The organism is Mycobacterium sp. Panama NTM2 (assembly GCF_054355555.1).
In genome coordinates, this window is the sequence record NZ_JBTHXC010000005.1 from 1 (window position 1) to 56,381 (window position 56,381).

The 56,381-nt window shown below is 65.4% G+C and carries 53 protein-coding genes, 2 pseudogenes and 1 other annotated feature; of the genes and pseudogenes, 22 read left to right on the top strand and 33 right to left on the bottom strand.

Annotated features, from left to right (window positions below; genetic code table 11):
- The gene (locus tag ACXYX3_RS27755) at window positions 1-1,257 is read left to right on the top strand and encodes a helix-turn-helix domain-containing protein (protein WP_241204912.1); all 1,257 of its coding nucleotides are present in this window, start codon (window positions 1-3) and stop codon (window positions 1,255-1,257) included.
- 1 nt (window position 1,258) lies between these two features.
- Window positions 1,259-1,984: a WhiB family transcriptional regulator gene (locus ACXYX3_RS27760; RefSeq protein ID WP_255730349.1), complete on the top strand. Its 726-nt coding sequence runs from the start codon at window positions 1,259-1,261 to the stop codon at window positions 1,982-1,984.
- 89 nt (window positions 1,985-2,073) lie between these two features.
- Here the strand turns inward: ACXYX3_RS27760 and ACXYX3_RS27765 are convergent, their stop codons facing one another.
- Both ACXYX3_RS27765 and ACXYX3_RS27770 read right to left on the bottom strand, forming a co-directional pair.
- Window positions 2,074-2,499 (bottom strand): hypothetical protein, encoded by a 426-nt coding sequence (locus tag ACXYX3_RS27765; RefSeq protein WP_241204914.1) that lies wholly within the window; start codon window positions 2,497-2,499, stop codon window positions 2,074-2,076.
- A 275-nt stretch (window positions 2,500-2,774) separates the two neighbouring features.
- The gene (locus ACXYX3_RS27770) at window positions 2,775-3,701 is read right to left on the bottom strand and encodes a ParA family protein (protein ID WP_043416216.1); all 927 of its coding nucleotides are present in this window, start codon (window positions 3,699-3,701) and stop codon (window positions 2,775-2,777) included.
- A 1,402-nt stretch (window positions 3,702-5,103) separates the two neighbouring features.
- On the opposite strand from ACXYX3_RS27770, the gene ACXYX3_RS27775 reads away from it, so the two are divergent.
- Together ACXYX3_RS27775 and ACXYX3_RS27780 are read left to right on the top strand one after the other, a co-directional pair.
- Window positions 5,104-5,817 carry a ParA family protein gene (locus tag ACXYX3_RS27775; protein WP_043416219.1) on the top strand — a complete coding sequence of 238 codons (714 nt, stop codon included), beginning with the start codon at window positions 5,104-5,106 and terminating at the stop codon, window positions 5,815-5,817.
- Window positions 5,817-6,659 (top strand): ParB/RepB/Spo0J family partition protein, encoded by an 843-nt coding sequence (locus ACXYX3_RS27780; protein WP_043416222.1) that lies wholly within the window; start codon window positions 5,817-5,819, stop codon window positions 6,657-6,659. Before ACXYX3_RS27775 ends, ACXYX3_RS27780 begins: the two co-directional genes overlap by 1 nt.
- Window positions 6,660-6,662: 3 nt before the next feature.
- Here the strand turns inward: ACXYX3_RS27780 and ACXYX3_RS27785 are convergent, their stop codons facing one another.
- On the bottom strand, window positions 6,663-7,103 hold the full coding sequence (locus ACXYX3_RS27785) for a hypothetical protein (protein WP_046364106.1): 441 nt from the start codon (window positions 7,101-7,103) through the stop codon (window positions 6,663-6,665).
- A gap of 183 nt (window positions 7,104-7,286) precedes the next feature.
- On the opposite strand from ACXYX3_RS27785, the gene ACXYX3_RS27790 reads away from it, so the two are divergent.
- A complete protein-coding gene (locus ACXYX3_RS27790) occupies window positions 7,287-7,451 on the top strand; it encodes a hypothetical protein (RefSeq protein ID WP_172835618.1) in 165 nt (54 codons plus the stop codon).
- 215 nt (window positions 7,452-7,666) lie between these two features.
- Here the strand turns inward: ACXYX3_RS27790 and ACXYX3_RS27795 are convergent, their stop codons facing one another.
- The 6 genes from ACXYX3_RS27795 to ACXYX3_RS27820 form a co-directional block, all read right to left on the bottom strand.
- Entirely contained in the window at window positions 7,667-8,197 is a 531-nt protein-coding gene (locus tag ACXYX3_RS27795; RefSeq protein ID WP_239736412.1) for a hypothetical protein, read from the bottom strand.
- A 629-nt stretch (window positions 8,198-8,826) separates the two neighbouring features.
- Window positions 8,827-10,443 (bottom strand): PPE domain-containing protein, encoded by a 1,617-nt coding sequence (locus tag ACXYX3_RS27800; protein ID WP_241204915.1) that lies wholly within the window; start codon window positions 10,441-10,443, stop codon window positions 8,827-8,829.
- Between the two features lie 120 nt (window positions 10,444-10,563).
- A complete protein-coding gene (locus tag ACXYX3_RS27805; RefSeq protein ID WP_241204916.1) occupies window positions 10,564-12,525 on the bottom strand; it encodes a serine/threonine-protein kinase in 1,962 nt (653 codons plus the stop codon).
- Between the two features lie 10 nt (window positions 12,526-12,535).
- Window positions 12,536-13,816 (bottom strand): DUF7373 family lipoprotein, encoded by a 1,281-nt coding sequence (locus ACXYX3_RS27810; protein WP_241204917.1) that lies wholly within the window; start codon window positions 13,814-13,816, stop codon window positions 12,536-12,538.
- A gap of 68 nt (window positions 13,817-13,884) precedes the next feature.
- Complete coding sequence (locus ACXYX3_RS27815) at window positions 13,885-14,724, bottom strand: hypothetical protein (protein WP_458612353.1); 840 nt, start codon at window positions 14,722-14,724, stop codon at window positions 13,885-13,887.
- 748 nt (window positions 14,725-15,472) lie between these two features.
- Window positions 15,473-16,240, bottom strand: a complete 768-nt coding sequence (locus tag ACXYX3_RS27820) for a sensor domain-containing protein (RefSeq protein WP_241204919.1) — start codon at window positions 16,238-16,240, stop codon at window positions 15,473-15,475.
- Between the two features lie 653 nt (window positions 16,241-16,893).
- On the opposite strand from ACXYX3_RS27820, the gene ACXYX3_RS27825 reads away from it, so the two are divergent.
- Both ACXYX3_RS27825 and ACXYX3_RS27830 read left to right on the top strand, forming a co-directional pair.
- A complete protein-coding gene (locus tag ACXYX3_RS27825) occupies window positions 16,894-18,012 on the top strand; it encodes an FHA domain-containing protein (protein ID WP_241204920.1) in 1,119 nt (372 codons plus the stop codon).
- Window positions 18,013-18,116: 104 nt separating this feature from the next.
- A complete protein-coding gene (locus ACXYX3_RS27830; RefSeq protein ID WP_458612359.1) occupies window positions 18,117-19,523 on the top strand; it encodes a neutral zinc metallopeptidase in 1,407 nt (468 codons plus the stop codon).
- 176 nt (window positions 19,524-19,699) lie between these two features.
- Here ACXYX3_RS27830 and ACXYX3_RS27835 read toward each other — a convergent pair whose 3' ends face one another.
- Entirely contained in the window at window positions 19,700-20,185 is a 486-nt protein-coding gene (locus ACXYX3_RS27835) for a hypothetical protein (RefSeq protein ID WP_241204921.1), read from the bottom strand.
- Between the two features lie 313 nt (window positions 20,186-20,498).
- On the opposite strand from ACXYX3_RS27835, the gene ACXYX3_RS27840 reads away from it, so the two are divergent.
- The 4 genes from ACXYX3_RS27840 (at window position 20,499) to ACXYX3_RS27855 (ending at window position 22,979) form a co-directional block, all read left to right on the top strand.
- Window positions 20,499-20,819, top strand: a complete 321-nt coding sequence (locus ACXYX3_RS27840; protein ID WP_241204922.1) for a helix-turn-helix transcriptional regulator — start codon at window positions 20,499-20,501, stop codon at window positions 20,817-20,819.
- A gap of 2 nt (window positions 20,820-20,821) precedes the next feature.
- Window positions 20,822-21,325: a hypothetical protein gene (locus ACXYX3_RS27845; protein WP_241204923.1), complete on the top strand. Its 504-nt coding sequence runs from the start codon at window positions 20,822-20,824 to the stop codon at window positions 21,323-21,325.
- Between the two features lie 291 nt (window positions 21,326-21,616).
- The gene (locus ACXYX3_RS27850) at window positions 21,617-22,159 is read left to right on the top strand and encodes a hypothetical protein (RefSeq protein WP_458612354.1); all 543 of its coding nucleotides are present in this window, start codon (window positions 21,617-21,619) and stop codon (window positions 22,157-22,159) included.
- A gap of 292 nt (window positions 22,160-22,451) precedes the next feature.
- Window positions 22,452-22,979 carry a hypothetical protein gene (locus ACXYX3_RS27855; protein ID WP_241204924.1) on the top strand — a complete coding sequence of 176 codons (528 nt, stop codon included), beginning with the start codon at window positions 22,452-22,454 and terminating at the stop codon, window positions 22,977-22,979.
- Window positions 22,980-23,515: 536 nt separating this feature from the next.
- Here ACXYX3_RS27855 and ACXYX3_RS27860 read toward each other — a convergent pair.
- The 5 genes and pseudogenes from ACXYX3_RS27860 to ACXYX3_RS27880 form a co-directional block, all read right to left on the bottom strand.
- Window positions 23,516-23,986: an RING finger protein gene (locus ACXYX3_RS27860; RefSeq protein ID WP_241205001.1), complete on the bottom strand. Its 471-nt coding sequence runs from the start codon at window positions 23,984-23,986 to the stop codon at window positions 23,516-23,518.
- A pseudogene (locus ACXYX3_RS27865) lies at window positions 23,987-24,127 on the bottom strand (TetR family transcriptional regulator); the annotation flags it as partial.
- Window positions 24,128-24,368: 241 nt separating this feature from the next.
- Window positions 24,369-25,421, bottom strand: coding sequence for an IS110 family RNA-guided transposase (locus ACXYX3_RS27870; protein WP_241204925.1), 1,053 nt, complete (start codon window positions 25,419-25,421; stop codon window positions 24,369-24,371).
- Window positions 25,422-25,818: 397 nt separating this feature from the next.
- The gene (locus ACXYX3_RS27875) at window positions 25,819-26,223 is read right to left on the bottom strand and encodes a hypothetical protein (protein WP_458612355.1); all 405 of its coding nucleotides are present in this window, start codon (window positions 26,221-26,223) and stop codon (window positions 25,819-25,821) included.
- Window positions 26,224-26,354: 131 nt separating this feature from the next.
- Complete coding sequence (locus tag ACXYX3_RS27880; RefSeq protein WP_241204927.1) at window positions 26,355-27,008, bottom strand: GNAT family N-acetyltransferase; 654 nt, start codon at window positions 27,006-27,008, stop codon at window positions 26,355-26,357.
- 275 nt (window positions 27,009-27,283) lie between these two features.
- On the opposite strand from ACXYX3_RS27880, the gene ACXYX3_RS27885 reads away from it, so the two are divergent.
- Window positions 27,284-27,754, top strand: a complete 471-nt coding sequence (locus tag ACXYX3_RS27885; protein WP_241204928.1) for a DIP1984 family protein — start codon at window positions 27,284-27,286, stop codon at window positions 27,752-27,754.
- Window positions 27,755-28,017: 263 nt separating this feature from the next.
- Here ACXYX3_RS27885 and ACXYX3_RS27890 read toward each other — a convergent pair whose 3' ends face one another.
- The gene (locus ACXYX3_RS27890; protein ID WP_241204929.1) at window positions 28,018-28,503 is read right to left on the bottom strand and encodes an NUDIX domain-containing protein; all 486 of its coding nucleotides are present in this window, start codon (window positions 28,501-28,503) and stop codon (window positions 28,018-28,020) included.
- A gap of 217 nt (window positions 28,504-28,720) precedes the next feature.
- Between ACXYX3_RS27890 and ACXYX3_RS27895 the strand changes: the two genes are divergently transcribed.
- Window positions 28,721-30,580, top strand: coding sequence for a hypothetical protein (locus tag ACXYX3_RS27895; RefSeq protein WP_241204930.1), 1,860 nt, complete (start codon window positions 28,721-28,723; stop codon window positions 30,578-30,580).
- A 248-nt stretch (window positions 30,581-30,828) separates the two neighbouring features.
- Here ACXYX3_RS27895 and ACXYX3_RS27900 read toward each other — a convergent pair whose 3' ends face one another.
- Both ACXYX3_RS27900 and ACXYX3_RS27905 read right to left on the bottom strand, forming a co-directional pair.
- Window positions 30,829-31,062, bottom strand: a complete 234-nt coding sequence (locus ACXYX3_RS27900) for a hypothetical protein (protein ID WP_458612356.1) — start codon at window positions 31,060-31,062, stop codon at window positions 30,829-30,831.
- Between the two features lie 109 nt (window positions 31,063-31,171).
- The gene (locus tag ACXYX3_RS27905) at window positions 31,172-31,474 is read right to left on the bottom strand and encodes a YiaA/YiaB family inner membrane protein (protein ID WP_241204932.1); all 303 of its coding nucleotides are present in this window, start codon (window positions 31,472-31,474) and stop codon (window positions 31,172-31,174) included.
- 430 nt (window positions 31,475-31,904) lie between these two features.
- Here ACXYX3_RS27905 and ACXYX3_RS27910 point away from each other — a divergent pair, with 430 nt between their 5' ends.
- Window positions 31,905-32,876, top strand: a complete 972-nt coding sequence (locus tag ACXYX3_RS27910; RefSeq protein WP_241204933.1) for a prenyltransferase/squalene oxidase repeat-containing protein — start codon at window positions 31,905-31,907, stop codon at window positions 32,874-32,876.
- Between the two features lie 434 nt (window positions 32,877-33,310).
- On the opposite strand, the gene ACXYX3_RS27915 is transcribed toward ACXYX3_RS27910, so the two are convergent.
- A protein-coding gene (locus tag ACXYX3_RS27915) for an IS3 family transposase (protein ID WP_458612357.1) occupies window positions 33,311-34,572 on the bottom strand; the annotation gives its coding sequence in 2 pieces (ribosomal slippage) (window positions 33,311-34,269 and window positions 34,269-34,572; 1,263 coding nt in all).
- Window positions 34,142-34,273: a sequence feature (AL1L pseudoknot), on the bottom strand. It overlaps the preceding gene by 132 nt.
- A 508-nt stretch (window positions 34,573-35,080) precedes the next feature.
- Here ACXYX3_RS27915 and ACXYX3_RS27920 point away from each other — a divergent pair.
- Window positions 35,081-35,665: a helix-turn-helix domain-containing protein gene (locus ACXYX3_RS27920; RefSeq protein WP_241204998.1), complete on the top strand. Its 585-nt coding sequence runs from the start codon at window positions 35,081-35,083 to the stop codon at window positions 35,663-35,665.
- The gene (locus ACXYX3_RS27925) at window positions 35,559-35,951 is read left to right on the top strand and encodes a hypothetical protein (RefSeq protein WP_241204935.1); all 393 of its coding nucleotides are present in this window, start codon (window positions 35,559-35,561) and stop codon (window positions 35,949-35,951) included. Before ACXYX3_RS27920 ends, ACXYX3_RS27925 begins: the two co-directional genes overlap by 107 nt.
- A gap of 127 nt (window positions 35,952-36,078) precedes the next feature.
- Here the strand turns inward: ACXYX3_RS27925 and ACXYX3_RS27930 are convergent.
- Window positions 36,079-36,657: pseudogene (locus ACXYX3_RS27930) on the bottom strand (transposase); the annotation flags it as partial.
- A 250-nt stretch (window positions 36,658-36,907) separates the two neighbouring features.
- On the opposite strand from ACXYX3_RS27930, the gene ACXYX3_RS27935 reads away from it, so the two are divergent.
- Window positions 36,908-39,298, top strand: a complete 2,391-nt coding sequence (locus ACXYX3_RS27935) for a heavy metal translocating P-type ATPase (RefSeq protein WP_241204936.1) — start codon at window positions 36,908-36,910, stop codon at window positions 39,296-39,298.
- Between the two features lie 36 nt (window positions 39,299-39,334).
- On the opposite strand, the gene ACXYX3_RS27940 is transcribed toward ACXYX3_RS27935, so the two are convergent.
- Window positions 39,335-39,748, bottom strand: coding sequence for a DUF302 domain-containing protein (locus tag ACXYX3_RS27940; RefSeq protein ID WP_241204937.1), 414 nt, complete (start codon window positions 39,746-39,748; stop codon window positions 39,335-39,337).
- A 220-nt stretch (window positions 39,749-39,968) separates the two neighbouring features.
- On the opposite strand from ACXYX3_RS27940, the gene ACXYX3_RS27945 reads away from it, so the two are divergent.
- Window positions 39,969-40,685 (top strand): DUF305 domain-containing protein, encoded by a 717-nt coding sequence (locus tag ACXYX3_RS27945; RefSeq protein WP_241204938.1) that lies wholly within the window; start codon window positions 39,969-39,971, stop codon window positions 40,683-40,685.
- 61 nt (window positions 40,686-40,746) lie between these two features.
- On the opposite strand, the gene ACXYX3_RS27950 is transcribed toward ACXYX3_RS27945, so the two are convergent.
- Complete coding sequence (locus ACXYX3_RS27950) at window positions 40,747-41,892, bottom strand: sensor histidine kinase (RefSeq protein ID WP_241204939.1); 1,146 nt, start codon at window positions 41,890-41,892, stop codon at window positions 40,747-40,749.
- The gene (locus ACXYX3_RS27955; RefSeq protein WP_048419030.1) at window positions 41,889-42,629 is read right to left on the bottom strand and encodes a response regulator transcription factor; all 741 of its coding nucleotides are present in this window, start codon (window positions 42,627-42,629) and stop codon (window positions 41,889-41,891) included. Before ACXYX3_RS27955 ends, ACXYX3_RS27950 begins: the two co-directional genes overlap by 4 nt.
- A 128-nt stretch (window positions 42,630-42,757) precedes the next feature.
- Between ACXYX3_RS27955 and ACXYX3_RS27960 the strand changes: the two genes are divergently transcribed.
- The 3 genes from ACXYX3_RS27960 to ACXYX3_RS27970 all read left to right on the top strand — a co-directional run bounded on the left by ACXYX3_RS27960 (window position 42,758) and on the right by ACXYX3_RS27970 (window position 44,917).
- Complete coding sequence (locus ACXYX3_RS27960; RefSeq protein ID WP_222884839.1) at window positions 42,758-42,985, top strand: hypothetical protein; 228 nt, start codon at window positions 42,758-42,760, stop codon at window positions 42,983-42,985.
- On the top strand, window positions 42,982-44,520 hold the full coding sequence (locus ACXYX3_RS27965) for a multicopper oxidase family protein (protein WP_222884838.1): 1,539 nt from the start codon (window positions 42,982-42,984) through the stop codon (window positions 44,518-44,520). The genes ACXYX3_RS27960 and ACXYX3_RS27965 overlap by 4 nt, the downstream gene beginning before the upstream one ends.
- 142 nt (window positions 44,521-44,662) lie before the next feature.
- A complete protein-coding gene (locus ACXYX3_RS27970) occupies window positions 44,663-44,917 on the top strand; it encodes an SHOCT domain-containing protein (protein WP_011767898.1) in 255 nt (84 codons plus the stop codon).
- Window positions 44,918-44,997: 80 nt separating this feature from the next.
- Here ACXYX3_RS27970 and ACXYX3_RS27975 read toward each other — a convergent pair whose 3' ends face one another.
- From ACXYX3_RS27975 to ACXYX3_RS28020, 10 genes are all read right to left on the bottom strand, one after another.
- Window positions 44,998-47,346 (bottom strand): heavy metal translocating P-type ATPase, encoded by a 2,349-nt coding sequence (locus tag ACXYX3_RS27975; protein WP_222882795.1) that lies wholly within the window; start codon window positions 47,344-47,346, stop codon window positions 44,998-45,000.
- A gap of 38 nt (window positions 47,347-47,384) precedes the next feature.
- Entirely contained in the window at window positions 47,385-47,627 is a 243-nt protein-coding gene (locus tag ACXYX3_RS27980) for a heavy-metal-associated domain-containing protein (RefSeq protein WP_048419033.1), read from the bottom strand.
- Between the two features lie 162 nt (window positions 47,628-47,789).
- Complete coding sequence (locus ACXYX3_RS27985; protein WP_048419108.1) at window positions 47,790-48,083, bottom strand: metal-sensitive transcriptional regulator; 294 nt, start codon at window positions 48,081-48,083, stop codon at window positions 47,790-47,792.
- Between the two features lie 227 nt (window positions 48,084-48,310).
- Window positions 48,311-48,835, bottom strand: coding sequence for a pyridoxamine 5'-phosphate oxidase family protein (locus ACXYX3_RS27990; RefSeq protein ID WP_222882794.1), 525 nt, complete (start codon window positions 48,833-48,835; stop codon window positions 48,311-48,313).
- A 118-nt stretch (window positions 48,836-48,953) separates the two neighbouring features.
- Complete coding sequence (locus ACXYX3_RS27995) at window positions 48,954-49,361, bottom strand: hypothetical protein (protein WP_222882793.1); 408 nt, start codon at window positions 49,359-49,361, stop codon at window positions 48,954-48,956.
- Window positions 49,361-50,860 (bottom strand): ABC transporter permease, encoded by a 1,500-nt coding sequence (locus ACXYX3_RS28000; protein ID WP_222882792.1) that lies wholly within the window; start codon window positions 50,858-50,860, stop codon window positions 49,361-49,363. The genes ACXYX3_RS27995 and ACXYX3_RS28000 overlap by 1 nt, the downstream gene beginning before the upstream one ends.
- Window positions 50,841-51,572: an ABC transporter ATP-binding protein gene (locus tag ACXYX3_RS28005; protein ID WP_222882791.1), complete on the bottom strand. Its 732-nt coding sequence runs from the start codon at window positions 51,570-51,572 to the stop codon at window positions 50,841-50,843. The genes ACXYX3_RS28000 and ACXYX3_RS28005 overlap by 20 nt, the downstream gene beginning before the upstream one ends.
- Window positions 51,569-52,330, bottom strand: a complete 762-nt coding sequence (locus tag ACXYX3_RS28010) for a methyltransferase family protein (protein ID WP_137149494.1) — start codon at window positions 52,328-52,330, stop codon at window positions 51,569-51,571. The genes ACXYX3_RS28005 and ACXYX3_RS28010 overlap by 4 nt, the downstream gene beginning before the upstream one ends.
- Window positions 52,331-52,366: 36 nt before the next feature.
- Entirely contained in the window at window positions 52,367-52,594 is a 228-nt protein-coding gene (locus ACXYX3_RS28015; protein WP_011780846.1) for a DUF2933 domain-containing protein, read from the bottom strand.
- Window positions 52,595-53,127: 533 nt separating this feature from the next.
- Window positions 53,128-54,069 (bottom strand): L,D-transpeptidase, encoded by a 942-nt coding sequence (locus tag ACXYX3_RS28020; RefSeq protein ID WP_048419110.1) that lies wholly within the window; start codon window positions 54,067-54,069, stop codon window positions 53,128-53,130.
- Between the two features lie 437 nt (window positions 54,070-54,506).
- Here ACXYX3_RS28020 and ACXYX3_RS28025 point away from each other — a divergent pair, with 437 nt between their 5' ends.
- Window positions 54,507-55,022, top strand: a complete 516-nt coding sequence (locus ACXYX3_RS28025; RefSeq protein WP_241204940.1) for a hypothetical protein — start codon at window positions 54,507-54,509, stop codon at window positions 55,020-55,022.
- Window positions 55,023-56,381 lie beyond the last annotated feature (1,359 nt).

Below are 56,381 nucleotides of genomic sequence, written 5' to 3' on the forward strand. Positions count from 1 at the left end.
TTGAAAGACGCGTTCCACGGTAGCGCACGCATTCCACACGGTCCATATGCCGCGCACCGTGACCTCGCCGATGTCACCACTCGTCCCTATCACGGTTCCGGCCCGTCGCTGCGCCGCCGGGGCACGGCCCACACCGCGCCGGTATGGATCCGTCGCGCCAGCGGACACTGCTTCGATCGCCTTCCCCGTATTGCCCTCGACGTCAACGTGCAATGGGGCGCCATCCCATGCTGGAGCGGTCGAGCGCGACGCTGGGCACACGAAACCGTTCCTGCGGCCTACCGCCTGCGCTACAACACCCACGTACGTCCGGTCATGCCCAACAATCCAGTAAGCCTCAAATCTGTTGTTGCGGTGGCCGAAGCGCGCGCATCGTTCGCCGACCACCGGACCGGACGCAACTGCCGGCCCACCAATGAACGCATCGCTCAACTCACCGGGCTATCGGTACGCACCGTACAGCGCGCCTCCACAGCCCTGCGGCTCCTTGGAGTCGCCACCGAAGTGATGCGGGGCAGGCAACGCACCCGCGCCGAGCGCTACGCCAGCTGGCGCGTCGGCGACCGCGGTCGCGGCTGGGCATCGGTGTGGGCGTTGCACGACAGCAGATTTCACCGGCTGTCACCCCATCCCGAAGGGTCTCTTTTAGAGAACCAACCTTCTGTTAAGAATTCACTCACTACCAGCACCCGACCAAAGGCCGGTCGCAGCGCCGCTCCGCGTCGCACAGCACCTAGTCCGCAAGCGCTAACCCTGGCGAACCGATGGATCTGTGACCGGCACAGCCCGCCGTGGGCCCGGCGCTACCGCACCGGCGCCCCCTGGGCCCGACTACTCACGACCGTCGCCGAGCACGGCTGGACGCCGCGGGACCTCAACCAGGCCATCACCGACTGGATCGGAACCGGACATTGGATTCCCGACGCCCCGCACAAGCCAATCGGCCTGCTGGGCGCCATCCTTGCAGCTCATGGAAACCCGGCCGAACGACCCTCAGCCCTCGAGGAAGCCCGCGAAGCTGCCGAGTTCACCTTGACGCGCAAGCGCATTGCGGCCCAGTTCGCCGAACGAGACGCAGCCCTGCGGGCACGCCAAGCGGCCCGAGCGGCGCTAAGCGGATCGGGCCGCCGAGCAGCGCTCGATATCGCCCGACAAGCCGCGCAACGAGCTCTACAGCGTCGCGCTGAAGCCGACCGCCTCGCGCACGAGGAACGCCGCACCCGGGTCGACGAGATCCGTGGCATCCCAGCGAACTGACATGACGTCGCCGCCGTCGAGACGCAACACCTCGATCACCGAGCCACCCCCCTGTCACCTCGACCCGGATCAATGGTTCTGCCGCTCTCGCCGAATGCAGGCTCTCTCAACGTGTTTAGCGTGCCCGTTGCGCCGCAGCTGCGCACAACTGGCCCTGGAGTGCCGGCCGTCCTGGGGCATGTGGGCCGGCATCTGGATCGACGGCCGCTTCGCCGCCGCCGCGGCCCTGCTCGACGAGATAGCTGCGGATGATCCTCCGGTGGCACCGGAGCATGACCCCCCTCCCCCGCCTAGGGAACCGCGTCGTTCCGCGGTATTCCCCGCCGGCGTGCAGAGCGGCGCTGCCTTCCGTATGCGGCCACGCACCTTGGTGTTCGCCCGCTCCGAGGGGTATTGCGAAATCATGGCCACCGGCTGCCACCTCACGGCCGACGCGGTCATCTCCCGGGTTCCCCGCCGCGGCGATGGCGATGCCTCGACACTGTTCGCTGTATGTCAGGAATGCGCAATAACCCTGCAGCGCATGGATTCTCAAATGATCTACCACCTCGGGTACCGCCTGGACTCAGTGTCCGACGCTGCCGCCACACCGATGCTGTGGCGGCAGAAGCATCGTCTCCTTCTTGATGCCCGCGGTGGTCTGCGCGATCCCAGCATTTTCGCCTCATCAGAGCGCCCGGAAGCGCACGAGATCAACGACGCCGCGTTTTGGATCGCGTCGACTTGATCTCATGTCGCGATTGGTCGGAAGCGCACGCGCGCGGGCTGAGGAACCCGGTACCCTGGCGTCCGCTTTACCGCGGTAAAGCCAACTCGTCAGTTGTCGGCGCAGAGCAGGTGAAACTCATACCGCAGCGCCTGTTCGACCAGTGCGCTGCGCGTCCCGGCCTCCCAAGTGGCGACAAGATCATCGAGCCGCCGCGCGTTCGCCGGCGTCACACCCGAGAGCACCACGGTACGCGGCGCGGTCACGTGGCGACGACGACGCGGCACCGCATTCGACGACGGCCGCTCGAACAGCTGCCCCTCCCCCACCGACGCCGGCTGCTGGTTCGTCCACGTTGTAGCCAACCGAGCCGCATGCGCTTCGATGGCATCCAGGACGATCGCGCCCATCGTGCGCGCCAAACCACGCCGCGTCTTCTTCTCCGCGATCTGAACCCGGTACAGCTCGTCATACACTTCTGAGGAGAGCAGCACCTCCGGTGGACGTACACGTTTCGCCGGGCCCGCTGCTGTCACAGTGACAGAATTCAGTCGACGCCCAGGACGTCGAGCGTCGCCGCTAGAAGCCGGCGGCGACGGCGACCTGCCTGGCTCCGGAACCCTAGAAGCTTGCGCCGGCTTGACATGCGACGACGTCTCCTCCGGCACGGCAGCCGCCTCCGGCGGCGCAGGGCGGGACACCTCGACGGGACGGGCGGGCGGTCTCGCTGGTGCCGCGGGCCACATCTCGTCCAGATCGTCATCGAGCGCGGAGGGATCGAAAACCGGTTTTGCCTTTGGCCTCGAGGAGCTCATCCGACCCGCTCCTGCACCGGCGCCTCGAAACGTCTCAACCTGCCGATGATCTGGCGCACCAGCTCCTGATAGTCAGCCGCCAGCCCGCTGGGGTCGCTCGACCACATCGCCCGCGTCGGACTCTCTTTGCCCCGCAACTTCGCGATGCGGCTGCGTCGCTCATCGTGAGCAAGCGCCACCAACTCCCCCGCCGTCTTGTGCAAAGTCCGCATATCCACCGCGGCAGCAGGAGCCGACCGGATCGTGATGTCGAAAGGCGTCGTGCCGCTGCCCGCAAGCATCTCGTTGACCTGCGCGAAAACGTCCTCGTTGCGTTTCGTCGCGCGGGGATTGACGTCGAAAAGCAGCACGCCCAACAGTTGAATCGACGAGCCCCTCTTACGGGCATGCCAGAACCGCTTCGCCAACCGCGCTACCCCACCCAGGCTCGCCTGGTCATCGCGGGTCGGAATCAGTAAATAATTCGCGACCGACAGATAGGTGTCCAAAAGCGGGACGTCACCGGGGCCTGAATCTATGACCACCAAGTCGTAACCCTCGGAGTCGCTCAACAGACTCAGCTGCGCCTCCAGGTTGGCCGCCATGTTGATGCCATTCTCGGCCATCACCTGGGCGGTGGCACCGGCCACCGCGAGATGCGGGCCGCCGGCGATGACGTCGAGATTGGGCCGGACGTCGCGCACTGGCGTCAGTGGGGCCCCGAACTGCAGGGTCTGCGCTAAAGACTGACCGCCGTCTCCATCGACGCCCAAGTCCTCGACGGTGACATTGGCCTGCGGGTCGCCGTCGACGACGAGGACCCGGCGTCCACGCTTGCCGGCGGCCGCGATCATCTCAGCAATGGCCGCCACGGTGGTTGACTTTCCGACACCACCCTTCTGATTGGCCACCAGGACCACGCGCGCCTGACCGTTCATCGTCATACCGGTGACGGTATGACGATGAGCCCTCACAGTCGGCCCGCCACACCCCCGCGATACCGAACTGTGATCAGAGTGTCTGCTGGGACGAGTGGGATTGCGGTGAACCGGACGTCTGCGCAGCGGTGCAGACGGCCCGGCAACCACCATTCCCTCTGGGCGTAACAACGGAGGTGTGCTCGCCGCGCCACACCGACGTGAGACGCTGCGTGAACCCGTGCGTTCGACGAGTTAAAGAACGGACTGTCTACCGGATCGGTAGTCGATCAAACACTAGTCCGGGAGAACGATCGAATGTGCTTGTGAACCCACGTCCCTGCATGCATCCCGCCTTACGAACGTGCGCCCGTACGTTTTTAACACGGCACTCGACCGTGTCACTTGCCGTCACTTACTCGCGTTCTTAGTCGTCAAATTGCCGGTTCGACACCCGCCAATAATCCGGCAACTTAGCCGTCGTAGCCTCGTCGCAAGCCCGGGACAACACCGGGTGACTATCCGGCCTGTCATCCGGCGTAAGCCCGGATAATGCAGGTGAACCCAATTTGCGGGTGAGTACCCCGCGGTGTGGATGCACTTCATCGCATCGTCTACGCCGACTCAATACAGAATTGCCTCACTCTCCGACGGCGCACAACTCGCTCTCATCGGAATGGCCCCACCGGGCGCTGCCGGTCCAGGTCGGATCCTCTTTGCGACAGCGAGCGAAGTGCCGACTGTGCTTCCTTGCTCGAGACCACCAGCGCGTTATCTCGCCGGTCCGGCATTCCATAAGGTCTAACGAAAGCTAGTGACGCGTGCTCGCATAGCGAACACACAATGCGTGCGGCGGGGGAGTAGCCCTCCCGCCCAGTTCACCCTGCGACGCTTCGCCCGTACTCGGAACAGCAAAACCGCTGCGGACAGCCTCAACCGGTTCGGTACCGAGTGCACACGAACCCGGCTGCATCCTTGTTGACATCATCTCCTCAGGGACGGGCCGCAGCCGCTGGCCTGTGCCATGCGAACGCGCTCGCGCGAGAGCGGCCCCGTCACCGCGAGCGCACAGATACCAACCGCCAAAACGTCAGGTGACGATTTACCGCGGTAAATCGACGGTAAGTCTCAGCCCTAGCTGATCGGAATCGGCGGAGCTAGGCCCGATTAGGGCGTATGCCGCGAACGGCGGCGCGGACCGCATCGGCGGGGGATACGTGCTCTCGCTTTACCGCGGTAAAGCGAACTCTCGAGATGCTGCCGCCAGCTCCCCAGCAGCGGTACGCGCTCCGACGATGGGGCTGCCCAACGTGAGCAGGGGTAGACGAGGCGTGTCGCGAGCGTAGAACTGCCCGGCGTGGCCGTAAGGTAAACCGCGTCTGATCCGAAGTACTCCGCTGTGCGGGGGAAGCATACGGAAGGGCCATTCATGGCTATCCATGTCCTGCTCAATCAAAAGGGCGGCGTCGGCAAGAGCACCCTGTCGGTCAACCTGGCCGCCGTGACCGCCGATGTCCTCAACCGCGGCGACGACCCTAACGCGAGTTCACCCGTTCTTGCGCTGTCGGTCGACCCCCAGGGCTCCGCGGTCTGGTGGGCATCGAGAATGAACGACCTGCCGTTCCACATTGCCCAGGCCCACGACGACCTAGACAATCTCGCCAAGATCAAAGATCTGCCCGGCATCCAACACGTCTACGTCGACACCCCCGGATGGATCGACCTCGACGGAGACAGCCGCGGTGGCGACCCCCTGGGCCGCGGGCCCGCCGCCGACGTTCTGCGCGCCGTCCTGGACATGGCCGACCAAGTCATCGTGCCCATCGAGCCCGAACCGTTGAGCTTCGACCCAACCGCGCGCACCATCGGCAAAGTCGTCCAGCCCCGCGGATTGCGCTACATCGTCGTCATCAACAACTGGGACCCCCGCGACGGAACCTTCGATCTCAATCAGACCAGAGAGTTCGTCAAAGCCAACGGCTGGCCGCTGGCCAACACCGTCATTCGGCACTACAAACTTCACGTGCGCGCCAGCGCTGAAGGACAAGTCGTCACCGAATACCCCGCCAACCGGGTCGCGCTGCAAGCACGCGAAGACTTTTACAAATTCGCGCTAGAACTCAACGTCGGAGGAACCCGCTGATGGCCCGAGGACAACGCGTCAACCTCGCCGAGCTCCACACCGTCGTCGGCGACAGATCTCCAGTCGAGAATGGCCAGCACCAACGGGAGGACGCCACCGCTCGCACCGCCGCGCTGACCGATCTCATCGCCAACCCCCGCAACCCGCGCGAGGAGCTCGGCGATCTCGCCGACCTCGCATCCATCGCAGATATCCAACTGCAGCCCGCCACCGTAGTGACCCGCGAGGCCTACCTCAACCTCTATCCCGACGACACTATTGCCACCCGCTACGTCGTCATCAACGGATGTCGCCGGCTTGCTGCAGCGCACAAATACGGGCGCAGCGACCTCGCCATCGTCGTCAACGACACCATCGCCCGCGACCGCGTCACGCTGATTGCCGCGAGTATCGCCGAAAATGTCGACCGGCAGGACTTCGACGTCATCGAAGAGGCTCGCGCCGTCGAAGCGCTCGTCGCGGAATGCGGGTACGCCGACGTGGCGGCCGACCGACTGCGAAAGTCTGCCGGGTGGATCTCTCAGCGCCGCGCCCTGTTGCATCTCGCCCCCGAGCTTCAGACCGCCCTCCGCCGCGGTGAACTCGCGATAAGGGAGGCACGTCAACTCGCCCGTGTTCCACTCGAAGAACAAGTGACCCGCTGGCAGGCGGCCCTTGACCGGAACGCAGCGGGGGAGGGCAATGGCACCGACAAACGACCTCCCAGCCGATCCCGAGTGCTCTCCTCGGCCATCGCCGATTTCTCGGCCAAACCCGAATTGCTGGCCAATGCATTGCGCACCTACTTAGGCCCCGACGGCGTTCAACGTCTGCGTGACTTGCTGGCCGATTCTGGCCGGTAACGCCTACAGATCCGCGAGATCGCCAAGATGGCCAGGCGTATTGAACTGACTCAACGCGTCCAGATACCGCTCAGCGACGCGCCGATAATGCTCAGCCGTTTCGTTTCCCGCACTGCCTGCCTGAAGTAAATCCTGCTGAGCAGCGATCAGCAACCGGTTAGCCTCCTGCAGCGACACGATTTGCGCTTGAAGGTCTTGTACCTGACGGTCGGCGACGACGGGAGCCTTCGGCGAACCGGGGGTCGGCGGAAGCTCACTTGCGTAGACATACCAACGCAGCCGCTCCGGCCGCGGCATCGCCCCACCGCGCAGGTGGCCCGCAGTGATCGCCTTGATCAGCGTTCGCGGGTCTTTCCCCAATTTTGAGGCAGCCTCCTGCAACGGAACCACATCTCCCTGCGGTTCCGTCTCCACTCCTGGTGGCGGCTGTTTGGACGGACTCATCCTGCTCTCAGCGCGTTGACGGCCTTAGGGGCATTATGCTCCTAGTTAACGACATTGGGAACGACACGCTGCTATTAGTGCCGGCCACTTAGCACACGATAGCGACATGGATGTCGTAAACTAACGACATCGCACGGCGCTGGCCATGACGTGAGACAGACCGGGAAGGGTGCCATGAGTGGTATGAGCGGAAGCGAAACCCGCCAGTTGACCAAGGGCGTCTTCGTGCGGTTCACCGATGCCCAGCTGGCGTTACTGCAAGACGCGGCGACCCATCGGGGAGTGAGTGTGCCGCAACTGCTCCGCGACAGATCGCTTAGCCCCGAAATCGAGCGCGCCGCCTCCTAGCGACAACTCTGATCGGCAACATGCTTCCACTGAGGCCCCTTGCCGTTTGCTGGCCTACTCACCTTTTCTCTCCGAGCCCCAAAGCGACGTCGCGGACCGCGATCTGAAGTACGCCGACGTGGTGCGCGGTTCTCCGTTTACTCGGCCGTCGATGCCGATCAACTTCGTTTAGCCCGAACTGGTGGGTGTTGCGACCAAACTGCCGCGGACCTCCTTTAGGAGTTCACCGTCCACCACGTGTATAGCTGCGTCAGCGAAGGCCCCTGCGCATCACCTTCTGCCACGCTGACCAGATTGTGGGCAGCGGTCGACCACGCAATCAACGACCGGTTGCCGTGGACCGCGCAGATCAAAGTGCCGGCAATCTCAGATGGCGCCGCGTTACGCCGCCACGGGCCGGGTGACTGCATGTTGTTCGGGCACACCACGATTTGTGCGTCCTCCACACTGCGACGCAACAGCTCGGGCAAGTCGTCCGCGTCCTTGGCAAGCATGAATCGTGCGGAAGCCGGGCCTGAAGGGTCGTGTTCGTTGATGCACTTGAGCTGCGAGACCGCCGGGGAAGCGGCCACCTCCGGCTGGCAGGACGCGCTGAGGCCGGCCGGCACCAACGTGCGCAGCTGAGCCGCATCGTCGGCAGCCGGAGGCGGTGCGCTAGGCGCGAGGCCTCGAGGCCACAACCACGAAGCGGCGATGGCCACCACGGCAACCACCAATGCCGCCCCAATCGCGGCACGCTTGCTCACGAGCTTTGGCACCGCGCCGGGGCGCGCGAGGCGCGTCCGAGGACGGGACGAGCGCGACGTTCGATCGAAGTCGAAGGCAAGATTTGTCAGTGGCCGAAGCGGGGCGTCTCTCGGAGCTTCTGGTGGACGATCAATGATGTGCAACGGTTCGGTGTCTCCGTCGCGTGGACCGTCGGCGGCACTGTCCCCCGCATGCATACCGTCGTCCTTCCCATCTCGTAGACCTCTCCACTGTGCAAGTGCGAGGCCGACGCTGAGCCCCACGCGCACGCTGCTGGCGAAGTAAACCCCCACGATAAGACTCTGATCCAGGATGCAGATACGGGCGCGAGGGAACGCGCCGTTCGGCGGCTCTCCCTCACTGGCTGCGGTCGCGCAGATGATCCGGCGGCCATGCCCTCAGAGGCGCCGACGAGAGCGTAAAGCAGGCAACAGCAAGTACATCCGATTATGGCGGTGCGCGAAATGGGTAGCAGGAAGGCCGGCAGGGAGCTGTGCAGAAGCGGCCGACCGCAGTCGCGCCTTCGGCGTGTTCGCACCATTGCCAGGCTCTCGCCTGCACCCTCTGAACAGAGGGCCGACCTTTGGTACGCCCGACAACGCGAAATGGAGTCGATCATTAGCGGCGTTCATCGCGGCGCCGTCATCGATGGGGGGCTGGGCGCAGGAGCAGTACCGCCGATCGGTACTCCGCCCTGGAAAGTGAACTGGCCGCCGCATCCGTCCGGGATGTAATAGGTGACACCGGGATTGGCTGCCGACAGTACAGCGATCTGCGCAGGACTGGTGGGCTGCCAGGGACCCATTGATGGCAAGCTCGCACCGATCGTGTCCGACGCTGTGCCCCCCAACACGCCGCCAATCGGGTCAGGCGCTGTACGCGCCCACACGGGCAAATTCAGATTCGTCTGAGTCCACTTCTGCGAGTCGTAGGTGTATGCGAACCACCGTTGGAGCTGCGGCTGTCCATCCACTGTGACGACGCGTGTGTAGGTGGTCCCGTCCATCCCTGACATGCGGAACCGGTACTGCTCTGCCTGGGAAAACGCGGGTTGCTGATCTGGAGTAACCCAATTTTGGCCCGGCGTGTAGAAGCCGGAAGGACCGCCGGTCTTTAACGGCTGATCTGTCAGATCGAAGTGTTCAGCAGGGGGAGGCGGCGGTTGCGATCCAACATAAGGGGGTGGCGTGTAGTTCCGCCACTGGCCAAAACGTTCATCGCCGATGAATGGGTTATGAGGATCGACCAGTCCGTGACTGGAGTCCGGCACCCCGCCATCTTCTCCACCGATATCACCGGGGGCCGGCGACAGCGGCGCATCGAGGGCATGGATGCCGCCTGTGACCGGGCGGGGTGGGGGCTCCAACGGCGCACCGACGAGTGAGGGGTTGCCGGCGCTGCGCGCGTAGTCGGCGTATTGCGTGGTGGCTTTGGCGTGCAGGCCACCGAGTTCGGTCTGCAGCGCCGCCACCACGGGGGCGTAGCGCCCCATATTGGCCGGGTTCGCATTCGCCTGCGCGGCCCGTTTCAGCCGCTGCTCGGTGTCCTCGAACTCCTCGGGCTTGGGTGTGTTCGCCCGGGCCCGCGCGTAGTTGTCAGCAAGGGTTTCCAGAGCGGTAGCTGTGGCGGTGGCGTGTTCGCCGTGTCGCTCATACCACTGGCTGAGTTCGTCAATTCGTTGCGACGCTTGATCACCGGCACCTGATCGCCAATCGGCCGAGATGGCGGTGCTACCTCTTCGAAGCTGTCGGGCGGCGTCCTGCAACTCGCTGGCATGGCTGCGCATCTGCTGGGCGGCACTGTAGAGCCCGGCAGGGCCCGGGCCGCCGTGGAGCAGCCTGGCAATGTCCTTGCCGTTGGTCGGGGAAGCGCCGAGCTGCGGTGCGGTGACCGCCGGAATCGTCGGTGTCGACAGGTTCGGTACCGACGGCGCGGCGCTGGCCGGGGCATCGGAGTCACCGCCGGCCGAGCCCAGGCTGGCCGCGTTGAGCTGCTCCTGCTCGTCATAGGTGCTCGCGCTGCTGGCCAACATTGACCCGCGAGCTTCGGTGATGACCTGAGCGAAGTTGCTGTACCCGGTGATCGCGGCGCACCGTGCCTGCAGCGTTTCGGTGACCGCTGCCGACACCGGGTCCGAGGCCGGCGTCGTCACGGTGATTCCCTGCGAGGAACCGCCAGAGGCCGCGCCAGAGACCGCAGCGGCTGTACGGGTCACAACGGCGGTATCAATCTCCAGCTGCGCCATCTCGACCTCCCCAAATTTCCGGTCCCGCGACCGCCGCGGACAGACTCTCGTACCTGGCCCGGCATTCCGATCCTATTTAGCCGGGAGAGGTAGAGCACCGCCTCTAGCGAAATAGCTTTCTTAGCGGATCTGGCGGGTGAGGGCGTCGACGAGGGTGGTGTTGAGGTAGCTGGTGGCAGCGTAGCCGGGGGTGAGGAGTGCGTCGATGCTGGCGGGATCGTCGACGATGATGGTAGTGCCGGTGTATTGGGTGAAGGGCTCCGATAGGCCGTTGTAGCTGCCGCCGCCGGCTGCGCGGTCGCGGCGCAGTACGAGACGGACGTCGGTGGGTGGGTTGTTCAGCTGGGCAGGGTCTGTAACGGCAAGCAGGCTGTCGGTTCCGGTGGTGGCGGGTTGGTCGGCGTAGCGGAAGCCGAGGCCTTGCAGGTATAGGGCGCTGGGGGAAGTGGCGGAGGCGACTTGGACGCCATTGTCGGTGACGAGGACTGCCTGGACGCTTTTGCCGTCGAATGCGGGGTGGCTGGTGCGCAGCTCGGCTTGACTGGTGGTGGCCTGGTCGATGAGTTGTTTGGCTTGGTCGCCGCGGCCGAGGATGCGTGCGATCCACTCGATTTGGGTCTGCCAAGTCCAGTCGTTGGCGTTTTGCGGTCGGGTGATGGTGGTGGCGATGTTCGACAGGTCTTGGTAGGTGGGTGCATTCATGGTCGCGGTGTCGATGATGAGGTCGGGGCGGGTGGCGGCAATCGCCGCGGGATCTGCGGTGTCGAGAACGCGGACATCGCCGGTGATGCGGTCGGTCAGATACGAGGGTGCGGGGCCGGCGGGGGAGACGATCGCGGCGGGTTGCACGCCCAGGGATAAGACGGCGTCGGCGTCTCCGGGGCCGGCGGCGACGACCGTGCCGGGCGCCTCGGTGAGCGTGGTTTGTCCGTGTTCGTGGATGAAGGTTTGCGGCGTGTAGGCGGTGGCGGTGTCGCGGGGCCAGGCCCAGAAGGTGACAGCACCGGCAACAAGCACGACGACGGCGGCCAGGACCGCCGCGATGAGGGTGCGGCGGTGACGCCGCCGTGGTGTCGGAGCGGGTAGGTCGACGAACGTGTACGGGCTGCTGAGCCACGGCTGCGAGTGCTGTGGCGCAGGCCCCGTCGAGCGGGTGAGCGGGCTGGGCTGGGTGGGCCAGTGCGGGGGTGTGCGGTCGGGCGGTCCGAGCGCTGCTGGTGTGGGGGTGGTGGTGATCGCAACGGCGTCGGTGCTGTCATCGAGGGCGCGGTGCGCGGCGGCGGCCAGCTCTCCAGCACTCTGGAATCGTTGCGCGGGTTCTTTGGCCATGGCGCGGGCAATGACGGCGTCCAGGGCGGTGGGCAGGCTGGGTACGGCGTCGGTGGGCCGCGGCGGGGGGTCCATGAGGTGGGCGGCGGCGACCGCGGCCATGCCGCCGGGGCGGGCGAAAGGCGCTTGCCCGGTCAGCAGGCGATACAGCGAGCAGCCCAGTGAGTAGATGTCGGCGCGGTGGTCGACGGTCTCGCCGGCGAGGCTCTCAGGTGCGGCGTAGGCGATGCTCGCCATCACCATGCCGGTTTGGGTGAGGTTCACCGCGTCGTCGAGGGCGCGGGCAATACCGAAGTCGGCGAGGAAGATTCGCTCGTCATGGGGTGCAAGGAGGAAGTTGGCGGGTTTGGCGTCACGGTGCAGCAGCTGGCGGCGGTGGGCGTAGTCCAGGGCGCCGGCGACCTCGCCGATGATGTGCACCGCGCGGCGCGGCGTCATCCGGCCCGCGGCGAGTTCCTTTTCGGCGTCGCTGCCGGCGACGTACTGCATCGCGATCCATAGCTGACCGTCGGTGTCTCCGCGGTTGTAGACGGTGACGATGTTGGGGTGATCGAGGGTGGCGGCGAGTTCGGCTTCCCGCTCGAACCGCGACCGGAAGTGCTCGTCGCGCGACAGCTCGGCGGAGAGCACCTTGAGGGCGTCACTGCGGGGCAGGGTGGGGTGCCGAGCGCGATACACGGTGCCCATCCCGCCGGAACCGAGGACGCTTTCGATGGTGTAGCCACCCACGATGGCCCCTGGTTGCAGTGTCACCGGCAATCGCCTACTGACCGGCCAGAATTCGGTACTGAGCGCCCATCTGTTGGCGGGCGTCCTCGGCGGTGGTGGAGAACGCGGTGTAGGCGTAGCGGTCGACGGTGGCCACGCAGCTGAACGCCCACTGCACCCGCTGCCAGGTGATCGGCGCGGTCGCCGGCAACAGTCCCACGGTGCGCTGATAGCACTTCGCGGCGGGCAGCCCGCGCACCCCCTCGATACCGTGCACGTTGGCGAAACTACCAATCTGCTCGGTGAGGCCGTCAGCGACACGCACCGCGCCATCGGGGTTGGCCGCTTGGTACACCGTGGTCAGACGTTGAGACACCTGGTCCACGCCGGCAGTGCTGAATAGCGAAATGGTCTTGATTGGGTCGACGGCGAAGTGCAGCCAGCCCCGCGGTTTCCAGATACCCAGCAGGAACGGGGCCCGATTGTCCGGCGCGACCAGGGTTTTGGCGAGCAGCTGCCCTGTCGGGTCTAGTGGCAGGTCTTTCAGCGCGGGCAGGTCGGTTGCGGTGAACTGGTCGATCCGCGTCTTCTGCAGATCAATAGTTCCTCTCGACAGGTTTTCGGTATCTGCTCCGAGGAGGTAGTCGCTGACTTGGACGACGGTGTAGAACACGTAGGCGCCGTGGGGAGTGAAGCTGACCATCCGCTGCCCCTGATCGGGCATGGTGAAGGTGATCGCGACGGTTTCTGGCAGCTCGGTCAGCGTCACAGGTTGTGGTGGCGACGAGCCTGGCCAGGGGGTGAACGCGGCGGCCATCTGGGTGGCGGCTGCCGTGGCGGCGGCAGGATCAGGGAAACGCAGGACCACGTTCTGCAGGCTGCGCTGCTGTTTGGCTGTTGACGGGGTGGTTCGTACGGTGGCGAAGCCGCTGACGAATCCGTTGGCGCCGGCGGCAGCGGCGACCGGCGGATCAAAGATGCGGTTGCGTGTCATGTCGTCGGTCGAGGCGACCGGACCGACCAGCGACAGATTCACCGGGGCGGGCAGCGTGTTGATCTCGGCGTCGATCTCCCACGGTCCCACGGTGTAGTCGGCGATGCGATGCGCCTCGAGCAGGGCGCCAGAGTACGGGTCGTCACCGGCGGTGCCGAACGGACGGCTGGCCGCGGTGGCGTAGTCACCGGTGTCCATCAGCGCCACGATCGCGCCACCGTCGGGGGCTTGCTTGGCGGGGATGGCGGTACCCGCGGTGGTGGTGGTGGCGCACCCAGCGATCAGGACGGCGCAGACACCGGCGATCAGCGCGACAGTAGGGCGGGTTGTTCTGTCCCACATAGGCGCTCGCTTCCGACATGCACCATCCACTCGATGGTGGGTGCTCTGAGGTGATGACATTGCGGCATTCACTTGGTGGTCAGTGCCGGCGGCTTCTTGGTCAAATCCACGGTGCCGAAGAACACCTTGTCGACCTTGCCGGAGGCGGTGCCGCCGTCGACCGTTTGGACGGTCACCGGCATGACGACCGGTCCGTCGACCGTGGTGGTCATCGCATACTCCAAGAACAGGCCCATCTTGACCTGGCTGATGTCGGCGGGCCCCCAGTTGGCGGTCCCCTCCACGGCGTCGGGGCGGTCCATCTTGTAGGGGCAGCCGGGCGGGTTGAGCGCGTGGGAGCGTTCGCAGGCGGTGAACGCGTCGCTGACCGCGCTCTGCACGGCTTGCTGACCCTTGTCGTTGAGGTCGAATTTCGGTTGCAGGAACGACGTTCCGCCGAAGCTGAGCGCTTGCAAGGGGGCGGCGTCGGCGAGCTGGCTCACTTCAAGGTAGTCGTTGGTGCTGCCCAGCTGCTGGAAGCCGGGGAACACGTTGACCGATTCTTTGTCTTTGAGAGGTTCCCCGAACAGGGTCAATGTCGATTCGGCCCCCTCATCGCCCGAGACGTTCCGCAAGGCAATGCGAACGAACGCGTTGTCCAGTTTCCAGGCGTCGTCGACTTTGGTGAGCCGCACATCGGCCTCGGAGGTTTTCCCGCCAAAGTCGGCGGCAACCTTGACCGTCCCCATCCGCAGCGGCGAGTTCTCGTCGCCCTTATCCAGGACACGGATGTTGGTGATGGGCTGCTTCGCAATCTGCTTGCGCAGGATGTCGTCGGTGAGGAAATCCTTGCTCGAGGGTTCGGCTTTGCCGAAGGACAGGGCCTTGTCAGCATCACCGTCGCTGAGGGCCTGCAGATAGGCCGTCACGGTGTCGGCCGCAGTCGCCGGGGTGTCACCACCGCCGGCGGTGCCCCCCTCAGAGCCCGACCCGCTGAACAGAGCGACAGCGACGACGAGCGCGACGACCACAGCTGCGGCTGCGGCCACGATCACGGGTCGGCGCCGCCACACGGGCCGAGTCGGCGGCATCGGCATGGGGGGGTGCCCCGGATAGAACTGCTGCGCCGGGTGAGGTGGCCATCCCGGCGGGGGCGGTGGGGGTCCAGCGGCCCATTGCTGAGCGTGCGGAGCAGGGGGCGCCGCGGCGGCGGGCGGCGGGGTACTAGAAGTCGGGGCAGCGGCGGGAGCCGGCGCAGGCCGGCTCGGCGCCGGGGCCACGGTGGGTGTCGGCGGATTCGGCGGCCACGGGTAGCGCTGCTGCGGTTGCGAGGACGGTTGGGGCGCATCATGGTTCGTGCGCGGCGTTACAGGAGCCTGCCCGGTAGCGGCGTCGGGGTCCACGGCGGCGGTGTTCGCCGAAGTCCGGGGGCTCGAGGTCGTGGGTGCCGCGGTCGTGGGTTCGTCAGGGTCGACGTGGGGAGGCCCCGCGGAGCTGCCGCTCGGTGGGCGGGTGAAGGTGGGGGTGATCGCGGTGGGTGCGTCGGGATCACCGGGGTCAGGCTCGGGGCGGGGTCGGTCGGCGTCGTGTCGTGAATCAGCCACGGCGATATCTCCTTCGGTGCGCGCTGGTGGTCGACCCGCACTCGCGGGCAAAGTGTCGCTCGGTCAGGGGGTGTCAGCGGATCTTGTCGGCGATAGCGCTGGCGATGGCATATCCGGCGCTACCCACAGTCGGTGAGCAGGCCCGCACATCGACAATGACGTTGCCGCGCACCGTCATATCGCGCTCGCACTGTTGGCCGGGCACCGGGGGAGTGGTCGGTATCAGCATCACCGTAACGACGTCGCCGATCGTGCGGATCGTGGTCACATCGACGACGATGTCCTTATCGCCGCCGCCGGGGGAATAGGTGAGGCGTTGCGACTGGCAGGAATTCCAGTCAGCGACCAGCTTGTCGAACACCGACTTCGCCGCGGCAGGATCCGGGAAGGCGGCGACCGCTTGGGCGACCTGCTGGGCGCGGCCCTGCTGCAGAAGTTGGATCACGACCCCGGTATAGCCGGTTCCCTCGAACGCGGCGCGGTAGGCCGGCCCGAAGGCGCTCATGCATTGCGGCGGAGCGACCGAGCCGCCCATCATCGCCGTCTCGGTTCCCACCTCGGCCAGTTCAGGGCTGTTGAGCAGCTTCCCGGCCTCAGGAACGGGCAGCAGCAGCGGCGCGAGCGCGTCGGGGGCGATCACCGGCCCCGCCGGTGCCGGCGCTGGGGTGGGTGCGGGAGATGGCGGTGCCGGGGTGTCCGCGCGGACGGTGGTGGTCGGTCCGGCCGGCACCCCGGCCTTGCTGCTCGGCGCGGTCGTGGGTGCCGCCGTGGTGTCGGCGGCCTCTCCGGAGTCGGCGATCAGCACGACCGCGGCCACCACGGCGACCACGGCGGCGCTCACCGCACCCACCGTCAGCCACCGGTGAGCGCGTATCGCGGCGACTGCGGGATGCTGCGGTTTGGGGGGTAAACCCGACCGCGCCGGCGGCGGTGTCGCACCGGGGCCGCCGGGGCCTCCGGGGGCAGGCTGGGGCCAGCCCTGGCCCACGGGGGAAGGCTGCGGCCAGCCAGGCCCCGCGGGCGGTGGCGGCGGGTACGCGCCCCACTGCGGAGGCGGGGGAGGAGGGGAGAACTGGGGTGCCTGCAGCGTGTCTTGCTCATCGAACGGGCGCGCCGGCGGCGGGCCCACCGGCGGAGGTGTCGGGCGGTCGGCGTCGCGGCCACGGTGCGGTGGTCGGTCATGCGGAGTCACTGCATCCCCCTGCGTATCGAGGCGCGCCAGCAAACGCCGGCATCATGTCTGCGACTAATCATCGCACGATCCGTTGCACCCCCCGCGCACCAAAAATTTGCCGCCAAGAGGCCACGATTCTGCGTGTAATACTGAATCGGCTGGTACGCCCGACTATCGATGCTTGCGCTGGTAGAACCGTGTTCGCTCGGCATCGATAGCCGCTTGGAGAACAAGGAATCGGTGTGCAACAACCTGTAGCGCAATCTGTAGCACCTCGGTGCACACACGCCACGACAATCGAGCCTCACGAGGAGCCTAAGGTGAGCGGACCGACCGAGTCAGGAACCCCGGCAACCAGGCTGCCCGCTGTGCAGATCGCGGTCGCCGGCAAGACGATGACCGCCCAGGCCGACGCCGGAGCGGTCGTCATCGGCCGCGAGGAGCCCGCGCATATCCGGGTACCGATCCCGTCGCTGTCGCGGGTTCATGTGCGCATCGAGCCCGCCGACGGGCACTGGGTCATCACAGATGCCGGCAGCAAGCACGGCACCTTTCTCGACGGACGCCGTATCGAGTCCGTCGCGGTCGAACAGGTGACCTCGGTGCGCCTAGGTGATCCAGCCGGGATCGAAGTCACCGTCGCACCCGCCGAGCACAGCCACTCTGATCCCTCCGAATCTCTTGAAATGGGCGAGGACACCGCCGCGGATGTCGAGCAGCCAGCCGACCCCGACATCGCCCGTGCAGGGCTGGCGGTGATGGAGCGCCGTGAACAGCTGGGTTTCTCCCAGCGGCGCCTGGCCGAAGATCGGGTCGTCAGCCAGACCCAGCTGGTCAAGCTAGAACGCGGCACCCATTGGCCTCGGCCGGGGACGCTGGCCAAGATCGAGTCCTACCTGAGATGGCCGCCCGGCACGATCGCCCGGATCCGCGGCGGCGAGCTCGCACCCGACGACGATGACACCACCGAGGTGTTATCGCCCACCGTTCAGGTCGCCGTCCTCATCGACGCCTCCGAGATCGCCCTGCACGGCGTGCTGCGCAGGGTCGCGCAACTGCCCCCAACCGACAGCGCCACCTTCACCAGCGACATCAGCGCATTACTGGCCGAGCTGCGCCGCCTGGAACGCACCATCACGACCGCGGCCCGCACCACGACCCATCGCCCCGAACTGCTGGGACTGCTCGGCCACATCCGCGCAGCACGCCAGGACATGCTCCGCGCCGCCACCCGAGCGCCCGGCGCCACACTCGGTCAGCGACTGGCCACAGCGCGCCTCCATCACCATCTCAGCGCCGCTGAGGTCGCCACCCACTGCAACATCACGATCGAAGAGGTCGACGCCGCCGAAGCCGAACAGCCCGTGCGCGCACCAGTCACCGCAGCGCTCGAGCTTCTCGTTGCCGGCCTCACCGGTGCAGGAGCCACCCGCCGATGACCACTCCCACAGGTGCCGCCCAGCCACGCACCACCCGGGCCCGATCACAACCGCGCCGTCTGCGCTGCGCCGCCGCAGGCGCTTTGGCGGTCCTGGCCGTCGTGATGACCGGCTGCGCCACCCCCATCCAGGGGCAGGCCCGGTCCAGCATGTATGACCCCAACACCATCGCCGGCGTGCCCGTCGTCGACGGCCCCAGCGGTGTCCGCAAAGACGCGCCCCCGCCGGATGGAAAAGTCGCCTACACCAACAATTCTGACGCCGACCACCTCGCGGTGCTGGCCGTCAACGATGTGGTCGACTACTGGCAACAGCACTACACCGACCCGCCGTTGGAGGGATCGTTCACCCCGGTCGCCAACCTCGCCTCCTACGACTCCACCGACCCGGGCGGCCCCATCCTGTGCGGCGAAAGCGGATTCAACAATCCCAACGCGTTCTATTGTCCGCGTGCCGATCTCATCGCCTGGGATCGCGGCGACCTCGTTCCCGCCGGGATGAAATACTTTGGCGACGCCTCGATCGCCGCCCTATTCGCCCACGAATACGGTCACGCCGTGCAACGGATGGGCGGGCTGGTCGACCGGTCTACACCCACACTCGTTCTCGAGCAGCAAGCCGACTGCTTCGCCGGCAGCTACATCCGCTGGGTCACCGAAGGATCGTCAAAGCGCTTCGAGCTCAACACCAGTGACGGACTCAACCGCGTCATCGCCGGCGTCATCACCATCAGGGACCCGATCCTGACCCCCGAGTACGAAGACATGGTGGAAGAAGGCCACGGCACCGCCCTGGACCGCGTCAGCGCTTTCCAAACTGGATTCATCGATGGAATCGACGCCTGCGCGCGAATCGACATGGACCAGATCGAGCATGCCCGCGGCGACCTGCCGATGATGCTCGACCCTAAGGCGAGCGGCGGCGCTGCCACTGGGGAATCACCCATTGATCAAGGACTCATCACCTCGATCACCGAGGCGTTGACGCAGATTTTCACCCCCGCCGCGCCTCCGACCGTTTCCCTTACCGCACCCGCCCGGCCGTGCCCCGACGCGACGGCCACCCCGCCAGTGTCCTACTGCCCGTCCACCCACACCATCACCGTGGACCTGCCCGCCCTGCAAGCGATGGGCACCCCCGCCGACGAGAAGGAACGCGTTCTCCTACAAGGAGACAACACCGCAATCTCCGTGCTGACCGCCCGCTACATGCTTGCCCTGCAACACCACCGCGGAGTCCCCATCGACACCACCGCCGCCGCGCTGCGCACCGCCTGCCTCACCGGCGTCGCGCAACGCAAAATGACCGAACCCATCACGCTCCGTACCGGCGGCACCATTCAACTGTCCGCGGGTGACCTCGACGAAGCTATCGCCGGTCTGCTTAACAACGGCTTCGCCGCCAGCGACGTCAATGGCACCACCGTCGCCGCCGGCTTCACCCGCATCATGGCCTTCCGATCCGGACTTATCACCCCCAACGCCGACGCCTGCTATACCCGCTTCCTCTGATCCGAATGACGGCACACAGACGTCTGCGCGGCGCGCATCGTTGCGGCACGACCGACCCAGGACACACGGGTTGTACAGCAAGGGTGTGCCGCGGATACATGACCGAGGCGGGGGATTGGCCCAACCGGCGTCTATGCAACCCCCGGGGAGACTGCGACGCGGGTGCGATGTGCCCCTCAGTGAAGGAAGACGATCGTGAACCCGAACGCCATGAGCGGTTTCAGCAGAGCCGGATCGACACTCGCGGTCGGCGCGAAGACGACCGTGTCTCCATCGGCGGGGCCGGCAGCGAACTGACTGAACGCTGGGATCTTCGACAGTTCCTTCCCGACGGCGACGTCGGCCGGCCACCGCCCCATCATGATCGACTCTGGCGGACTGCCGGCCGGGGTCTTCGACGACGCACAGCAGGCAATAGCAGTGGCGGTGGGGAACCGGAAGGTCGCGCTCGACGGTGTGGTCATCGATCCTTCCTGGCATACGGCAGCGGTCCAGTCGTCCCGATCACCCGAGAGTCGTCGCTCGCTGGCGCCACCGGCGGTGACGCTGTCACTTCGTCCTCGGTCAGCGGACATCGCCACCACGGCCACGGTCGCGGCGACCACAGTGGCCGCCACACCGGTCACCGCGAGCCACACCCCGCGCCGCCGACTTCCACTCATTCCCGTCTCCATCCGTAGCCCCCATGGCAGGTCATGACCTAGCACCCCCGGGCTCCCGGGCGTGTCATGCTCACACGCCAGTCGCGTCACCGCCAGACATGCTCTGACACAGAACATTACGGTCGCAATGGGCATCTTCCGGTTGCGGTGCGAGCCGCGAAGCTCGCGGACCGCTGGACCCGGGCCACAGCGGGGTGCCTCTGGCGCCGCCGGTTCGCTGACGTCGCGCACTCGTCGATGATGCCGGGTCTGACATAGCTCCGTTCATCACGAACAGCGCCAATGGAAATAACGAAAGTGTTATAGTGTGTGCGTGGGGACGTATGGCGCGCAGCTGATCCGCGAGGCTCGCCTGCGGGCAGGCCTGACCCAAGCCGAGCTCGCCGAGCGGGCCGGTTTGGTGCAGCCCGCCATCGCCCGCTGGGAAGCGGGTCGGACCGCGATCAGCATCGATGAGGTGGTGCGGCTGGTGCGGCTGTGCGGTCTCGAGCTGGAGTTCGCGATTGTCGAGCGTGACGACAGCGACCGGGCCCAAGCGCAGCGCCTCGCGTCGCTGTCGGGTCAAGAACGCCTCGACCGTCACGGCCGGATCGCGTCCCAGCTCGCCGGCCTGCGCCGCGCCGGAGCGCACTGATCGTGGAACTGGACCTTGCGCGCCTGTTCGCGACGCTGCACCGCCACAAAGTGGTCTACGTGCTGATTGGCGGACTCGCCGCGGTGTATCACGGATCGCCCTTCCCTACCGAAGACGCCGACATCACCCCGGACGCGGGCGCGGCCAACCTCACCCGCCTCGCTGCGGCGCTGCGCGAACTGAACGCCCGGATCCGCACCGAATCGGTACCTGAGGGTCTGCCGTTCACCTGCGACGCTCAAGCGCTATCGGGAGCCCGGACCTGGAATCTCGTGACCGACGCCGGCGACCTCGATATCGCCTTCGAGCCCGCGGGCACGCGTGGGTACTCCGACCTGCACCGCGGCGCCGCCGCCGCCGAGCTGTATGACAGCGTCGTCGAAATCGCCTCCCTCAGTGACGTCATCCGGTCCAAACAGGCCGCCAACCGCCCGAAGGATCAACGCGTCCTGCCCACCCTGCGCGACCTGCTCGCCAACAAGTCAGCGCCGCCGCAGACCCGATAGCCTCGAACAGGCGTGAGCTGCAGTGCCCGACCGCGACGACGCACGCCGCATCGGGCTCGTCAGACCGACTGCAGGGTTCAAAGACGCGTGGGCACGGTCACTCTCGTCTCGATGCTGCCCAGAAAAATTGGTGCGCAGACCCCCCTTGCCCGCCCGGCATACTTCAGATACGCCCTCGTCGGGCAACGCGTTGATCACGGCCATAGTTGCCCTGCAGGGGCGATGAGCTGGTGCCCGACCGCCCGTGAGCGGGCCGGACTGCGACAGGGCCATCGAGGAAAGGACCGACCTATGAGCACGACTGTTCAGCTGCTCGCCGCTGAAGGCGCCACCACCAGCTATTCCCTCGGATTCGCCGTCGGTCCGCTGCTCGTCATCGGCGCGCTCGTGTGGGCCATCGTTGTCTTCGTCCGCAAGGCCCGACGACCACCCACGCAGCTACCCGTGCTGCCACCACAGCACCCCCAATACGGTTGGGTCCCAACGAATCACCCCCAGCCGGGGTGGGGACCGCCGCCGGTTCCCGCGCCGTACCCCGCGTCGTTCGGGCCGGCGCCGTACGGGCCGCCCGCACCGACTCCCGCCCACTGGGCACCCCCGGCGCATCCCCCTGCGGCGGCACCGGCCCCGAGGACGGGTGGGCCTCGCCGACACCCGGCCACGCCGGCGGGAGTGCAGATCGGTACTAACGAATGCGGCGGCGGCCTCGCCATCGCCTCCCTCAGTGACGTCATCCGGTCCAAACAGGCCGCCAACCGCCCGAAGGATCAACGCGTCCTGCCCACCCTGCGCGACCTGCTCGCCAACAAGTCAGCGCCGCCGCAGACCCGATAGCCTCGAACAGGCGTGAGCTGCAGTGCCCGACCGCGACGACGCACGCCGCATCGGGCTCGTCAGACCGACTGCAGGGTTCAAAGACGCGTGGGCACGGTCACTCTCGTCTCGATGCTGCCCAGAAAAATTGGTGCGCAGACCCCCCTTGCCCGCCCGGCATACTTCAGATACGCCCTCGTCGGGCAACGCGTTGATCACGGCCATAGTTGCCCTGCAGGGGCGATGAGCTGGTGCCCGACCGCCCGTGAAGCGGTCCAGACTGCGACAGGGCCATCGAGGAAAGGACCGACCTATGAGCACGACTGTTCAGCTGCTCGCCGCTGAAGGCGCCACCACCAGCTATTCCCTCGGATTCGCCGTCGGTCGGCTGCTCGTCATCGGCGCGCTCGTGTGGGCCATCGTTGTCTTCGTCCGCAAGGCCCGACGACCACCCACGCAGCTACCCGTGCTGCCACCACAGCACCCCCAATACGGTTGGGTCCCAACGAATCACCCCCAGCCGGGGTGGGGACCGCCGCCGGTTCCCGCGCCGTACCCCGCGTCGTTCGGGCCGGCGCCGTACGGGCCGCCCGCACCGACTCCCGCCCACTGGGCACCCCCGGCGCATCCCCCTGCGGCGGCACCGGCCCCGAGGACGGGTGGGCCTCGCCGACACCCGGCCACGCCGGCGGGAGTGCAGATCGGTACTAACGAATGCGGCGGCGGCCTCGCCGAGCCCGGCGTGGACCCGCCGGCGTTCACGGGTCAATCGGGGGCCGGGTACCCGCCGCAGCAACAATACCGTGCATACTGGAATAAGTCCTCTGCCGCGTTGGATTGAAATCAGGCGTGAACGTCGGCAAAGTCGCTGACCTGCGCAGCGTCCGTCCGGCTCGGGCAAGGCGTCACAAGTAGGAAGGGTGGGCTGAGATGTTCCTGTGGTCGACAGCCTGCACATCGGTAGTGCTACGGCGGCTCTATGGGTAGGCGGGGGCCCGACGTCGCGGTCTATCGGAACTGCTCATTCGTCATCTCTTTGATCAACAGCGAGCGCCTCAGTTACGAGGCTGGCTCACAGCTTCACCTCGACCACGGCGAACTGACCGCTATCACCGCAGCGGGGGAGCAGCGCCGCGTCCCGGTGCGGGAATGGCAGGACGTCATTATCAACGCCGCGGACGTCCTCACCAATCGATGGCGGCGACAACAACCGCCGACCCCCTCTCCGTCAGGCGACAGCAACTCGCCCCATGCGGGCTGACGGACGGGCCACCCCCTCCCGCTCGGCCGCTGCGAGGCACGGGCTGCCCCCACAGGGAAGCCCACCCCCGGTGGTCGTCGGACAGGGAGGCCCCATAGCGAGGCCGCGAAAGTTCGCTACTTCATCTGCCCTTGGCAGATCATGCGCGTCACCGCGGCGTTCCAGCGGGATAATTGTTCGGGGTCATAGAGCGGGCCGTCGGTGTGGCGCTCAATGTGGTGGCGCAGCATGATCGTCCCGACCCTCAGGATCAGCGGTAACAGATTGCACCACAACGGGTCTAAATCCTCAGGTGTGAGGCCCTGCGCCGCGAACGCGGCGCCCTGTTCGGCGCTGATCGCGAAGAAACCATCGAAGATGGTGTTGCCCACTCCGCCGTGTTCGGCCAGCGCCCGCCCGACGTAATCCATGACGTCGGGATTGTCGGTCATCAGCGCGGCCAGCCGATCGCTGGCACCGCACACCTGATCCGCGCCAGCTGGCGGCGCTTCTCTCATCTGTGCAAACACCTCGAGGACGTAGTGATCGATCGCCTCGACGAGCTGACTCCTGGTGACGAAGTAGTGCTGGATCAGGCCCAGACTCACCCCGACTTCCTCAGCGATCGTTCGCAGCGATGTCCTCGCAATGCCACGCTCGGCGAAACACTTCATCGCCACGTCGCGAATCTGCGCGGGCCGCGCAGCCGTCGACCCCTGGGGGATACGCGGAGATGGTCGGCGGTTCATCGCCAGCAATCCTTACAGACGACAGACGTGATCGACGTGGACCCCACGCGACGAAAAGTGACATCCGCCCGACCGATTCGGTGCGAAGCCACCGCCGCCGACTGCACACGTGGTAGCGACGCGATCGCGGCACGCCACATCATCTCTGCGGAATGCTGAACGACGTCGTTCGCGCCCGTTGCCGCACGAGCGCACCAGCGATGCGCTCGAGACTGAGCGGTGGGTCAGTGGGTGATTGCTGTCAGACGACGCTGTCTCGCGGATCGGCGTGCTGTCGGCGACGGTGGTCGGCGAGCAGGCGGGTGAAGACCGATCGGCAGATTTTGCGTTTCAGGCAACGGCGTGCGCCGGCTTTGGTGTCTCCACCCTCAAGTCGGCGCAGGTAGTAGCGTCGGCCGGGGGTGTCCAGCCGAATCTGCACCACCGCAATGGTTTGCAGAGCGGAGTTCATCGCCCTGTTGCCCGAACGGGTGAGCACCATGCGCCCGCGTGTGGACCCTGACCAGGCCGGCACCGGCGCGACCCCGACGTAGCGGGCGAACGCCGCTTCATCGCGGAACCGTGTCACGTTCGCTGTTCCGCAGATCAGGCGGGCCGCGGTGAGGTCGCCGCATCCAGCGATGCCGGTCAGGGTGGAGCCAAGGAGCGCGACCCGCTTGCTGATGCGGTTGTAGAGAGCATCGATGTTGCGGCTGAAACGATCGATGTCAGCGAGTTCTTCGAGGGCCAGTTCTGAGATCAGGGTGTCTGCAGACGCCGTGAGCCACTGTTGCAGAGCCTGTCGGCCGGGGGAGCGTGTGAGATTCCATGCGGGAACCTGCGGGTCGATCAGGTGCAGTCGGGACGACAATCGGTTCATCACCGCTACGCGCTGTCCCACGAGATCATCGCGACGATCCATCAACAGTTTGAGTTCCCAGGTTTCGGTGTCGTGCTCAGCGACAGGCAGATTGGGTTCACGCAGCGCTGCCCGAGCGACCGACAGGGCATCGATGGGATCGGATTTTCCCCACGTCCGTGCGCTTCGTCGCACCTTTGCCATCAGCACTGTCGGAACGCGGACCACCCGCTGCTGTGCTCCCAGCAAGTCGTGTTCGAGAAGTCGGGTATTGACTCGGGAATCTTCGACCGCCCACAGCAGGTCATCACTGAACCGGCTGATAGCCCAGTTCAGTGCTTCGTGGTGTCCAGCGGTGGTCGCCGCTACGGTCTTCTCCTTGAGTTTGCCGCCCGACTGATCGATAGCAACCAGCGTGTGCGTCCGCTTGTGCGCATCCACCCCGACGATGATCACGTGTTGCCCACAGCTCGTGGTCGCCGCGAGGCGAGCCCGTCCGCCGGCATGCTACAAGTCAGCCAACCGTTGCCGGTGGACAGCAAAGGCGTGAGCCAGGCGGACGGGCGATTACCCACCGCGGGTCCGAGACCCGCATTCCGGGGCACCCCATGGCACCGACAGACCAAGCCAGCGTGAGACGCGGCACCAAGCAGCACAGCCATCAGCAGTACCTTCCGGAATGCGGTAACCGTATCCCTTCGCAGCGACGAGCGAGCCGGATTCCCACGGAGAACACAACACCCGGGGGAAGCACGACTTCGCCTCTAACATCTCCCCCGGTAGGCGCTCTCGACAGAGAGAAGCCCGTCACCGCGCCCACACTGCAGGAATCAGCGCACCGCAGTGCCCGCCGCTACCCGCCAGGACGCGACTGCTGCGAGTACTCGGTGAACCACACATGGTGCTTGTTGTTCCAGATAGCCGCTTCTGTCGGGTTAGTGATGACGGTCCTGCCGGGGCCGAACGTGTCGTACACCTCGATCGCGAGCCGCATACTCGCGGCCAGCATCGGTAATGTTTCTGTGTACCAGCTCTTTTCAAGAGCTGCGCAGTCGGTAAGACATTTGTCGACTACCTCGGGGGCAGTATCGCGCAGCGTACGGGCCGCGTCCGCGGTCCGACGAAATTCGGCCAGATCGGACTGGCCGTTCACCAGCTGACGCGCCAACGCCCACATGACGGCCTGCGGGTCCATCGCAAAAGTGGCCTCTCGCCCCGCCGCGTCGTCAGCGCCCGGGTCGAAGCCGTCACTCACCATGCCGCGCCTTCCGTGGTCCGCACACGACCAGTGTCACCCACGACGGCGAGAAGGATGTCGAAGCCCCACTGTCCACCACACATCGCGACCATGGCGTGTGTCGGCCGAACTGCGGGCGCCGCGCGGTGCTGCTACACGTCTGCGGGGAGTTGGAGGTGGTGCCGAACGGCGTCGATGCCGCAGAGGGTGATGTCTTCTCGTTGCACAGTGCGCCAGCGTTCAAGCGTCATCTCACAGTGCAGAAGCAGATCGGGTTGGTCGCGCCGAAGGTGATGAGACGACCCGCTTTGCAGGTAGGGCAGCGAACGGGTGATTGCCAGCGACGCGGTGTTGTCGTGCCACACCTTGGTGGTGGCGCGCCGGGCGCCGAAGCCGTCGAAGATGAGGTGCAGCGCCGCCTGGCGCATCTCACGGCCCAGGCCGCGGCGCTGATAGCTCTTGCCCAGCCATGAGCCGGTTTCGGCGCTGAGGTGCTGCTGAAAGTGGTCCGCCTCGATGGAGCACAGCCCAACCACTGTGCCATCGACATCGGCGGCCAAACTCAAGCACCAGTGCGTGACGCAGGTGTCGGCGCGTTGGCGCCAAAAGTGCCGCATAGCATTGTGTTCGAGTTCAGGCGAGCTCACGTCAGTCCAGGGCGTTGAAAACGGCATCACCGCGGGATCATGGATGCCCCGGCCGGCGAGGACGGCCAGCTCCGCGGCGAGCTCGTCGGTGACGTAGCGCAGCCTCAGCCGCGGCGTCTGCACCGCAAGCCCAGCAGGTGGCCACACCGACACATCCATCCCGCCAGGGGAGCACAACGAAGGAGCTGCAGTCCAGCGGATTTCGGAGATTCAGCTTTCCGCTCGAGAGCCTCCGGCTGATGATGGGAACCCGTTGTCCGCGGCACGCAGGTGCTGCCCACCGCCCGCACATCAAGATCTGATCGCGGCCGGGTCTGTCAGAGCCGGCCTGTCAGCGATCGTTACGCGGGAAAAAGTTGGTGCGCGCCACCCCCGCCATGAGCTCTGATACTGGGAATGCGGTACCTGGTTCCACTGGAAGAGGGGAGTGGTCGATGAAGTTGGCAGAAGCGTTGTCCCGCAGAGCTGCCGCCGCGCGGCGTATCGAGGCGCTGCGCACGCGGGTGATCGGTAGCGCGAGACATCAAGAGGGTGACACTCCCGCTGAGGATCCCGCCGCGCTGATCGCTGAGGTCGACGGCGCCATCGACGAGTACGAAGACTTGATTCGCCGTATCAATCGCACCAACTCGGCCACCACCATCGGGCCAGCAGAAACGCTGACCGACGCATTGGCGCGCCGGGACGCGCTGCGGTTGCGCCACCACGTCCTCAAGTCCGCCGCCGATGCGGCCGCAGGAACCGACCGTGCGGGTTACACACGGCAGCTGCGGTCTGAGCTGAAGATGCTGTCGGCGCTGCCGGTCGCGCAGCTACGCGCTGACGCCGACCGCGTCGCCCAAGAGCACCGTGAGCTCGATGTTCGTATCCAACAGCGCAACTGGGAGGTCGATCTGATCGACTAGTCGTGGACTGGTGCAGGTAGTTGTTCTGTTCGAGGCGTGCATAACCCCGCGACCGGCGGGTCAATCCCGGTCACCTGCTGGCGCGCGAAGGGCAGCGCGTGGGGTTCGACTCCTCACATCACACTGCAGCCCCGCACCGCGCACAGGTAACACCGCACACCGCAGCACTTATCACCGCGTGCAGATCGACAGACAACGAGGGCGGGCACGGGGCACACACCACGACACACACCAGCAGAGGACCGCGAAAAATGACCGGGCGGTTACCGGGGCAGCCCGTTGACTGCTTCGACGACACATGCGCGCTCGCGGGCTGACAACGCGGCGCGAATCCGGTTGGTCAGCCGCGGGATTGTGGCGTCATCTAGCTCGGCCGGCTCCACGAGGATGACGCCTCGACCCTCCTCGCCAGCCGGCACGGACCGACAGACAGTGTGGTCGACGACCCCGCCGTCGTAGACGAACATCACGGAGTCGCCGCGATCACCGCCGTCGGTCTGGTGATCCAGAACCAGCAGCCGCCCGACTGCGATGTCAATCCCCAGTTCCTCCCGGCATTCCCGCGCACACGCGTCCGGGGGTGTCTCACCCGATTCGACCGCACCCCCGGGGAGTTCGAGATAGTCGCGGTAGATCACGTCGTACATCACGACCCGTCCGTCGGGGGTGGTGATCAGCGCCCCGGCGCCTTGCCGCACGCGAGCCAGCTGGGCGTAATACTGCTCCGGCGTCACGATCGGCTTGGGCATCGACCCATTATCGAGCACCCCAGACCCTGAGAGTTCGTCTCAGTTCACGGTATGGGCGAACGATGATGCCGAAATGCGCCCGAGCGCGGCCACGGGGGACAGACAGAGCTTCTCGTGCTGGCTGGGACTACCGGGATAGCCAACTTCTTGTCCTTGACCGCGGCGAGGGTGCGCCGACGCGTTCGAGGGCACTGTGGCGGCCCGGTACGATGCGGAAATGGCCCGCGAACGGCGCAGGCAAATGGGCGTGCAGAGTGCGCAGGATCCGCCGGCGCGGCCCGCCCCAACGCCCTCGCGACTAGCCGAGGTCGCGCTGACTCGTGGCTGGGAGCGCGACGAGGACCTCGTCGCTGCCTCGCTCGCCGATATCGTCGATGGGCTGAATGAGATTGCCGGCGACACCGTTCCGTTCGCCCGGCTACCACGCAAATGGGGTCGTCACACCACACGCGTGCAGCGGTGGTCCGACATCGCTGACGAATCCCTGGGGTCACTGCTCGCCCTGCCTGGGATAGGGGAGAGCGCGGTCCGGGCACTGATCGCCTCCGCGCGTGAGTCGGTTCGCGCCGCGCGGACCAGTCCGAGTGCGGAGGAGATCAGCGCCGCCGACGCCGTCGAAGCCCTGCTGAGCCGCCTCGACGATTTCGACCGCACCGTGCTGGCCGGGCGCCAGTGGGCGTGGCAACCCACACCCACGCGCCTCCTCGCACCCACCATGGGCTGCTCTGAAGCGTCCATCTCCCGCAACACCCCTCGCGCGCGCCAGCGCTTCGCTGAGCTGGTCGGTGACCCCGCCCACCGCGCCGTCACCCACTACGCGTCCTGGCTACGCCAACGCCTCGGGATCTACACGACGCTCGCCGATGCGCAGGACGCGCTCACCAGCATGGGTGTGCCGCCAGCCAGCACGGCCGCCCACGTGCTCCTTGACATCGCCGGACCCTATGCGCTGGAACAGGGCTGGGTGCAGAACAGCGCCGAGGGCGGGAAGTCCCGCGCCGCGGCCGCGATCGACGGCCTCTTCACCGACCATCCCGCGGTGCCCCCGCAGCGGTTCATCGACGCGCTCGGCGAGCTCGGGATGTCGAGGAAGATCGCCGAGGACTATCTACGCACCCACGAGCGGCTGCGCCAGATTGGCGGGGTATGTGTGCGGTGGCGCGGGGACACCGTGGCCACCATGATCGAAGACCTCCTGCACGCCCTCGGAGAGCCCGCGACGCCCCAAACGCTATTCGCCCTCCTCGAGCCCGGCGCCGCGAAGCTGGCGACGGTGAAAGAGGTTCTGTCCGACGATGATCGGTTCGTGCGCGCCTCACGCACCACCTGGGCGTTGAGGGCCTGGAACCGACCCGTATACCGGGGGATCGCTCGCGCTATCGAAGACTGCATCGATACCCACGGCGGGCGGGTCGCCGTCGACACGCTGATCACCGAGCTCGTCGCCGCCTACCCTGACGTCTCCCGGGAATCCATCGATGCCTACCTATCGACGTGGGCGTTCGTCGTACGCAACGAAATCGTGCGGCGCCGCGGCCGCGGGGATAGCTGGCCCAAGGTCCCCGACCCACGCACGGTGCGCGGGGTGTTCTGCACCGCCGACGACGAGGTTCGCGTCGTGATCCCCGTCGATCACGAGCTGTTGCGCGGCTCCGGTGTGCGGGTGCACCGGGCCGTCGCCGCAGCGGCCAGCGTGCGGCCGCGCCAACAGCGCACATTCACCGGCCCACTCGGTCGGGTCACGTTGCGCTGGGACGTTTACTCCTCGGCCGGCCCCGACATCGGGTCGCTGCGCGCCTACGCCCAGGCGTCCGATGCCACCTCAGGCGACAGCCTGATCCTCACCCTGCACCCGCGCAGCCGCACGTTCACCACCACGCGGCTGCGCCCCAGCGACCCCGCCCCCGTGCAGCTGCGTACTCTGCTCGGCCCTGCCGCAGACCGCCCCGCCGAGGCCATGGCTCGAGCACTCGACTGTGCACCCGGCGAGGCCGCCAGAATTCTTCGACGACGCGGCGACACCCACTGGGCCGAGCTCATTTCGGCGCACTCCCACGAATCGTTCTCCTCGCGATGACCTCTACCAGCGGCGTGAGTCGACTGCACCGGCCTAGTTCGCCCGTCGGTGGGGAGCGATCGACGTTCCCGCCGTGTCGGTTCACACGCTTATCAGGGTTCCTTAGCGCCAGTGTCGAGGCCGCGCCACCGGCTCCTGTCCTCGCCGCGTAGTCGCACCGGAGCCGAACACCGTTGGCGCTCATAGCCTTCTAGATCAGCAGGTGCTTTCGAGGAAAAGTGATGGCCAAGAGAGTCGCCCAGCTGTCACTAGTGCGGGCAGCAGCGCATCGGGTTGCGGGGGCAGAATGGACGATTCGTCGGGTCGTCCATGGCGGCTCGGTTTGCATCAGCAGGTGGGTCTACGGCGAGAACGTGTGATGTGGTTTCAAAGTCGATTCTTTCCTTGGTCGCGCACCAGTCCGGGCGGGGCTTGCCGGCCCGCAGCACGACTACTGCGACGACGATCGCGGCCACCACCACGACCGCGACGGCGGCGGGCACGATCCACCGATAGGTGAGCCACAGAGTCCGCATCCGGTCGGTCGACTGGATTGAATAGCGTTGCGCCAATTTGCTACTGGGCCGCGGCGGCGGAATCACTGACTAATCGTTAGCTCGAGGCGGCGGTGAACGTGCGCAACGGGTCGTGTTCGTTGAGCAGACGGTCGATACGGGCCACGCCGATGCGGACGCGCACCGTGGACGCTTCCTGCATATCGCGCACGGTCTTGGCCAGGCCGAACGTGCTCGAGACGAGAAACAGCCCGGCCATCGCCAGAAACAGGCGCTGCCACATATCCAGAGGCAAATAGCAGATGCCGAACAGCAGGCCCAGGAAGCTGACGCCGAAAGCGATAGCGGACTGGGCGAAAAACGCGGCGGTGGTCTTTGTCGAGTTCAACGGTGTGCTCATGAGGAAAAGTATTGAGCGCCGCGGCGGGGGGTCCGCGCACCAATCTTGCAAGCCCCGTGCGGTGACATCCGAAACAGTCGGCTCCACCACGCGGTCGAGGGGTGCGCATCCACCTCGACGATGATCATGTGTTTCCCAATGCTGGTTGGCGGGAGGAGAGCCCGTCCGCCGGCATGCTACAAGTCAGCCAACCGTTCCCGGTGGACAGCAAGGGAGTGAGCCAGGCGGACGGGCGATCACCTGCCGCGGGTCTTCGGCCCGCATTCCGGGGCACCCCAGGGCACCTGCAGACCAAGCCAGCGTGAGACGCGGCACTAAGCAGCACAGCCATCAGCAGTACCTTCCGGAATGCGGTAACCGTATCCCTACGCGGCGATGAGCGAGCCGGATTCCCTTGGAGCGTCGTATACCTCCCATAAACTGCGCTGCCATGACATCTGAGGCCCCGATCCAGTGGCTACTGGACTCCGATCCGGCCCTACGTTGGCAGGTAGAACGCGACCTGTTACACGAACCTGCCGATGTCTGGGCAGCGACACGTGCACGCGTCGCTGCCGAAGGATGGGGTAAGCAACTTCTCGCACAACAAGATCCGGACGGGCAATGGGCAGGAGGTGCGTTCTTCCCAGCGGACTACGACTTTGACGGCCCTGAAGCAGAGGGCGAAGGGATGCCCTGGACGGCAACGACGTGGACGCTCAATTCACTGCGCGAGTGGGGCCTCGATCCTGCCGTCCTGAGCGAGCGCCGCACCGCCGAGTTGCTCGCTGAGAACAGCCGCTGGGAATACGAGAACCTGCCCTATTGGAGCGGCGAAGTCGACTGCTGCATCAACGCCTGGACCCTCGCCAACGGGGTCTGGCTGAGCGTCGACGTCACCGAACTCGTTGACTGGTTTCTCGAGCACCGACTGCCCGACGGCGGCTGGAATTGCGAGTGGACCGAGGGCTCCACCCGCTCTTCGTTCCACTCGACGCTGAACTCGCTAAAGGGACTGCTCGCCTACGACGTTGCAACCGGGGGCACCGATGGCACCCGTGACGCGCGGCACGCGGGTTCGGAATACCTGTGGCAACGCAACCTTCGGCGTCGCCTATCGACCGGTGAACAGGTCGGCCCATGGGTGGACCGATTCGCCTACCCCTTCCGCTGGACCTACAGCACTCTCAACGCCGCAGATCACTTCCGCGAGGCCGCATTATTCGATGGCGTCACGCCCGACAATCGAATGAGCGAGGCCATCGACATGATCAGAGCTGCCAGGCAACCCGACGGCACCTGGCTACAGGCGGGACGCCAGCCCGGACGAGTGTGGTTCGAAACAGATGCACCTCCAGGTGCGCCATCGAAGTGGCTGACCCTGATTGGAACAAGAGTGCTCGACTGGTGGGACAGCGCATAAGCGCAAACCTGACTGCAGCACCAACTCGATCGAGCCTGGGCCTTACCTGAGACAGAATCTGAGCCGCCTCGAATCTCTACATGCGAGACGGCCGGACGATTTGTCGGTACTAAACAACTCGGGCACAGGCGCCGCCGCGCCGGGGCGCTGTGGGTGGGGCTTCGGAAGATGTTGCGCGATACTGGCGCGGTGGGGGCTTGGGTTTCGATGTCGCGCTGTGATCGATCGATCTGCGGGCGAAAGACCTGTATAGCTCGATGAAGTCGATACTTGTCGCCGCCGGTATGGCCCTGGTGGTCGCCGTTCTGCTGACTCCGGTGTTGATCCGGACATTCTCTCGGCTTGGGTTGGGACAACCCATCCGCGCCGAGGCCCCGAAAAGCCATCAACGCAAGCAGGGAACTGAACCGCCCTGGTTCTGCCGGAGGCTCGGGCTATTGGATTCCGATCAAAGGCTGATCGGTCCGGTATGCATCGTAGAAGGCGGCTTCGAACTCGACTGGCGGAATGTCGCCGAGGTAGCTGTGTAGCCGTGCGGTGTTGTGCCAATAGGTCCAGCTGAGGGTGGCCAGCTCGACGTCTTCGACGGTCTTCCACGGCCCGCTGCGGGCCGGTCCGTAGATCAACTCGGCCTTGCAGTAGCCGTTGACCGTCTCCGCGAGAGCATTATCGAAACTGTCCCCAACGGTACCGATCGAGGGCACCGCACCGATCTCGGCGAGTCGCTCACCGTAGCGAACGGACGTGAACTGCGACCCGGCATCGGAGTGACATATCAAGTCGTGCAACGCAGTTCCGCGTGACCATCGCGCCATCTCCAACGCGTCGAGGACCATCGAAGTCCGCATGTGACTGGCCACCCGCCACCCCACGATCATCCGTGAGTACGCATCGACGATGAAGCACACATACGCGACCCCGGCCCAAGTCGGCACGAACGTCAGATCCGTCACCCACAACTGACTCGGTGCGGTCGCGGTGAACTTCCGCTTCACAAGGTCCGGGTGCCGGGCCGCGGCTGGGTCGGGCTTGGTGGTGCGGACTCGTTTGCCGCGCCGCACCCCTTCGATGCCGGCGGCGCGCATCAGGCGGGCCACCTGATCGCGGCCGACGTCATGGCCGGCCGGGCGCGCGGTTTTCCAGAGCTTGCGGGCCCCGTAAACGCAGTAGTTGTCGGTCCAGAGCTGGCGCAACGCCGGGCCAAGGACGGCGTCCCGCTGAGCCCGCGCTGACGGCGGTCGGGTCTTGGCGTCGTAGTAGGTGCTCGGGGCCACCTGCAGGCCTGCGGTGCGCAGGACGGTGCAGATGGGCTCGACCCCGAACTCCTCGCGGTGGGTGTCGATGAAGTCGACTACTTCTTGTGTTGGCGGTCGAGCTCCGCCCCGAAGAAACTCGCCGCTCGCTTCAGAATTTCGTTAGCGCGCTTGAGTTCTCGGATCTCCTGTTCGAGTTGCTGAACCTTCTTTGACTCCAAGGTCGTCACCCCGGGGGCCAATCCTGCATCGATGTCGGCCTGGCGCACCCACATGCGCACTGACTCCACGCCGTAGCCGAGCTGACTGGCCACCCGCGCCACCGTGCCCTGTTCGGTGCCCAACTCGGCCCGTAACGCCCGGACCATCCGCACCGCGGCGGCTTTCTCCTCGGCACTGTAACGGCGTGTCGTCGGCTTCCCGGGCGACTGTTCCTTCGGCATACCTGCATCCTCGTTTCCAAGGTCAGGAGCCTCCAACATTTCCAGGGCGATTCAGATGCGCGGACGTAGCCGTCGTCGCCTCGTAGCCGTTATGGTTCGGCCAGTGGTGTCACCTGGAGTCGGGTCGGCCGCGCTGACTGTCGGTGTTCGGCTTTAGGGTTTGCCGACATGAGAAGGGCGGGACAGCTGATCGTTGATCGGCGTCGGCATGCGCGGAAATCGCGTGCTTCGATTGTCACGTCGTCTGCGGGCCAACCTCTTCGGACTGCGACATCTGGACCGGGCGATCGGCGCCGATGGCTCCGGTCTAGCCTCACGCGCGACGGCGGGGGTTCCTGTGTGCGTCCGCATTGCTACGCGTTGGCGACGCGGCGGAAGCGTGGCAGCGGGGGTGCCGGGTTTGCATGAGTGCGACGACCCGGCGTGCGTGAAGATCGCGGCGGAGATAGGCGTTCAACAACACGTCGTTTCTGGCGCCCAGGGCGACAACATGGAGCGGATGGCGCGGATGCGTCGCGGCGTGGCCGCCAACGGGCGCAAGCGGGGTCGGCCCCGGAAGGTCGACGACGCTGCCGCCGCCAAGGCGCGCAGCTTGAGAGGCAAGGGCATCGCTTCCGCCGACATCGCCAAGATGATGGGCGTGTCTCGGGCCACGGTCTATCGCTACTTTGCGAAACCCACTCCGGCGACCATAGCGTCGGGCACCCAAGTCGCCGGATGCAACTGTGACCATCGCTCAAGTCGTGGTTGCGCCGTCACGGCATGTGCCAGCTCCCGCCAGCTTGCCAAGCAGCTCTATGATGCGCAGCGGGTGGTGGATGTCAGGAATGAGCGGACGCCTGGGACGGGCATGATGTCCGAGGCCGGAGTGGATGCCGTGAAGCCAGAATCGACACGGGAAGTCGAACCTGTCCTCGCGATAGACGGAGCGGGCGTACATGGGAGCTCGAAAGAGGAAACGTGCGCTGCTTCTGGCAGCCGCGGCGATGTGCGGTGCGCTGTTAGCGGCCATCGCCATAATTACGCGTGGTTTCGGGCTCATCGACTCGGGATCCGTAGACCCGCGCGAGCGTGCGGCCCAGCAGCGGTGTGAACGTGACGTCGTAGCGCGGCTGGTGGCGCCGTCGACAGCGAAACTCACCGACGTCACAGTGACGAGCGCGCAACTGGACCCGGAAGTAATGGACTTGTTCTCGTTGTTTAGCGGCGGGCCCCTCAACGGCGTCGACCACTCCCGCATCAGCGTGCAGAGCGTAGAGGGCGTTGTCGTGGCGCCGAACGAAGTGGGCGGCACGCTGCATGACCCTTTCACGTGCCGTGCGTATTTTGTCGACGGCGATCTGGTCGACACCCTCGTCGTGTTCGACCACGACCATTAACCTCGCTATGGACTATCGCGGTACGTACCCAAAACACTCTCGGTTCCGGTCGTATAAACCCGACGCGCAAAGATAGCGAGTCATGTCCAGGGACGTGGTGTACGACGTCGTGGTGTGATGCTTGGAGTTAATGGTTCAGGCGGTCGGTGCACGTCGGTGCGACGCCGGATCTCGACCAGATCTGGCGCCAGATCTGCTTGGGAAACGCGGTGAACGCCAGCAGATCCGCACGGGCGGCTTCGAGGTGGTCGGCGACCTTTGGGAGCTTGTCAGCCAGCGCGTCGATGATCCGATCGTATTGCGCGGCAATCGATTCCTTGTCGGGCTGATTGAACACCGAATGCAACAGGGTCTTGTACACGGCCACGACGCCTTCGGATGATCGCCATCGAATTGGTTGTGTAGTGGGTGCGGCAGTGCTGCCAGGCCGCGCCGGGCAGGGTGGCGCCGATCGCGGCCACCAGACCGGCGTGGGCGTCGGAGGTGACCAGTCGTACCCCGGAGATCTCGCGGGCGGTCAGCGAGCGCCAGAAGGTGAGCCAGCCCGCTCCGTCTTCGGCGGTGCTGACGTCGATGCCGAGATCTCCCGGAAGCCCTCCGCGTTGACTCCGACCGCGATCAGGGCGTGCACGTTGACCACCCGCCCGGCTTCACGGACCTTGAGCACTAGCGCGTCGGCAGCAACAAACGTGTAGGGGCCGGCTTCGTCTAGGCCGCAACAAATTCGCCGCCCCCACGCGGACGGCAACTTTGCCCGTGGCCGACATCACCGCACGGCGGGCGTGTTGCACGCAATCTTCATCGAATCTTTGTCGAACCAGCACTGCAGGCTTATCGATCACCGGAAGGGTGACTGATCGAGATGACTAGCCTGACGGATGCGGGATGGGGATGGCGAGGACAGCGCAGGTCGCAGGACATCTGAGCCGCTCCGGTAACACTGAACGAGAGACGCTATGACGAAGTCGACGATTCTCGACGTACACGGATTGAACTGGGCAAGTTCGACGGCGGTAGTGGAGGGCAGCCTGCTTAGACGTCCGGGCGTGACGTCGGTCGAAGCCAATGCGGTAAATCAAACGGCGACCGTCGTTTACGACCCCGCGACCACCTCGGTCGCTGACCTGGCCGGGTGGATACGTGACTGCGGCTTCCACTGCGCGGGGCGGTCGGTGCCAGATCACGTCTGCGATCCGATGTCCGAGCCCCATCACGACCCAGCGGCCACCCTGCACGAGCAGCCAACGTCGGCTTTGTCGCCGACAGCCGGGGAGGTGCATGCGCATGAGGCCGCGCCGGCACGAACTCCGCAAGAAGCGATGGGTCACGGCGGCGGACACGCCGGCATGTCGATGGATCACATGGTCCGCGATATGCGCAACCGATTCCTAGTAGCGCTCGCGTTGTCGATCCCGATCATGCTGTGGTCGCCGATGGGCCGCGACATGTTCGGGTTCACCGTGCCTGCGCCGTTCGGGCTTCGCGATGACGTGTTCACCCTGTTGCTGAGCCTGCCGGTCGTCTTCTACTCGGCGTGGATCTTCTTCGACGGTGCCTGGCGAGCGCTACGGGCCCGCACCTTGGACATGATGGTGCTCGTTGCCGTGGCGGTCGGCGCAGGCTGGCTCTACAGCCTCGGGGTGACGCTGACCGGCGGCGGTGAGGTGTTCTATGAGGCCGCCTCGGTGCTGACGGCGTTTGTTCTGTTGGGGCACTGGTTCGAGATGCGAGCTCGCGGTGGCGCGAACGATGCAATTCGCACCCTGCTCGAGCTGGCGCCCCCGATGGCAGTTGTGCTGCGCGACGGTGAGCCGGTGGAAACTCCCACCGCCGAGGTGGCAGTGGGTGACCTCCTGCTCATCCGCCCAGGTGCCAAGATTCCCGTCGACGGCACGGTGGCCGAGGGAACGTCAGACGTCGACGAGTCGATGGTCACCGGGGAAAGCCTGCCGGTGTCAAAGGCGCCGGACTCGAAAGTGATTGGCGCCTCGATCAACACCACCGGCACGTTGCGGGTCGTGGCAACGAAGGTCGGCTCCGACACGGTGCTGGCACAGATCGTCGCGATGGTTCAGGAAGCGCAGAACTCCAAAGCCCCCGGGCAGCGGTTCGCCGACCGGGCAGCGTTCTGGCTGGTTCTGGTGGCGCTGATCGGCGGCACTGCCACCTTCCTGGTGTGGTGGGCGGTCGGCGCCGGTGTCCAGACCGCGTTGCTGTTCGCCATCACCGTCGTGGTGATCACCTGCCCCGATGCGTTGGGACTCGCGACTCCGACCGCGATCATGGTGGGCACCGGGTTGGGCGCCAAGCGGGGAGTGTTGTTCAAGAATGCGACCGCGCTGGAGACGTCGGCGCGCATCGATACCGTCGTCATGGACAAGACCGGCACGTTGACCAAGGGCGAGCCTGAAGTGACCGACGTCGTCGTCGACGGCATTCCAGAGGATCAAGTACTCGCCATGGTGGCTGCGGTCGAAACTGAGTCCGAGCATCCGCTGGCGGGGGCGATCGTGCGTTACGCGGCCGCGCACGGGATCGCTTCGGCGTCACTGACTGGTTTCCGTAACGTGCCCGGTCACGGAGCTGTCGCGACGGTAGACGGGCGCCGCGTTGCCGTCGGCAATCGCAAGCTGATGGTCGAGGAGGACGTCGAGTTCGGCGTGTTGATGCAACGCCGCGACGAACTCGCCGCCAGCGGACGCACGGCAGTCTTGGTGGGCGTCGACGGCCGGGGAGTCGGTGTCATCGCCTTGGCGGACGCTGTGCGCGAGACGTCTGCCGAAGCGGTGTCCGCGCTGCACGACCTCGGTGTCGAGGTGGTCATGCTCAGTGGCGACAACCAGGCCACTGCCGATCGCATCGCCGCGCAACTGGGAATCGACACGGTCATCGCCGAGGTGCTGCCAGGTGATAAGGCAGCCAAGATCGCTGAGCTGCAACGACAGGGCAAGAAGGTCGCCATGGTCGGCGACGGCGTCAACGACGCACCGGCGCTCGCCCAAGCTGATCTCGGCGTGGCGATCGGTGCAGGCACCGACGTCGCCATCGAAACCGCAGATCTGGTGTTGATGCGATCAGACCCGCTCGACGTCGCGATCGCGCTGCGGATCGGCCGGGGCACGCTACGAAAGATGCGGCAGAACCTTGGATGGGCGGTCGGCTACAACGTGATCGCATTGCCCATCGCGGCTGGGGTTTTCGTACCTTCGCTCGGCTTGGTGCTGCGGCCAGAGATCGCTGCCCTCTCGATGTCAGGTTCCAGCTTCATCGTGGCCGTCAATGCGTTGATGCTGAAGAGATTGAAGCTTCCCGTACCGGCGTCAGCGGAGGCGGGCGCCAAGTCGTAACGCTCCGCGTGCCGTCGCTGTTCTGTGTTTGAGGGACTAGGCGGGTGCGGCCGCAGTCTGAAGTGAGTCGATGGCGGCCTGCATCTTTCGCGTCACTTCGTCGGCGACGTCACGCAAAGCCGGCTCTCCGGTCACCTCGACCAGTATCTGCGGGTTCATCGCCTCGACGATGACGGAGGTGTCGTCTGCACGGTCGGCTCGGACAACGACGTTGCAGGGCAGCAGCAGGCCGATTTGACGGTCCACATTCACTGCCCGGTGAGCCAATGGTGGGTTGCAGGCGCCCAGAATGAGGTACTCCTCCATGTCCTCGCCCAGCTTCGCCTTGAGCGTCGCCTTCATATCGATCTCGGTCAGGACGCCAAAACCCTGCTCTGTCAGGGCGGCTCGGGTGCGAGCGACAGCGTCGGCGAACGACGTCTGCAGCGCTGTCGACAGTGAGATGGTCATTCCGGTCCTCTCGATGGTCCTGTGGGGCGAACATAGCCAAGGCTGCGCCGCGGACCTCCCGACGCCAAGGGCGGTTGCCGTTCTTTATCGAATCTTCATAGAACGACTAGTCGGGCCATACCGCCGGCGCGAATGCTCGAAGACAGGTCGGGATACCCGCGCGTCAACTGGGCGCGCTGCAGCCGCATCGACCGTGGAACCCGGGAAGGGACTTGTTGTGATGAAGAGGAAGACGCTGGCCGTCGGTGCGGCCACCTTGGCGGCGCTGGTAACCGTTGGTGCGTGTAGTAATACCAGCACTACGCAGGGAGCTTCGTCGTCGTCGTCGGTGTCGGCGCCTTCGTCGACATCGGCCGCCGAAGTCCACAATCAGGCTGATGCCATGTTCACCCAGCACATGATCCCGCATCACCAACAGGCCATCGAGATGAGCGACATGCTATTGGGTAAGCAGGGAATCGACCCGCGAGTGGTGGACCTGGCCAAGCAGATCAAGGCTGCTCAGGCTCCCGAGATCGAACAGATGCAGGCCTGGCTCACGCAGTGGGGCATGTCCACGATGCCGATGATGCCCGGGATGGACGACATGCCGGGTCACAGTGGGATGCCCAGCGCCAGTGCCGCGCCCAGCGAATCCGCTACGCCGACTCATTCGATGATGCCTGGAATGCCGGGCATGCCCGGTATGGGTGATATGCCGGGGATGGAGGGCATGATGTCGGAGGAGGACATGGCCGCCTTGCAAAACGCCCAGGGGGTGGAAGCCTCCAAGTTGTACCTGACGCAGATGGTCAAGCATCACGAGGGTGCAATTACCATGGCGCAGAAAGAGATCAAGGACGGCCAGTTCCCCGAGACGGTCGCGTTGGCGCGCTCGATCGTCACCAGCCAGCAGCAGGAAATCGACACCATGAACAAGATCCTGGCCTCGTTGTAGAAGTCGGGTCATGGCAGCGTTTCGCGCGAGTCATATTGCGCGACAACGCTGTCGAGTTCCATTAGTCGTCACGGCGGTCCGTGCGTGCGGGTAGCTCGATGGTGAAGGTACTGCCCAGGCCTGGTCCGCGGCTGGCCGCAGTGATGCGGCCGCTGTGGGCTTCGGTGAGTGCTTTGGCGATGGCCAACCCGATCCCCGCGCCGCCGTGGCTTCGATCGCGGGCCACATCGGCGCGGTAGAAGCGTTCGAACACGTGCGGGAGGTGCTCGGCAGCGATGCCATCACCATTGTCGCGCACGGTGATGATCACTTCGCCGGGCTTTGCCGTCGCGTCGACCTCGACGCGGCCTCGCGCGGGGGTGTGGCGCAGAGCGTTGTCGAGAAGGTTCCCGATCACCTGTGCGAGGCGCAGAGGGTCTACCCACACCTCGGGCAGCGGGTTCGCGGCGTCGAAGGTCAGCGCGACGTCCTTCTCCGCGTATCGGTCGGCTGCGGCAGACACGGTGGTGACGATCGCGGCCTGGGGGTCGATCCACTGCGGTGTGACCGCGCCGGGACCTTCCTCGGCTTGAGCGAGCGCGGCGAAGTCATCGGAGAAGCGCACCAACCTGCTGGCTTGATCGTTGAGCACGGCAACCGTCTCGGGGTCAAGGGTTTTCACTCCGTCCTCGACGGCCTCGATGTAGGCCTTGAGTACCGAGACGGGTGTCCTAATCTCATGGGCGAGGTCACCGAAGAGTTGGCGCCGGGTGGTCTCGACCGATTCGAGCCGTTCGGACATCCGATTGAACGCGCGGGACAGGTTCGCGAAATCCTCCCCCAAGCGCAGCGGCGACACACGGATGTCATAGCGGCCGTCGGCGACTGCAGTGGCGGCCGATGCGACCTCGGCGATGGAGTGCTGCAGGCGACGGCTGAAATACCAGGTCACAACCAGCGCGGTCAATGCGGCTACGCCGATCGCCACCGCGACTGAGATTGCGGTGGCGTAACGGTAGGCCTCCTCGGCATGGAACTGTTCATTGGATGAGTGAGGAAGTCCGGCGCGGGTCAGGTGTTCCCGAAACAGCGGTGGACCGACGATGACGGCGACGACCCCGGTGGTTGCGCCGCCGGCGAGGAGCACCAAGGCTTGCGCCAGCAGGAGTCTTGCCCCGACTCCAGGACTGTGCCGCGACCTGGGTTGAATGCTCGTGTCTGTCCTCATTGGCCGCTTCCCATTCGGTATCCGACTCCGCGGACCGTGATCACATAGCGCGGGTCGGCGGGGTCATCCGACAATTTGCGGCGCAGATGTCCAATGTGGACGTCGACGAGATGTTCGTTGCCGCCCCAGGAGTCTCCCCAGACGGCCTCGAGGAGTTGGCGGCGGCTGAAGACCACGGCCGGCCGCGACGACAACGCCGCTAGAATGTCGAACTCAGTGCGGGTGAGCAGAACTGGTTCGTCGTCGATGAATACCTGTCGGCCCGCAACGTCGATGGACAACGGCCCGAAGGCCCGCGGCGGGGGTTCGTCGGCCGCGGCCGCAGCACTGGTCGGCGTTGCGACGGTGCGAGGCCGGCGCAACATTGCGCGGATCCGCGCGACCAGTTCGCGGGGACTGAAAGGTTTGGTGACATAGTCATCGGCACCGACCGACAGGCCCACGATGGTGTCCATTTCGGTATCGCGTGCGGTCAGCATTACCACGTAGGCATCGGAGAACGTGCGCAGTTGGCGGCATACCTCCACGCCGTCGATGCCCGGCAACGCGAGATCCAAGATGACCACGTCCGGGTCGATCTCACGGGCCTGGGCCAAGGCGTCGGCTCCGCTGTGGGCGAGGCTGACGTCAAACTGCTCGCGTCTGAGGTAGCTCGCCACGACTTCGGCCAGCGGTACCTCGTCGTCGACCACCAATGCTCGATATCCCGCCGAAGGGGTGGCCGCAGGCTTGTCCATGTCTTCATCGTGCCGCCCCGAAGGGATTCAGGAACCCGCGACCCAGGTCTTGAGTGAATCTTCATAAAACCATCGTCGATTCGCTACTCGGCGGCATGAGTGTGGAATGCGAAGAAGGAGACGACCCGATGACGTGGTGGAACGAAGCCGGCGCCCACTGGGGTTGGGGTGGCTGCCTGCTGGCCATCGTGATGCTTCTTGCGTTTTGGGGAGCTGTGATCGCGGCGCTGGCGGCGCTACTCGGGGCGAACAGGCCGCAGCGTCGGGAGGACATCGAAACTCAGCGCGACGCACAGGTACCCGGCCTCACCATTGATGATTGCGTCGCAACGACGAAACCCCCGCACTGCCGATGAACGGTGGGAGCGTCGGCACGACGATATTGACACGACGCACGTTCCTGGCGGCCACCCTCGCCGCGAGTACCGCCGCCATGGCCGCGTGCGGAAAGCCCACAAGTGTCAACCCGGCTACGGATCCGATCGCGGTCGCTGAAGCCGCGCGGCCCCACACCGGGCGCACCGTCACCGCGGCGTTGACACCTGGGCCGGCGGACATCGACCTGGGCGGACCCGTCGCCCGCACACTGGCGTACAACAACAGCGTTCCCGGACCGTTGATCCGCGCCGACGTCGGCGACGAACTGGCGATCAGCGTCACCAACGGTCTGGACCAGCCGTCTTCGCTGCACTGGCATGGCATCGCGCTGCGCAACGACATGGATGGCGCAACGCCGGCGACCCCGAACATCGACCCGTCATCGAACTTCACCTACCGGTTTTCCGCGCCTCATCCCGGTACCTACTGGGCGCACCCGCACACCGGCCTCGACGCCGACTACGGGCTCTACGCGCCGGTCATCATCGACGATCCGGCCGAGCCGGCACGCTACGACGCCGAGTGGATCGTGGTGCTCGATGACTGGACCGACGGAATCGGTTCCAGCCCGCGGCAGCTCTACGAGGGGCTGCGTCCCGTCTCGGGGGCCGGCGGCCATTCGGGTGGCATGCCCGGTATGCCCGGCATGAGCGGAACACCTGGAATGCCAGGGGTTCCCGGTGTCGGAGGCGTTGGCGCGAGCGCACTTCTCGGGGGCGACGCGGGTGACGTCAGCTATCCGTTCTACCTAGCGAACGGTCGCATTGCGGCGGCACCGACCACTTTCACCGCTCGCCCTGGGCAGCGGATAAGGATGCGGATCATCAACGCCGGGTCCGATACCGCTTTTCGGGTCGCGCTGGCCGGACATCGGATGACTGTCACCCATACCGACGGTTTCCCTGTGGTGCCGACCGAGGTGGACGCGCTGCTGATTGGCATGGGTGAGCGCTATGACGTGTTCATCACCACCGGTGACGGCGTGTTCCCCTTTGTCGCCTCGGCCGAAGGGAAGAACGCGCTCGCGCGAGCCCTACTGTCCACCGGCGCCGGTGCCGCACCCGATCCGACGTTCATGCCACCCGAACTGCAGCGCCGGGTCGGCACCGTCGGCGTGTTCACCGCCGCGCCCGAGGCGGTCTTGGATGTCACCAGGGCCGATGTCGCCCTGTCGGCCCGGCTTTCCGGTTCCATGGCGTCCTACGACTGGACGATCAACGGCAGACCGTTCGAAGACACCGTCCCACTGACTGTGAGGCAAGGCCAGAAGGCGACGTTGACCTTCGCCAATACCACCATGATGTGGCATCCCATGCACCTGCACGGTCACACCTTTCAAGTGATCAAGCCGGACGGGACTCCGGGCCCACGCAAGGACACCGTCATAGTTCTGCCGATGCAGGAGCTGACGGTGGCGCTCGCCGCCGACAACCCGGGCGTCTGGATGATGCACTGCCACAACACCTATCACCAGGAAGCCGGCATGATGACGAGCCTGAACTACTCGCCCTAGCCCGGTGCCGCGCCCTTCGCACGGTCAGCGGCGATGAGGCCCAAAGACCTTGAAGCGCAGTGCTCTTGACTCTTTCGGGACGAGACGCAAACCGTAAGACTGTGGCCAATCGGCCACGGATACATCAAGAGGAGGAACGGTCATGATGTTTTGGTACGACCACGACATGGGTTGGTGGGGATACGCGGGGATGGGCGTCGGGATGGTGCTGTTCTGGGGCTTGATCATCGTCGGTATCGTCGCTCTGATCAGATACACCACGGGCAGCTCACAAGCGCCACGCGGTGACGCGCCCACAGCCGAACAACTGCTAGCGGCGAGATTCGCCAGTGGCGAGATCGACGAAACGCAGTACCGCGAACGATTGGCGATACTGCGCGAGGCTGTGCGTCGATAACTGACGCCAGCGCCAAGCCCGCGGCGGGGGAGTTCCGCGCCGCGGGCGTATTCGCTAAGCGTGAGGTGCCCAGCCCGGGGTTATGGTGCGGTGTGGGCCCTGCGGTACTCGTCGCCCCCTGGCTGCACTGTCGCAACGTGGACGTCTTCCGTCTGCCCAGGGGATGCGCTGCTGGTGAACCGGCGAAGTCGCAGGCTGTTGCTGACCACGAAGACCGAGCTGAAGGCCATTGCGGCGCCGGCGATCAGCGGATTGAGTAGGCCCAGTGCCGCTAAGGGAAGTGCGGCGACGTTGTAGGCGAAGGCCCAGAACAGGTTTCCCTTGATGGTCCTCAGGGTTGACCGGGCCAATCGAATGGCGTCGGCGGCTGCGCGCAGATCACCACGTACCAGTGTCAGGTCGGATGCCTCGATGGCGACGTCGGATCCGGTGCCCATCGCCAGGCCCAGATCGGCCTGTACCAGTGCGGCGGCATCGTTGACGCCGTCGCCGACCATGGCGACGGTTCGCCCCTGCGCTTGCAGGCTTTTGATGGTGTCGACTTTGTCGGCAGGGAGGACTTCGGCGATCACGTCGTCGGGGTCGATGCCGACCTCTGCGGCGACGGCGAGGGCGGCGCGCCGATTGTCGCCGGTCAGCAGAAACGGACGCAGGCCGAGCTTGCGGAACTGGCCGATGGCGTCCGCGGAGGCGCCCTTCACCGTGTCGGCGACGACGATGACGCCGCGCACCACCCCGTCCCAGGCCACCCATACCGGGGTGTGGCCCTGGGACTGAGCGTGTTCGGCGGCGGAGGTGAGGTCGTCGGGGGCTGTCAGCGACCAGTCGTCGGTAAGCCAGCTGAGCCGGCCAACCAGGACCGCATGGCCGGCGACGACGCCGCTGACGCCGTAGCCGTTGTGGTTGGAGAAGTCTTCGACCGCTGGCAGCGTGCCGCCGGCGGCTGCTGAGGCGGCGATCGCTTCCGCGATGGGGTGTTGAGACGCGCTCTCCAAGGCTCCCGCGAACTCGAGGAGCTCATCGGAGTTCTGCCCTGCGCCGGGATGCACCCCCATGAGACTCATGCGGCCGGTGGTGACGGTTCCGGTCTTGTCGAGCACGATGGTGTCGACTCGGCGGGTGGACTCGAGCACCTGCGGTCCCTTGATCAGGATGCCCAGTTGGGCGCCGCGGCCGGTGCCGACCATGAGGGCGGTGGGGGTGGCCAGGCCGAGCGCGCACGGGCAGGCGATGATCAGGACGGCGACTGCCGCGGTGAATGCGACTGTCGCTGAATGGCCGGTGAGCAGCCAGGCCGCCAGCGTTGCGACCGACAGCGCCAGGACGATGGGTACGAAGACCGCCGAGACCCGGTCAGCCAGGCGCTGTACCGATGCCTTGCCGTTCTGGGCGTCTTCGACCAGGCGCGCCATCTGCGCGAGTTGGGTGTCGGCGCCGATTCGGGTGGCGCGGACGAGCAGTCGGCCACCGGCGTTGACGGTGGCACCGGTGACGTGGTCGCCGGGGCGGACCTCGACGGGCACGGATTCCCCGGTGAGCATCGATGCGTCGACTGCCGACGAGCCGTCGGTCACGACCCCGTCGGTGGCGATCTTCTCACCCGGTCGCACCACAAATACGTCTCCGACGCTAAGTTCTGCTGTTGGAATGCGGATTTCGGTACCGTTGCGCACGACGGCGACGTCTTTGGCGCCCATGTCGAGCAGGGCCCGCAGCGCGGCACCGGATCGTGTCTTGGCGCGCGCCTCGAAGTAGCGGCCGGCCAGAATGAACACCGTCACCGCGGCGGCGACTTCGAGGTAGATGTGCTCGGTCTCGGAACCCGCGTCGGGTAGCAGACTGAAGGCCATCCTCATCCCCGGCATGCCGGCGTGTCCGATGAACAGCGCCCACAGTGACCACAGGTACGCGGCGCTGACGCCCAGTGAGATCAGGGTGTCCATCGTGGCGGCGCGGTGGCGGGCGTTGGCCCACGCTGCGCGGTGAAACGGCAGGGCGCCCCACACCACGACGGGAGAGGCCAAGGTCAGCGCGAACCATTGCCAGTTGGTGAATTGCAGCGCGGGGATCATCGACATCGCGATCACGGGCACGGTCAGCACCAGGGAGATCAGCAATCGGCTCCGCAAGGAGTCGGCTTCGCCCGCGTCCGGGCCGGAATCGGTCGGGGCCGCGTCATTCGCCGCCGCGGGGGCGGTTGCGGTGTAGCCGGTCGCTTCCACCGCGGCGATCAACACTGCCGGATCGACGGAGTTGGGGTAGTCCACCTTGGCCTTTTCGGTGGCGTAGTTGACGCTGGCCGCGACCCCATCGATCTTGTTCAGTTTCTTTTCGATCCGGGCTGCACATGATGCACAGGTCATCCCGCCGATCGACAACTCGATGCTGTGGGGTTGATCGACACCGACGGTGTGATTCGGCAGGCTCATGCTCTGTCCTTTGGTTCGGGGTTCGCGCAGGGTGAGTGCTAGCGAGGTTGATCGGTGGATAGGCGGTAGTCGCCGGCCTCGTCGAGTGCGGTGGTGATCTGCTCGGTGGTCAGTGGTGGGTCGCTGGAAACCGTCACTGTGGATATGCCGCCGGCAACCAGATTGACATGAACGTCGGTGACACCGGTGAGTGCGCCGAGTTCTGCGCTCACCGCGGCGATGCAGTGGCTGCAGGTCATGCCGGTCACGGCGTAGGACTTGGTGGTTGTGGTCGTGCTCATGGCGTTCTCCTTGACCGATGCTGGTGGGTGTGTGTCCGAGGACCTCGGTGCGCAGCACCTGCAGCCCGAGGAGGTGGGGGGAATCAGGGGCAGGGTGGCGGTGAGCTGTCGGGTCATTTCTGGCCACTTTCGCTTGCGGGATGGGCGGTTTCGGATGTGTGCTCAGGAACGGACGAGACGCGCGATTGCTGCCGAGGCTTCATCGATCTTCTGCTCGGCGATGTCGCCGCCCTGGTGGACTGCGTCACGGACGCAATGGGAAAGATGTTCGTCGAGAAGCGACAACGCCACCGACTCCAACGCTTTGGTTGCCGCCGATATCTGGGTGAGCACGTCAATGCAGTAGGCGTCCTCGTCGACCATGCGTGCAAGGCCGCGGACCTGCCCCTCAATTCTGCGCAGTCGCTTGAGATGTGCGTCCTTCGAGGCTGCATACCCGGGTGTCGCCGTATCCATGACTCCTCCTCCGTAATACCCCATAGGGGTATACAAAGCAATATACCCCTATGGGGTATCAATCTGTCAAGGGGCCAACGTCACCAGAAGTGCGACGGATACCTCAGCTGCATGACCGGGCTCGCCCGCGTGGGCGACGAGGGTGTGCAATTCAGCGTGCCGATTGGCCCTCCCGCGTGCGGCGCATCAGCCCGCCGCATGATCATCAAGCCGACCCGCCCCGTTGCTCATGGGTTCCCGCGCGGGTCGATTACTTTGGCCGCACCTGATTCCATGTGATTCCTGAGCTGCCAGATGTTGGAGCCGACCATGTAGGTGTTAATCGCAGGATCTGGTGTGATCTTCAGGAAGCAGATTCGCGTTTCGCCGCGGCGGTAAGACTCTTCGTAAGCCTTGAGGATTCGGCGGCCGATCCAGAACTGGCGGAAGGCATCCCGCCCTTCGTCGTCAGTCCAGTCGAGGATCTTCGCGTGTCCGCTCAACTGGAGGGTTGCTGGTGGGAGGAACCACAGGAGCCGCCTCGGCAGCGGAACCACGAGCGAGACCCGCGGATGCCGCGCGACATTGCGCGCCTTCTTCAGGTGCCGGCGGGTCATTACGAAGATGGAGATGGCACCGCCGAGCTCAGACACGCGGTAGTTGACTCCCGCTGAGCACGGTTTGCCCTCTTCGTCGGTCGTCGAAAGTACCGCAAACGTTTGCTTCCGTAGATGGCCGAGAACGACCTCGAACGTGACAGGGTGATTCTTCACCTTGACGTCCGGTGGCTCGGTGACCGACGCAGGGCGGGGAGTCGTTGGAAAGAGCCCGTGGCGTGGACACCGGGGTGCATGCGCGGACGGGGTACCTGCCAGGCCCACTCCCGGAAGGTCACGACAGCACCGCCACCAGCGTCGCCACGATCCAGAGTGCCGCCGCAGCGGAGAGCAGCCACCGAAATGTCGAGTGCAGCGCGAAATTCACCAACGCCATGACCCCAATCGACGATGCGCCGGCGACCGCCAGTACCGCCACTGCCGACGACTCGGCATTACGAACGTCGGTGGCTGCCAGGTAGATGGTGAGTGTCCCGGTAGCCACTGCGTATCCGCCAAGGACGATGAACACCAGACGCAGCCACTCACGCAGGCTCGGTAGGGCAGCATCGATCTCGCCCGTGGTGCGGCGTAGATAGCGCAAGTCCTCGGGCAGCAGTGCAGGCCGGGCCAACACAAAGAACCCCCCAATCCCGACGAGGATCGCGCCACCGACTCCGAACAGCCATGCCGCGGCGATCATCAGGTCAGCTTCCCGCCGCGGGTGAGGACAACTGAGGCCACGATCAATAGCCCACCCAGCCAGACGAACCCAGTTAGTAATGGCCAGGTTTCGTCGAAACGTGAGGTGAGACTGGTATCGAATAGCAACCGGGTCACGCCGTACCCGGGAAGAAACTGGGCCCACTCCTGAGGTACAGGGCGGAGCATCGGACTTTGGATGATTCCCAGATCGAGAAAAGGGATCAAAAATGCGACGAACACCCCCGCGACCTTGCCCAGCAGTGGCCCGATGACTACACCGATCAGGGCGTAGATTGCGGCGATCAGCAGGTTGGCAGCAATGTAGCCCGGCCACTGCCTGGCGTCGAAGACGGTCGCGGTAACCCCCATGGTGGCCGCCGTGATGACGATGGCGGCTACGGCGACCACGCCCAATCGGGCAGCCAGCACCACGCCAGTGCGGTAGCCGGCCAGCCGCAGGCGTCGGTCCCCGCCGGCAGCATCGACCACTACGAACATCCCAACCAGTGCAGCCAGCGCACCGATGCCGATCGGGGCCATCGCTCCGGCGTGTACCTCGGGAAACCAGAACGACTGGTTTGAAACGGCGCCGTTCTCGGTGACCGACACCATTAGAGATCGCCCCGGCGTGGTCACCTTCGCCAGCAGCACGAACGCCGCCGGCACAATAACTAGCAGCACCAACAGCGCGCCGTTTCGCCGCAGATCGACCAGACCGAACCTCAGCGCAGTCGGTAACTGGCCGGCCGTGCGCTGACGCCGTCGCGCGGTGCGAGAACCCGCCGTTACCAACGCGCCGGCCACAGCAAGAGCGCCGAGCATCCAAACCGAGGCGAGGCCGAGATCGCCGAGCCGTCCAGCGTGGTGCGAGGGCGTGTCGACAGTCCACAACGTGACGAAGTGAGTGGGAAACCAGCGAGTGAACACGTAATCGCCGCCGCTGCCGGCAGGCCCGACGAACACGTCGATCATCCAGATCAACAAGATGATCACCGCACCGTTGACCGGATTGGCAACCGCTATCCCTACTAGCGCACCGATCGCCAGGTAGATGACCGAGAACATCAGCGTACCGACGATCACCCGGACCGGATGGTCGATACCGACACGCACGGCCAACGCGGCGAGCGCCACTCCCGAGACGAGTCCCGCCATGAGCAGACCGGTGCCCGCCCGGGCAGCGAGCAACCGCGCCGCTGGTAAGCCGACCAGTTGCAACCGCTTGTCCGCGCGTCGCGCCGAGTGGATCTGGAAGTACATTGCGAGCCCCGACAGGAAGCCAGCTGCCCAGCCGGCGGTCGCCGTTTGGGTTGCGATGCCGGGTCGTCCCCGTAACAGTTCCATCGCGTCGGCGATCGAACCGGCCGCGACCAGCACGAACACGAGCGGCACCAGGACCAGCATGATCAGGTTCACCGGGTTGCGAACATAGTCGGCGATGAAGCTGCGGGTCAGCAGCAGCGTCGGCCGCCACTGCTCATGGGCTGCGGTCGTCACTGGGGACCCCCTGCCCTCCGTACTGTCCCTCGCATAGCCGCCCGTCACACAGCTTGACGATGCGATCGAAGCGGTGCTCGTCAGCGACGAAGTGGCTAATAATCAGCACCGACCGTCCGTCGTCGCGACGACGGGCCACCAGATCCCAGAACTTCAGATAGGTGTCCCAATCGAAGCCGGCATAGGGCTCATCCAGCAGCAGCACTTGCGGGTCGGCCAGCATCGCCAATGTCAGGTTGAGCTTGGCCAGCGTGCCGCCCGACAACCGATCCGCCCGTGTGCCGGCGTATCGTTCAAATCCCAACGCCTCGTAAAGATCTCGGCGCGCGCGCCGTTCGGCCTCATGCGCCATACGGTAGGCGCGCGCGAACAGCTCAAGGTGCTCATCACAGGTCAGGCGTTCATACACCACCGGCTGCTGCGGGCAATAGCCCAGCACGCCGGAGCGGACCACCGTGCCCGCGTCTGGGGCAAGCTCGCCAACCAAGATCTTCATGATCGTTGACTTGCCTGAGCCGTTCTCCCCAACAAGACCGACCACTTCGCCAGGCTGCAGCGTCAGATCGACGCCGCGCAGCACCTGCTGGTGGTGCGAGATCGGCCAGGTGCCGCGGCGAAACGACTTCTCGATACCGCCGGCCGTTAACACCGCGGCGGCGGCCTCGACCACCGGCAGCTTCGTTATGTCGTCGGTCCCAGTGGTGTGATTCATGACCGACCTCCTCCGTGGGAGCCGTCGGTGCTGGGCGGTGGCGAGGCGCCGGTGGGCAGGGGCGGCGGTGTCGGGCGATGCCAGGCGGTGCGGCTGTCACCGGAGTGAGCGGTTTCCGGCACGGTTTGGGGACGAGATCGCAAGTGCGGCAGGAATGCCGGAGTGCGTGCCGTGTACGCGTTCCATGCGGGGCCGAATTGGTCCGCCGCGTCGCGTTCTTCGCTGCGCGCCAGCCGCGCGTAGACGTAAACCAGCACTGGGAACATCATCAGTGTGGGAATCGTCGGCCACTGCAGCAAGAAGCCGAGCATGACTAGTAGGAAGCCGTCGTATTGCGGGTGACGTACCCAGGCATACGGGCCGGTTGTGGCGAGTCGATCGGCTTGGGCGGCCGCATGCAAGTGTCGCCAGGCGACCGCGATCAGCCAGAAACCGCCACCGATCGCCGCGTAGCTGGCCAGATGAAAGGGGCTCAGGTGCGGGTCGCCGGTCCAGCCGATGAGGTCGTTCCACAGGTGCCCGCCGGCGTGGGTGTCACGTAGGAGCGGGAAGCGCGATCCCAGCCAGCCGCCGAGCAGGTACACGGTCAACGGGACGCCGTACATCTCGGTGAACAACGCCACCAAGAACGCGGTGTAGCCGCCCATCGCCCGCCAATCTCGATGCGTTCTCGGACGAAAGAAGCTCAGCCCAAAAGCCATGAACAACAACGTGTTCACGATCACCAGCGGCCATAATCCGTAGGCTGCATCTGCCATCGTCAAGACCTTCTGATCGGTGATGGACGTGGAGGTTTATGACCGTCCCGCAGAGTCGCGATGCTCCGGCGTATCGGACCGGTCATGCTTAGTGTCGTTACCGTGCCCGCCGCCCATTCCGCCCATCATGAACATCATCATCAATGGGCATGCCAGCGCAAAGAGCAGCAGCGCCGACGTCGACAGCGGAACGCCGATGGCCAGCGCAGTTACGAAAGCGGCGGCCAAGGCCAAGGCGTACCAGGGTAGGTACTGTGTTTTCATCTCGAGGTCCTTCCGTTCGGGCCGCCCTCAAGCATGCGCTTCTACCCTGGCGATGCCCATGGAACTACGTACGTGATACGTAGGACGAAAGTCCCTGTCTGATTCGCCCAGAGGCCCTATGGCGGACCCGCCAACGCGATCGTTCTCGTCGGCGTCGGCGTCGGCGTCGGCGTCGGTGCTGGCATCGGCGGTAGGCGTCGCATCCGGTCTACGGCACGGTCATCACGAGCCGGCCGGTGTGAAACCCGATCACCACAGTCGGACGATCGGACACGCGGACGATCACGGTCGTGCGGCGCCACCCGCTACGTAGCCGGTCGTCGAGTCAACCGGCACGCCAGCGACACCGGCGCCTGTCGAGGCTCTTTCGCCTGAGTCGCTTCACCACGAAGCGGGCGTTGATCACATATACGATCAGTAGTGAGTCAACCGCGGCCCGGTGGACTGGTACGTCGAGAACTTCGTCAGGTGTACGTGATGGGGGCAAAATGGCGCCTTGCTGACTGTCGCACCACCTACTGGGAGTGCCTTCGTTAGATCTGCCAGTCTTGGGCGCCGTCGTTTTGGTTGTAGGTGCCGACGGAGTTCTTGACGACCACGGGGTCTCCACTGCCGAAGTTGTCATAGAACCATTGAGCGTTGGCCGGACTGAGGTTTGGACACCCGTGGCTGACATTGCGCTTGCCTTGATCAGCGACTGACCAGGGCGCACCGTGAACGAAGATGCCGGCGTTGTTGATCCGCACCGCGTCTTGAACTTTTAGCTTGTAACCTTCGGCCGCGTCGACCGGCACACCATAGGTGGAGGAGTCCATCACCATGTCGGCGAACTTCTCGAGCACGTAGTAGGTGCCGTTGGGTGTTTCGTATCCCGGCTTTCCCAAAGACACCGGCATGGTCTTCTCGAGTGAGCCGTTGCGCATGACCTCCATTTGGAGGGTGGCGTTGTCGATGGTCGCCACCAACGAGTCGCCGGTGCGGAAGCTCGATTTCGTGCCGCTGGCATCGATGTTCACCGTTGTGTTGGGGGGCCAGAAGTCGATGGGCCGCCATCTGAGTTGGGTCGCGCTCATCCAGTAGAACTTCCCGGGGACCGCGGGGGTGGAGGAGATGTGAACGGCTTGCTCGGCCAGCGCGCGGTCGGCGATCGGCCGTTGGAAGTTGATAATGATCGGCTTGGCCACCCCGACCATCGCGCCGTTGACGGGATTGAACGTCGGCGGCGCGAACACCGGTTCGCCCTCGTAGGGTGCAGGGTTCTGCCCAGGCGGTGTGGGCCCGGCCGGGGGCGCCGGCCGTGAAAGATCACTTAGCGGACCCTGGATCGAACCGGGGGGGAGGACGAACGGTTCTGGCGGGGATCCCGGCATTGCCATCGGATCGATCGGCGCCGGCGGTCCGGGAAGGGGCGGCTCCGCCGCGGCGGAGCCGGTGCTCAGCATTAGTGCGCCGGCGAGGCCAGTCGCGGCCGACATCAGTCCCAGCTTACGCACTCGCCGCCGCTCCATAACCGGTCTCCTCGCCTAGATTCTTCCGCCGTGCAACCCAAGAAGCACGACGAGTACTTCCAAATCTACTACCTACGTACGTTGGCAGTAGGTCGACCGATTTCGCTTACCGTGCGGTGCGGCAGTGGCTCCGTGTGGACAACCGCCACGTACGTCCGTAACCTAATCGTGATCTACGTATCGAGACCGTACTTGGTTCCTGGGCAACTAAAGGACATCCGACGTCGTGATCCTTGAACCGATCCGGCGGATCTCCCGTTCGCTGGTGCGGTCGCTTGTCGGCGCGGTCGCTGTTGCGCGCGGATCGCGACCGGTCACTTTGGTTGACCAAAACGGTCGTTATCGGCGTTAAATCGAGCGTGGAAACTGGCGCTAATTATGGCGTGATGTGGTAGATTGGCGGTATGGTGAACATCAGGCCGAACCGGATGCGCTCAATCACGGACGCACGCAACGCATTCAGCACCCTCGTCGGTGATGCGGAGAACGGACTCACCACCCACATCATTAAGGGCTCGACCGTGGTAGCTCACCTGGTGCCGGCCACTGCGCCCGTCCTTGACGACCCCAACCTGCGGCTAGCGATGATCGCGGCGCTCACCGCCAGCGAGGCTGCTGCGGCAGGCGCAAACGAATGGCGTGAGGCCCGCCTCTGGCATGCCGGCGATACCGTCGGACGCCTGTTGGCCTGGACGTGGCGCGCCGACTCGGACCTGTGCATGAGGGCCTTCGCGTCGTTTCATGATCACCTGCAACGCGTCGTCGGCGCGACCCTCAGCCTGAGTGCCATTTGGCCGGGCATTGAAGTGGCGCTAGGTGTGGCCCTCGACGAGGGCGAGACTGCTGCCCTGTTCCGATACCTGGACCAGCACTACGACGACTATTACCTCGGGCCGTACCGCAGCGCCGGGACCGTGTAGCCCGCATAGCAACCTAGAACCGTCACATGACGAAATGCGTTAATTTACAGAGCGATTGCCTGACACCGGAGGTATAAAAACATGACCCATGCATCGCCAAACGACGGCGAAAAGCCACTTGGAAGGGGCTGCGGAACAGCTCGATCCGTACCGCTGTCGTGCCAGATGCGACGTAGGGCGGCATCACACTGCACCAGGGCGTCACACTGGCGCACAGATGATTCGTCACCGTGACGAATCAAGGCACCGCCTGCGCGTATCGAACGTATGATCGAATGATGGCAGGCGGGTTGCGGTGGACTCGACGGGGGTGGGTCGAACCGGGACCGCCGCCGACGTGCCTGAACGGCCATCCGCTCGGCCCGGGTCGGGTGCTGGTCGGTAGCCAGGCGTGCGCGTGCGGCGTCATGCACCGCGTCTTTCATTGCCGCGCTTGCGACTCGACCACTTACCGGCCACCTCGGCACGACCGGTGCTTTGACATCAACTGCGACGGGCGGCGCGCACCCACATTTGATGAAGACGGCACATGATGTGTGCGATTCTGGCAACTGCATAAGACGAAAAACACTGCAGCGCAACGGAATTAAGCCAATAACGGCCGTTATGGTCAACTAAAGTGACCGGTCGCGATCCGCGCAGCCCTGTCTCTCTGCGAACCAAAAAGGCGCGTCATGTGTCTGTAGCACGTCTCGGCGGAGCCCCCAGGGATCGAGCGCCTACGAACGGAAGCTTGGGCGTCCGTGTGCGACGAGGCAACGACGGTGTGCGTCACCACGGAGGTCCAGCCAGCGGCGCGTGATTCGTCACGGTGACAAAAGCGCGCTGAATCTGCAGACTTCGCAGTGCATCTCGCTGTCTTCATGGATAATAGTCATTATCCATGAAAAATGGTTCGCGATCGTGACCTGGATCGAGCGGACCTACCACCGATGCTGCCGGCAACGTGCCCTCGGCAGGCTCACCCGGAGTCGAACTACTCCACACACCAGTCGCAACCGCGGCCCGAAATTCGCACACCGCGAGTCAACTGAACTCGGGGCAGTCTGGGGCCCGACGGGTCGCTGATTGAGGCCTTCCCCTACGACCTCTAAGTTATGAGCCGGTCAGTCGCCGTCTCAAGCGGTCAACCGTGTCCTGAATACCCAGGTCAGGTCACTTAGTGCGTCTCCAGCGTCATTCTCGTTAGGCCTCGTCTCGCGCTTTACACCCTGTTTCGTTCACAAATCCGTTCACACCTGAAGCTGAAGCTCGCGGCTCAGTTGCCGACTTCCCTGAGCTTGTATATGCCATCCACTTCCCGCATCGGGTCTGGCTGCGTGCGCTCGCGGCGAGGGTTCCTTCACCCTCCGTTGTGAT

What these genes read in the sequence shown, in the direction of transcription:
- ACXYX3_RS27760 (WP_255730349.1), top strand. Translation starts at nt 1,259, where the DNA reads ATGACGTCGCCGCCGTCGAGACGCAACACCTCGATCACCGAGCCACCC.
- ACXYX3_RS27770 (WP_043416216.1), bottom strand. Translation starts at nt 3,701, where the DNA reads ATGACGATGAACGGTCAGGCGCGCGTGGTCCTGGTGGCCAATCAGAAG.
- ACXYX3_RS27775 (WP_043416219.1), top strand. Translation starts at nt 5,104, where the DNA reads ATGGCTATCCATGTCCTGCTCAATCAAAAGGGCGGCGTCGGCAAGAGC.
- ACXYX3_RS27780 (WP_043416222.1), top strand. Translation starts at nt 5,817, where the DNA reads ATGGCCCGAGGACAACGCGTCAACCTCGCCGAGCTCCACACCGTCGTC.
- ACXYX3_RS27785 (WP_046364106.1), bottom strand. Translation starts at nt 7,103, where the DNA reads ATGAGTCCGTCCAAACAGCCGCCACCAGGAGTGGAGACGGAACCGCAG.
- ACXYX3_RS27790 (WP_172835618.1), top strand. Translation starts at nt 7,287, where the DNA reads ATGAGCGGAAGCGAAACCCGCCAGTTGACCAAGGGCGTCTTCGTGCGG.
- ACXYX3_RS27800 (WP_241204915.1), bottom strand. Translation starts at nt 10,443, where the DNA reads ATGGCGCAGCTGGAGATTGATACCGCCGTTGTGACCCGTACAGCCGCT.
- ACXYX3_RS27810 (WP_241204917.1), bottom strand. Translation starts at nt 13,816, where the DNA reads ATGTGGGACAGAACAACCCGCCCTACTGTCGCGCTGATCGCCGGTGTC.
- ACXYX3_RS27830 (WP_458612359.1), top strand. Translation starts at nt 18,117, where the DNA reads ATGACCGGCTGCGCCACCCCCATCCAGGGGCAGGCCCGGTCCAGCATG.
- ACXYX3_RS27835 (WP_241204921.1), bottom strand. Translation starts at nt 20,185, where the DNA reads ATGAGTGGAAGTCGGCGGCGCGGGGTGTGGCTCGCGGTGACCGGTGTG.
- ACXYX3_RS27850 (WP_458612354.1), top strand. Translation starts at nt 21,617, where the DNA reads ATGAGCACGACTGTTCAGCTGCTCGCCGCTGAAGGCGCCACCACCAGC.
- ACXYX3_RS27855 (WP_241204924.1), top strand. Translation starts at nt 22,452, where the DNA reads ATGAGCACGACTGTTCAGCTGCTCGCCGCTGAAGGCGCCACCACCAGC.
- ACXYX3_RS27875 (WP_458612355.1), bottom strand. Translation starts at nt 26,223, where the DNA reads ATGGTGAGTGACGGCTTCGACCCGGGCGCTGACGACGCGGCGGGGCGA.
- ACXYX3_RS27880 (WP_241204927.1), bottom strand. Translation starts at nt 27,008, where the DNA reads ATGGATGTGTCGGTGTGGCCACCTGCTGGGCTTGCGGTGCAGACGCCG.
- ACXYX3_RS27885 (WP_241204928.1), top strand. Translation starts at nt 27,284, where the DNA reads ATGAAGTTGGCAGAAGCGTTGTCCCGCAGAGCTGCCGCCGCGCGGCGT.
- ACXYX3_RS27890 (WP_241204929.1), bottom strand. Translation starts at nt 28,503, where the DNA reads ATGCCCAAGCCGATCGTGACGCCGGAGCAGTATTACGCCCAGCTGGCT.
- ACXYX3_RS27895 (WP_241204930.1), top strand. Translation starts at nt 28,721, where the DNA reads ATGGCCCGCGAACGGCGCAGGCAAATGGGCGTGCAGAGTGCGCAGGAT.
- ACXYX3_RS27905 (WP_241204932.1), bottom strand. Translation starts at nt 31,474, where the DNA reads ATGAGCACACCGTTGAACTCGACAAAGACCACCGCCGCGTTTTTCGCC.
- ACXYX3_RS27910 (WP_241204933.1), top strand. Translation starts at nt 31,905, where the DNA reads ATGACATCTGAGGCCCCGATCCAGTGGCTACTGGACTCCGATCCGGCC.
- ACXYX3_RS27920 (WP_241204998.1), top strand. Translation starts at nt 35,081, where the DNA reads ATGCGTCGCGGCGTGGCCGCCAACGGGCGCAAGCGGGGTCGGCCCCGG.
- ACXYX3_RS27925 (WP_241204935.1), top strand. Translation starts at nt 35,559, where the DNA reads ATGTGCGGTGCGCTGTTAGCGGCCATCGCCATAATTACGCGTGGTTTC.
- ACXYX3_RS27935 (WP_241204936.1), top strand. Translation starts at nt 36,908, where the DNA reads ATGACGAAGTCGACGATTCTCGACGTACACGGATTGAACTGGGCAAGT.
- ACXYX3_RS27940 (WP_241204937.1), bottom strand. Translation starts at nt 39,748, where the DNA reads ATGACCATCTCACTGTCGACAGCGCTGCAGACGTCGTTCGCCGACGCT.
- ACXYX3_RS27945 (WP_241204938.1), top strand. Translation starts at nt 39,969, where the DNA reads ATGAAGAGGAAGACGCTGGCCGTCGGTGCGGCCACCTTGGCGGCGCTG.
- ACXYX3_RS27950 (WP_241204939.1), bottom strand. Translation starts at nt 41,892, where the DNA reads ATGAGGACAGACACGAGCATTCAACCCAGGTCGCGGCACAGTCCTGGA.
- ACXYX3_RS27955 (WP_048419030.1), bottom strand. Translation starts at nt 42,629, where the DNA reads ATGGACAAGCCTGCGGCCACCCCTTCGGCGGGATATCGAGCATTGGTG.
- ACXYX3_RS27960 (WP_222884839.1), top strand. Translation starts at nt 42,758, where the DNA reads ATGACGTGGTGGAACGAAGCCGGCGCCCACTGGGGTTGGGGTGGCTGC.
- ACXYX3_RS27965 (WP_222884838.1), top strand. Translation starts at nt 42,982, where the DNA reads ATGAACGGTGGGAGCGTCGGCACGACGATATTGACACGACGCACGTTC.
- ACXYX3_RS27970 (WP_011767898.1), top strand. Translation starts at nt 44,663, where the DNA reads ATGATGTTTTGGTACGACCACGACATGGGTTGGTGGGGATACGCGGGG.
- ACXYX3_RS27975 (WP_222882795.1), bottom strand. Translation starts at nt 47,346, where the DNA reads ATGAGCCTGCCGAATCACACCGTCGGTGTCGATCAACCCCACAGCATC.
- ACXYX3_RS27980 (WP_048419033.1), bottom strand. Translation starts at nt 47,627, where the DNA reads ATGAGCACGACCACAACCACCAAGTCCTACGCCGTGACCGGCATGACC.
- ACXYX3_RS27985 (WP_048419108.1), bottom strand. Translation starts at nt 48,083, where the DNA reads ATGGATACGGCGACACCCGGGTATGCAGCCTCGAAGGACGCACATCTC.
- ACXYX3_RS27995 (WP_222882793.1), bottom strand. Translation starts at nt 49,361, where the DNA reads ATGATCGCCGCGGCATGGCTGTTCGGAGTCGGTGGCGCGATCCTCGTC.
- ACXYX3_RS28005 (WP_222882791.1), bottom strand. Translation starts at nt 51,572, where the DNA reads ATGAATCACACCACTGGGACCGACGACATAACGAAGCTGCCGGTGGTC.
- ACXYX3_RS28010 (WP_137149494.1), bottom strand. Translation starts at nt 52,330, where the DNA reads ATGGCAGATGCAGCCTACGGATTATGGCCGCTGGTGATCGTGAACACG.
- ACXYX3_RS28015 (WP_011780846.1), bottom strand. Translation starts at nt 52,594, where the DNA reads ATGAAAACACAGTACCTACCCTGGTACGCCTTGGCCTTGGCCGCCGCT.
- ACXYX3_RS28020 (WP_048419110.1), bottom strand. Translation starts at nt 54,069, where the DNA reads ATGTCGGCCGCGACTGGCCTCGCCGGCGCACTAATGCTGAGCACCGGC.
- ACXYX3_RS28025 (WP_241204940.1), top strand. Translation starts at nt 54,507, where the DNA reads ATGGTGAACATCAGGCCGAACCGGATGCGCTCAATCACGGACGCACGC.